Genomic DNA, 57,671 nt, shown 5'->3' on the forward strand with positions numbered 1-57,671 from the left:
GGAAATCGGCAACCGCTGGTATGGCTACCTGTGCCGTTTGCGCGGCGTTGACCCGGTCGCGGCGTACGAACAACTGGTGGTGCAATACAAGGCGTCCGTCAAAGGCCCGTATAACCTGGCCGCCCGGCGCCAGGCCGGTTTCACGGAAGAAGAATTGCGCACCTTTGTCTAGCCTGCGAATCCGGTTATCATCATGTCTTGATAGCAATTTTGCAAGACGGAGGGTGCGATGGGAGATAAAAAGATCACAGACCCGGCTAAAACAGTCGTGAAGCATGTCAGTGGCGCGGTCAATGAAACGGCTGACTTGCTGGGGCAAAGCGGCCCGCTGACGCCGGGCAGCGGCCTGGCCAGCGGTGTGCTGGCGTTTACATTGGGCCTGCTGAGCTTATTGGGCGTGGCGGCGTTCCACTTTCCGCAATACCTGACGACGCCGGAACTGCGGCGTGAATATGATCCGGACGTCATCCGCCACATCATGTTTGCCGCCCTCGTGATCGCCGGTTCCATCAGCCTGCTCAACGTGCTGTTCAAACGGGAACGGGCGCTCAATGCCGTGGCCGGCGTGATGGTGATCGCTGCCGTGGCGGCGGGCGGTTCGCACGTGCCGGTCAACGATTTCCCCGACCATACGCCGTACATCGGGCTGGACTGGTTCATCCTGGACTTGCTGGGTTCCACCGTGATTTTCGCGGCGATTGAAAAAGTCTTCCCGCTGTATAAAGGCCAGTTGCTGTTCCGCCGCGAGTGGCAGACCGACATGGTGCACTTCGCCGTCAACCATTTCATCGTGGGCCTGGCGCTGCTGACGGTCAACTTCGCCATCCACCGCCTGTTTGGCTGGATGGTCAACGATACCGTGCACAGCATGGTGCAGGCAATTCCCTTCGTGCCGCAGCTGTTGCTGTGCATCCTGGTGGCGGACCTGGTGCAGTACTGGACCCACCGCAGCTACCATGAGATTCCCTTCCTGTGGCGCTTCCACGCCGTGCACCATTCCGCGAAAACCATGGACTGGCTGGCCGGGTCGCGCCAGCACATCCTGGAGCTGCTGTGCACCCGCGTCGGCGTGCTGGGCGCGCTGTACGTGCTGGGCTTCGACAAGGAAGTGATGGATGTGTACATTATCGTGGTGGGTTTCCAGGCCGTGTTCAACCACGCGAATGTGCACTTGCCATGGGGCCCGCTGAAGTACGTCATCGTTACGCCGGACTTCCACCACTGGCACCATTCATCGGACGACGTGGCCATTGACCGCAATTACGCGGCCCACTACGCCTTCCTGGACCACTTGTTCGGCACGGCCATCAAGGGCCAGGAGGGTTTCCCGGAGAAGTACGGCGTGCAGGGCGACTATATGCCGGACGGGTTCCTCAACCAGCTGATGTTCCCGTTCCGTAAGCAAAAATAATCAGGCGTCGTCGCGGCCCGGCAGTTTCAGCACGCCGGTGTGGAAGTCGTATTCATAGATTTCGCCATACCGGCCCCATTCAATGGCCACTTCCAGCATGCGCTGCGCGCCATCGGCTTCCGTGCCGTCGGCCAGCAATTCCAGGAATGGCCCTTCCGGCAACGTGCCGCCGGCCTGCTGTTCCAGTTCGCGGCGGATGCGTGCTGCCAGCGGCACGTGCGCCAGCAACTGCTGGCCAAACAATTGCTGGCGTTCCGTGTGGCCGGCCTGTGCATAGCGCCAGCCCAGCGGCGTCAATGCAATGTCGCCTTGTTCGACGGTTGCCAGGCCCAGCATGCCCAGCGCTTCATAGGCCGGGAACAATTCCTCATCCGCCAGTTCCGCTTCTTCCGACAGTTGCGGCAAGTCCGCGCGGCCGCCAAAGGGCGCGTCGGCCAGCAATTCCAGCACGCTTTCAATGCGGTTGACGTCCGTCTCGGGCAAGCGGTAATCGGCCGCCGGCGCAGCGGCAGGCGCGGCGCGGCGCGTCATCAGGCCATACACGTGATCAACCAGCGCCCGCACTTCCGGCGAATCCGCATTGCGCGGGCGCGGCAAGTCGATGCGCACTTCATCGCGGATGCGGCCCGGATCGCTGGACAGGATAATGATGCGGTCCGACATCATGACGGCTTCTTCGATGTTGTGCGATACGATCAAAATGCCGCGCGTGGGGATGCGCTTTTCACCCCACAGTTCCAGGATATCGTCGCGCAGGGTTTCACCCGTCAGCACGTCCAGCGCGGAAAAGGCTTCATCCATCAGCAGCACGTCCGGCTGTGTGGCCAGTGCGCGGGCAATCCCGACGCGCTGGCGCATACCGCCCGACAGTTCGCGCGGCAGCGCACCGCCGAAGCCGGCCAGGCCGATCAGTTCCAGCATGGCTTCGGCCCGTGCACGGCGCTCGGCGGGCGCCATGCCTTGCGCTTCCAGCCCCAGCTCCACGTTTTGCTGCACCGTCAGCCAGGGGAACAGCGCAAACGACTGGAACACCATGGCGATGCCGCGCGCCGGGCCATTGATGGGGCGGCCGTTATAGGCGGCCGTGCCGCTGTCGGCGGCCACCAGCCCGGCAATGATGCGCAGCAGCGTCGATTTGCCGGACCCGGATTTCCCCAGCAGCGCAACGATTTCGCCCTGCGCCAGGACGAAGTTCACACCTTCCAGCACCGTGCGCGGTGCGCCATCGGTTTTGCGGAACGCCTTCGATACATTGTTCAATTCGATCAGCATGCTCATACCCCATCCTTGCTTCATCCATAATTCATCGTCAACGGCTGCGCTCTTCGGCCATCCGGTACAGGTTTTGCCACAGGAAGCGGTTCAGCAGCATGACGAACACGCACATGATCCCGATCCCCAATGCCGTGCGGGGAAAGTCGCCGGCATCCGTCATTTGCTTGATATAGCTGCCCAGGCCATCGGCCACCAGCTGCGTATCGCCCCACGTCACGTATTCCGCCACGATGCTGGCGTTCCACGAACCGCCCGATGCCGTGACTGCGCCCGTGACGAAACTGGGGAACACGGCAGGCAGATAGACCCGCTTCCATTTCAGCCAGCCGGACAAGCCCAGGTTATCGGCAGCCAGGCGCAATTCGCCGGGCAAGGCCGACGCGCCGGCCACCACATTGAACAGGATGTACCACTGCGTTCCGAATACCATCAATGGGCTGAGCCACACGTTCGGGTTCAAATGCAGGTGCACCAGCGCGTACACAACCAGCGGGAACATCAGGTTGACGGGGAAGGCTGCCAGGAATTGCGCGAACGCCTGCACCTGGCGCGACCATGCGGGGCGCAAGCCGATCCACACGGCCACCGGCACCCAGAACAGCGACGCCAGCGCAATCAGCACCATCACGCGTACAAGCGTAATCGCGCCCAGCATGACCACGTGCAGCGCTTCACCCCAGCCCACTTCCGTATGCACGAACAGCACGAAGCGCCATGCGCAGAACAGGCCAACCAGCAGCAACGATGCATCCCACGCGCGCGCTTTCCATGGCGATCCAGGCGGACCTTCCGGCGCATTGGCGACGCCGTCGGCCGGGTGGCTGAACCAGCCCAGCGTGGCGTTCATGGCGGCGCCGATGCGCGCGGCAATGGCGCTGATCCACGCGCTGCGGCGGCCCCAGTCCAGCACCCATGACTGCTGCGCGGGTTCACCCTGGCTGTCGGCGGAATGGAATTTGCCGGCCCACGCCAGCAGGGGACGGAAAAACAGCTGGTCGTATAGCACGATCCCGGCAAACATGGCGCAAATGGCCCACGCAATGGCGCCGCTGTTGCGCTGCTCGATGGCCACGGCGATGTAAGCGCCGATGCCCGGCAGCTTGATATCCTGGCCCGCGACGGAAATCGCTTCGGCCGCAACGAGGAAAAACCAGCCGCCCGACATCGACATCATCATGTTCCACAGCAGCGGCGGCATCGCGTGCGGCAATTCCAGGCGCCAGAAGCGCTGCCATGCAGACAGCCGGAACACCCGCGCCGCCTCAAGCAGTTCCGGCGGGATGGTTTTAATCGACTGGTACAGGCTGAACGCCATATTCCACGCCTGCGACGTAAAAATCGCAAAGACGGCGGCACATTCGACCCCCAGCACATTGCCGGGAAACAGGGCAATGAACGGCGCGATGGCAATTGCCTGGAAACCCAGGATCGGTACCGACTGCAGCACGTCGATCAGCGGCACCAGGACGCGTTCCGCCATGCGCCAGCGCGTGGCAATGGCGGCAAAGGCAAACGTGAACAGCAGCGCACAAGCCAGCGCCATGAACATGCGCAGCGTGGTGCGCAGCAGGTAATACGGCAAATACGCAATGTCCAGTGACACGGGCATGGGCTGGCCCAGCACGAAGGGCCTGCTCATCTGCATGGCGCCATAGGCAGCGGCTGCCAGCAGCGCCAGTACCAATGGCAGCAGCGCCCAGTCCCAGCGGTTCGGTGTCATGGCCGGGCGCGTGGCCAGGCCGGCGGCGGGTTGGCCGCGGTGTGGTGCAGTCAGCAAGGAAGCCTCCGTCAGGATGGTTCGGCTTCCCTTTCATATGCGCTTGTCATGCCATCGATGCGCCGCGCGCAGCTGCGGCATGCCGGCCTGCTGCATAGGCAGGTGCGGTATCACGGCAAGAAGTTGGGATGGGAGCGCCGCCGGCGGATGCCTGGACAGCGTTTGCCATCATCCGCCTGGGGCGCGATGACGGCGAGGAGGGGAATCCTGCTTTATCGGGCCTGGGCGGTACCGGCTACTGGCCGGCTACAACTATCACTCGAACAAGTACCCATGAAGGGGATTCCATAAAATTCAGACAGCGTGGATTGTAGGCGGGCGGGAATATTGGGGTCAAGAAATAGCTTGTAACAGGCGCTTACAATTACCCGATCGCCGCGGCGTTGCGCGGGGACGGCCGCCCTGGGCCGTCCGCAGTACATTTACTGCCTGGCCGCATCGGCATTGGCATCGGCAGCGCTGACGGTCCGCCTGGTTGCCGCTTCAACAGCCTGCGTGGCCTGGGCCGTGACCTGGTTGACGGCTTCGGTGGCGGTACGCGCCATGCCGTCGGCCACAATGGCGGTGGCTTGCTGGTTGGCGCTCCACAGCTGGCCCCACGCCTTTTGCTGCAGCTTGGCGGCGCTTTCAAACAATGCCTGCGACGTGTCGAGCATGGCGCGCACGGCTTGCTGCTGGATGATTTGCGTGGACGTCGTCAGCCATTCCTGCCAGCCATGCTGGAAGACTTCGCCGTACAGGCTGCTGAGTTTGCGCCACATATTGTCCACTTCGCCGGCGCCGGGGTAAGCAGCGGCGGAAGGGGGAGGTTGGACGAAATCGCTCATGGGACGCTCCTTTATAAAATCAAGATGGCAGGAGGCGCCAGTGTATGCAAACCGTGCGAGCCGTGGCGCGCGAATTGTCGCCCGATCATGTCCGCGGGTTGGTTACATGCTTTCATGCCAAACGGGCCAGTGCGCTGGCGTTACGCGGCACTCTTGCAGCAGCGCGGCAAATTCCGGGCTCGACAGCCACGCATATTCGCGCAGGCGGAACGGCTCCAGGCTGTGACTGTGCCGGGGCAGGGCCGGATGGCACATGGCCAGCGCTCCTTGCGGCGGTACGCTGCGCAGCCATTTGCGCCACAGAACCGCCAAATCCGCGCCGCTGGATAAATCGTAGACGCCAAGAAAATCGCGATTGGCGGAATGGCCGGCAATCCGCGCCCGCCGGTGCAAGGCACGCGCGCCGAGCAAGCCGATGATGGCGGCCTTGGCGCCGCGCCAGCGCTGCGGGCGGGTATCGCGTATGTGCACGCCGGCGCCATAGCGGCTTGCGGCCAGCACATCCAGCAGCGCGTCGCGGATCATCGGGAACTGGTGCACGTGTTCGTGGCCGTCCACGAAGACGGGCGGGCGTCCCGTCAACTGGCAAAAGCGGTCCAGCTGGGCCGCTATGATGGTGCGCACGCGTTCCGGCTTCAGTGTGCGCATCCATGCCGCCACCATCACGCCTGGCAAGGTGGCGGCATTGCTATACGCTGCATGGGCCAGCGCGCTGGTGAAATCCAGATGCAGGCCCAGGCCGGCATCGGCGCTGTGCAGCGCTTCGATCGCGGCGCGTGCTGGCCGTCCAAGCGACATCACACTGGCGGACGTGACAATCCCGCGCTGCGCCAGCTCAATGACAGCATCATCGATGGCCGGGTGCATGCCGACGTCGTCGGCATTGATGATCAGGGGGGCGGCGTTGCGCGGCTGGCCTGTCATCGCGCAAATGCCCAGCATTTGCCGGCCATGAACGTCATGGCGGCCACCAGCACGGTGACCAGCGCTTGCAGCGGCAGGTAGTACTGTACGCCCACGTGCGCCAGTGCTGCCACGTACAGCAGCTGGTTCAGCATCAGGCCCGCCAGCGACGTGGCCAGCCAGCGGGGCAGGCTGGCGCGCCAGCGCCGGGTGCTGCCGTAAGTGTAGCGGCAATGGCCCGTAAAACTCGCGGCAAAGGCTGGAAGAAAGGCCAGTGGATTGGCCCAGGCAGGCGGCAGGCCGCATATCGCCACGGCCAGCCACATGGCGCCGAGGTGTACTGCGGCCGCCGTGGCCCCAACGGCGAGGAAAGCCGGCAACGAAGCGCGCACGGCCATGTCAAGGCGCCGCCCGTGGCCGCAGTGGCTGTGGCTGTTCCGTCTGCCCGACGGCGCTGTGGTCAACCCGCCGGTCCAGGATATACAGGGGCCGCTGCTTGGTCTCTTCAAAGATGCGGCCCAGGTATTCGGCAATCACGCCGAGGCAAATCAGCTGGATGCCGGACAGCAGCATCATGCCGGAGGCCAGCGTGGCCCAGCCGGACAAAGCATTGCCAACAATGAGTTTTTCCGCGGCTATATACAAGCCATAGGCGATTGCCAGCAGGGAAATCACGACCCCGGCCAGCGAGACCATGCGCAGCGGCTTCATGGAAAATGACGTCATGCCCAGGGACGCCAGTTCCAGCAATTGCCACCATTTGAATTTACTGTTGCCGGCCGTGCGCGCTTCCGCGTCAAACGGCAAGACGCGGGTTTTAAAGCCCATCCATGCAAACAAGCCTTTCATGTAGCGGGTCCGTTCCGGCAATTGCAGCAACGCTTGCACGACCCGGCGGTCCAGCAGGCGGAAGTCGCCCGCGCCGGACGGGATGCGGAACCGTTCGCCGCCCTGCAGCAAGCGGTAAAACAGCCGCTTGGCGCTGCGCATCACCCAGCTTTCCCGGTCGCGCGAATGTTGCGCGGCGATGGCCATGTCGACGCCGTCGCGCCACGCGGAAATCATTTCCGGCAGCATGCCGGCGGGATGCTGGCCATCGCCATCCATGGTAATGACCGCGTCGCCCCGTGCCGCCGCCAAGCCCGCCGTCAACGCAGCTTCCTTGCCGAAATTGCGTGACAAATGCAGTAATTGCACGTTGGCGCCGTGCCAGCTGGTTTCGAATTGCGCGACGACGTCTTCCAGTCCGTCGTTGCCGCCATCGTTGACAATGACGGCTTCCCAGTCGACCCCGCAGCGCTCCAGCATATGCGCCACGCGGGGCAGCAGGATTGCCAGCGACGGCGCTTCATTGAGTACGGGCAGCACGACGGAAACAGACTGCCGCCCGTGGCGGCGCCGCTCGATGGTATGTAAGGTCATGGTCACTCCCGGATCAGGCTGCGGCGGTTGCCGGTATATACGATGCGTTCCTGTGGAATATTCAGGCGGGTGACATCGCTATTGTCGAGGACGGCATAGCGCTCGCCACGGGGATCGGGCATGGGCTGGAAGGCAATGCGGTCGTGTCCGTAAAACGCCGATGAAAACGCCGGCTTGCAGCGGTAAGGAAGGATCGATCCTTCCGTCGCCACGCGCTGGTAAGCAGTGGCCAGCATGCGGTCGGACTGGGTTTCCACCTTTTGCACGATCCACGGCGTGCCGCCCAGCACGGCCAGCGCACCGAGCATGGCGCCCACGGCGCTGATGCGCTGGCGCGCGGCGTCGGCCTGTTCCAGCCATTGCGCGGCGAGCACGGCAAATGGCGGCACGGCCGTCAGCGCGTAAGTCCAGATAATGTTGCGGCTGAAGGTAAAGAACAGCAGCGGCGTCAGCACTGCGCACCACAGGTAGCGCGTCAGCGCCGCGTTGGCTGTGGGCTGTCTGCTCCACAGGATCGCCAGGCGGTTGAAGAAAACGCCCAGCCACGGCAGGATGGCCCCGGCCCAGAACACCCACTCCGCGCCAATCGGCTGGCGGTGTGCGGTGCCATAGCGGTCACCCGTCCAGCCGGGTTCGAGAAAACGGGCGAAATGTTCGCCGACGATGAAATAGCGGAGGAATCCCGGGTACGCCTGTTCGGCTGCCACGTACCACGGCACGCAAATGGCCAATGCCAGCGCAACACCGCCCAGGTCCCACAATGCACCCAGGAATACACGTACTTGGCGCTGCCATACGGCATAAGCCAGCAATGGCATGCCGATCAGTGCCCACGTTGCCAGGCCCTTGGCCAGCGCACCCAGGCCGACCATGGCCCAGAACGCATAGCGCCAGCGCTGACCCTGCGCGCGGCCACTGTTGAGTGCGCGCCACGCGAAATATTGCGCTGCGAAAATGACCGCCATCTGTACAGCATCCGTCATGACGGTACCTGCCGTCACATAAAACAGTGGCGACGTCACCAGGATCAGCAAGACGGGCAAGCGCCGCGCCTGGCCCAATTGCCGGGTGAACGCGACAGCGATCCATGCAGTCAGGGCGCTCAGCAGCAATGCAGGCAGGCGCGCGGCAAATTCCGACACGCCGAACACGGACATGGAGGCAGCGCTGGTCCACGTCGACAGCGGGGGCTTGGCAAAGAACGGCGTTGCCGCATCCATGTGCGGCATCAGCCAATAGCCGTGCACAGCAGTCTGGCGCGCCAGTTCGCCATAACGGGCTTCCGTCGTATCGGCCAGCGCCGCCGCCCACATCAGCCAAAGCCGTGCGGCCAGCAAGACCAGCACGGCCGCCAGCATCCATGCGGACCAGCGGGAAGAAGACGGCGCAGTGTCATTACGGGCGTGCTGCATGGCAGGAAACACAAGAAAAACAGGAGGCGCCAGCGTAGCAAACCATGTATTAAGAGTGCGTTAACTTACGCTTGATTATAATCAAACAATGAGGAGGAATACCGATGCGCGTGCTGTTGGTGGAAGACGATCCCATGATTGGGGAAAGCATGCAGCTGGGGTTGCGCAGCGAGCATTATGCGGTGGACTGGGTGCGGGACGGCGCCGGTGCGGAAAGTGCGCTGGCCGGGATGAATTACGACGTGGCGCTGCTGGATCTGGGTTTGCCGGGCAAAGGGGGACTGGCGGTGCTGACGGACTTGCGCCAGCGCGGCAATGACGTGCCGGTATTGATCGTCACGGCGCGCGACCAGACGGCAGCCCGTGTGGAAGGGCTCGACGCCGGCGCGGATGATTACCTGGTCAAGCCATTTGACCTCGATGAATTGCTGGCCCGCATCCGCGCCGTCATGCGCCGCCGGGTGTCGCGCAGCCGGTCTGTCGTGCGGCATGGACCGCTGGTGCTGGACCTGGCCACGCATGAAGCGAGATTCGACAACGCGCCGGTGCGCCTGTCGGCCCGCGAATTTGCCGTGCTGCGGGCACTGATGAATGAACCGGGCAGTATCGTCGGCAAGGCCAAGCTGGAAGAACAGTTATATGGCTGGGATGCGGAAATTGAAAGCAATGCGATCGACGTTTATATCCACCATTTGCGCCGCAAGTTCGGCACAAACTTTATTGTGACCGTGCGCGGGGTCGGCTTCAAGCTGGCGCCGCAGCCGCAATGAATACCATCCGCCGCCGTCTGCTGGCGGGCTTGCTGCTGGTGACGCTCGTGTGCGTGGCAAGCGCAGGTACGCTGCTGTACCGGTCGCTGCGCAAGGAAGTCAATGAATTGGCGGACTTGCAATTGCGCCAGCTGGTGACGGCGTTGCCGGACGAATTCACGCCCGGCATGGCGCTGCCCGCGCCGGAGGACCCGGAAGAAGAATTCGTGTTGCAGGCGTGGGACCAGCGTGGGGTATTGCAATTCACGTCGCGCCCCCATCCGGTAATCGGGCGCTACCTGTTGAACGGCTTTGATGTGGTCGAGGTGCAGGGCCAGCGCTGGCGCGTGTATGGCGAAAACCGCCACCATTTTTACATTCAAGTGGCGCAGCAGTTGGCCGTACGCGAAGCAGTGACGGCGGAAATCACGCTGCGCAGCGGCGCGCCGTTGCTGGCGCTGGCCATTGCGCTGGTGCTGTTGCTGCTGTATGTGGTGCGGCGCGCCACCGTGCCGCTGGACCGGCTGGCGCGCGCCGTGGCGGACCGCTCGCCCGCCACGCTGGATCCGCTGAACCCCAACGGCTGGCCGTCCGACCTCAGTCCTGTGGTGCAGGCGCTCAATGGCTTGCTGGCGGCATTTGGCGACACGCTGGCATCGCAGCGCGTATTCATTGCCGACGCGGCCCACGAATTGCGTTCTCCGCTGACCGCCTTGAAATTGCAGGTGCAGCTGGTGCAGCGGGCCACGACGGATGAAGAACGCAGCCATGCACTGGGCTTGCTGCAAGCGCGTCTGGACCGCGCCTCCCATCTGGTGCAGCAATTGCTGAGTCTTGCGCGTTTTGAAGCAGGCCACAGCGCGGCGGAAATGACGCGGCTGGATTTGGCGGAACTGTTGCGCTGCGCAGTGCCGGACCACGCGGCATTGGCGGACAGCCGCAATATTGACCTGGGTGTGGAGGCGCCGCAAGCCGTGTGGGTGGACGGCGACCCGGACAGCCTGCGTGTCTTGCTGAACAATCTTGTTGACAATGCCCTGCGCTATACGCAGCCGGGCGGCACGGTGGATCTGGAAGCGGCCTATGAACACGGCGCTGCCGTGCTGCGGGTACGGGATAACGGCCCCGGTGTGGCGCCGGAAGCCAGTGCGCGCCTGTTCGACCGCTTTTTCCGCGCGGGCAGTGGCGACGATGGCTGCGGGCTGGGGCTGTCCATCGTCAGCAATATCGCCCGCCATCACCAGGCCGGCGTATCGGTCGATCACAACCCGCGTTCGGACGGCACGCGGGGCCTGGTCGTGACTGTCCGGTTCCCCGTGCCGCCGGCTCGGGGAACTCCGTGAAAAAAGTGTTTGACCTTCCCATGATGGGAATGATTAACCTGACTTTGCCGTCAAGTGATGGACGGTTCAACTTCAGGAGATCACCATGCATTTCATTAATCGCTACGCCAAGCAATCGTCTTCTTCCACCTGCACGTGCCGCGTTTGCGCCGGCGCCGGCTGCACGTGCGGATGCACGCCGCAGCCCGCGGCGGCAGCATGCAGCTGCGGCCCACACTGCGGCTGCGGTGCGGATTGCCGCTGCAATGCCGCGCCGGCGGGCAATGCGCCGCGGTGACCGGGCATCGTGTATATGGCGGCGTATGGCTGCCCTATACAGTATGGCGGGCCTGCTGCGGAACAGCGGTCCGCTATAATGCGGCGACGAGGATGCCCGGCCAGCAGGCCCGGCATCCGCAAGCCTGTCCCACCTTCCCCGGAAAACCGCCATGCACCATAGCCAGCCCGAAATTTCCCGCGCCCTGCAAGCCGCCGCCCGCGTGCAGGCCATTGAACCGTTCCGCGTCATGGAAATCATGAAAGCGGCCAGCGACGTGGCGAAATCCGGCATGGACGTGATCAGCATGAGCGTGGGCGAACCGGATTTCACGGCGCCGGAACTCGTGGCGGAAGCTGCCGTGCGCGCCATCCGCGGCGGCGCGACGCAATATACGGATGCACTGGGCTTGCCGGCGCTGCGTGAAGCCATTGCGGCCCACTACCAGAGTGCGTTCGGCCTGGCGATACCGGCGCGCCGCATTATCGTGACGGCCGGCGCATCGGCAGGTTTGCTGCTGGCTTGTGCGGCGCTCGTGTGCGAAGGCGATGAAGTGCTGATGCCGGACCCCAGCTATCCATGCAACCGCCACTTCGTGTCGGCATTTGGCGGCAAGGCCGTGCTGCTGCCATCGGGGCCGGAGCAGCGCTACCAGTTGACGGCGCAGCATGTGGCGCAGCATTGGGGCCAGCGCACGCGGGGTGTCATCGTCGCGTCGCCTTCGAATCCGACCGGCACGTCGCTGACCATCGAACAAATGACGGACTTGCTGGCAGCCGTCAAGGCGCGCCACGGCTTTGCCATTGTCGATGAAATTTACCAGGGATTGTCTTACGGCCAGGCGCCGCACAGTGCGCTGGGCCTGGACGGCGACGTCATCACCGTCAACAGTTTTTCCAAATATTTCAACATGACGGGCTGGCGCCTGGGCTGGCTGGTCGTGCCCGATGCACTGGTGGGTGTCATTGAAAAGCTTGCGCAAAACCTGTTCATCTGCCCATCGACGGTGGCGCAGCATGCGGCGCTGGCGTGCTTCCACCCGGATTCCATCGCCGTGTATGAACAGCGCCGCCTGGAATTCCAGCGCCGCCGCGATTTCTTCGTGCCGGCCTTGCGTGACCTGGGCTTTGGCGTGCCCGTGATGCCGGATGGCGCATTTTATGTGTATGCCGATTGCAGCAACGTACCGCATAAGGCGGCGGGCGACAGTACGCAATTCGTCATGGCGGTGCTGCGCGAAGCGGGCGTGGCGTTTGTGCCAGGAGATGACTTCGGCGTGGCGGCGCCGCAGCGCCACGTGCGTTTTTCGTATGCGACTGCGTATGACCGCATCGAACAAGCCGTGGCGCGCATGGCGAAGCTGTTTGGCCGCTGATCAGGCTACGCTGTTTTCAGCCTGCGTGTGCGGCGCATTGGTTCCGGTGCGCCAAACAGCGCCGCCACCATCGGGTCGCGCCGGATCACGCAAGCCTGTACGCGCCCATAGTATGGCCGGTCATCAGCCAGCCGGTGGATGCGGTGGCCGTCCGTGGTGACGGTGACGCTCATCGAAGGGCCGCGGTACGTGGGAAATATACTCATCATCATTCTCCAAACAAAGTGTCATGCAGAGCGCAGTAGCGGCCGGTACCCCCCCCCGTGCCAGTTGGAAGCGATAAACGGTAGCCCCCGGCTCAAGCGCGCCAGATGCGCAAGCCATAGCTGCCATCGGGCAGCCAGTTGCCATCGCGGCCGTATTTAAATTCCTGCAAGATGCGCGCCAATGGCGGCAAGTCGCTGCTGTCCATGCGCACGTGGATGGCGCCGCCGTCCGGCATCAAATCCAGTGCTTCCAGTATCGACAGCAGCGGCTCCGGCGCGGGCAGTCCGGTGACATCGACATGTGCGGTAGGGGACGAAGGTGCTGCTTGCATGACTGGCTCCAGGTGGTGTTGATCTGAAGTAATTGTCACATTCGCGCAAGTCTTTAGTCATTGACGGAAATCAAAATTGGATGATTTGCCGTTGGGCAGCAATGAGCAAAAAAAAGCCCGCTTCGGGAGCGGGCTGAATCCAATTCTGGGAGAGTTGGAGGAGACAGGTGCAATGATGCTGCATCGCGGGATATTAATCCAATTCTAAATTCGCATACTTGATATTCGGAAACCGCATATCGTTGAAAAGCGCCAACAAAAATATATGTTTCAAGCGTGCTGCGCTGGACCACTTGCAAAACTGGAGTTACTGTAAGTGACGGGGTATCCCTTATTTTTTCCGTCGTGACGGAGGTTGCCATGCGTCATTTGTCCATCAAACAAGCCTTTACCGCAACGTTTCTCCTGGCCCTGGTATTAGCGGGGGCGACCTTATGGGCGCTGCTGCGCGTGTCGGATAAACAGGCTGCCGCCACGGCAGCCAGCCAGGCCCGCTACCAATCCTACCTGCTGGCTGACGAATTGCGGCAAAGCTCGGATGACTTGACGCGGCTGGCCCGTACGTACGTCGTGTCCGGCGATCCGTCGTATGAGCGCCAATACATGGACATCCTCGATATCCGCAATGGCAAGAAGCCCCGTCCAGAACACTATGAGCGGATTTATTGGGACTTTGTGGCCGGCGGGTTGCCCGTGCCGCCTTCCAGCGGCCAGACCGTACCGCTGCAGGAATTGATGAAGCAGGCCGGCTTCACGGAGCAGGAATTCGCCAAGCTCAAACAGGCGCAAGCGAATTCGGACGGCCTGGTGAAAACCGAAGTCATTGCCATGAATGCCGTCAAAGGGCTGTTTGACGATGGCAGCGGCAATTTCACGCGCAAGGGCGAGCCGGACATGGAAATGGCGCGCCGTATCATGCATGACGCGGCGTATCACCAGAACAAGGCCCGCATCATGCAGCCGCTCAATGAATTCCTTGGATTGCTCGATACCCGCACAGCCAATGCCGTGGCGCAGGCGGAGCACGATACCCGCACGGCATTCATCCTGGCGGTGGTATTGCTGGCGCTGTCGGTGGCTGGCACAGTGCTCAGCCTGCAAATGGTGTACCGCTATATCCAGCGCAACCTGGCCAATGCCACGACAGCGGCGGAAAAGATTGCCGAAGGCGATTTAACGGAAGAGATCAAGGTCGACTACCACGATGAAGTAGGGACCCTGATGCAGGCGATTGCCACCATTAATGGCAACCTGGCCGGCATGATCGGCAAGATCCATGAGAGCACGGATGAAATGACGGTGGCGACGGGGGAAATCGCGAAAGGCAACGCGGACCTGTCGGCCCGCACGGAATCGCAGGCCAGCTCGCTGCAGCAGACGGCCAGCTCGATGGAAACCCTGACGCACACGGTGCAGCGCAATGCCACGGATGCCAGCGAAGCGAACCGGCTGGCCGCCAGCGCGTCCACCATTGCCGCGCAAGGCGGCACGGTCGTGTCGCAAGTGATCAGCACGATGGGTTCGATCCGCGAGAGTTCCGCCCGTATTGAAAACATCACCAGCGTCATCGACGGCATTGCGTTCCAGACCAACATCCTTGCGTTGAATGCGGCCGTTGAAGCGGCGCGCGCCGGCGAACAAGGCCGGGGCTTTGCCGTGGTGGCATCCGAAGTGCGGTCGCTGGCGCAGCGCAGCGCCGCCGCGGCGAAGGAAATCAAGGAATTGATCGGCGACTCAACCGGGCGGGTGGAGGCGGGCGCGCGCATGGTCGATGAAGCGGGGAAAACCATGGAGCAGGTGGTACAAGCCGTGCGCCAGCTGGAAGCCATCATGGTCGGCATCACCAGCGCCAGCGCAGAGCAAAGCACGGGCATCCAGGAAGTCAACCGGGCCGTCACGCAAATGGATGCGATTACCCAGCAAAACGCGGCGCTGGTGGAACAGGCGGCGGCCGCGGCGGAAAGCTTGCGCGACCAGGCGGAAGGGCTGGCGCGTGCAGTCAGTTCGTTCCGGCTGCGGGGCAGCCAGGGCGCGAAGCCAGCGGGCCGTGGCGGCGCTCCACGGCTGCATTTGGCGCATACCCATTAACCGTACCAATAAAAAAGCCAGGCCCGCAAGCCTGGCTTTTTTCAACTGAAAACCGTGCGGGTTACTTTTCAGCGAACGCGCGCTCGATGACGAAGTCGCCCGGCGTCGACGTATTGCCTTCATTGAAGCCGCGTGCTTCCAGCATTTCTTTCAAGTCGCGCAGCATGTCGGCGCTGCCGCAAATCATCACGCGGTCTTCGTTCGGGTTCAGTTCCGGCACGCCCAGGTCCGCAAACAGTTTGCCGCTTTCAATCAAGTCCGTGATACGGCCGGTGTTCTTGAATTCTTCACGCGTCACGGTTGGGTAGTAGCGCAGCTTGCTGGTCACCAGTTCGCCCAGGAATTCGTGATTCGGCAAGTGTTCCACCAGCAAGTCGTGGTAAGCCAGTTCGTCGACCTGGCGGGTGCCGTGCACGAGGATCAGCTGGTCGAACTTGTCGTAGATTTCCGGATCGCGCACGATCGACAGGAATGGCGCCAGGCCGGTACCGGTCGACAGCATGTACAGGCGCTTGCCTGGCAGCAGGTAATCAGATACCAGGGTGCCGGTTGGCTTGCGGCCAACAATAACGGAATCGCCCACTTTCAAGTGCTGCAGGCGCGACGTCAGCGGGCCGCCCGGCACTTTGATCGAGAAGAATTCCAGGTGGTCTTCGTAGTTGGCGCTGGCGATCGAGTACGCACGCAGCAGCGGCTTGCCATCGATTTTCAGGCCGATCATCGTGAAGTGGCCGTTCGAGAAGCGCAGGCCAGGATCACGCGTCGTCGTGAAGGAAAACAGGGTATCGGTCCAGTGGTGCACGCTCAAAACGCGCTCTTCATTCATATTGCTCATGTATTCAATCCTGACTCAATGACAAGCACTGTCCATCCCCGAAAATCCGGGCGTGGCAACCTGCTGGGCTGGAACAACAGTGCGGGTTAAAGCTGGGTTAATGCTGGTGTGTACGACAATGACCGATATGTTAAGCCATTTGACGGATTTTTGCCTGGTAAACGGCCGTATGGTTACCATTTAATAGGCATATGCATATATGGGAACCTCATATATAAGCTTCCCAGGCATAAAGCGCGGGTCAATACAGGGCCTGTAGCGTCAGGCTCAGCCGCCGTGGCGCGCCCTGGATAAAGTAATCAAAACCAAATCCGGCCAGGCTGATGGCATAGCTGTCGTAACGGCGGTCCAGCACGTTGGACGCTTGCGCAATCAAGGTATAGCGGCTGCTGCTGTCGGACAGTGCTGCGCGGGCATTGAGCAGGCCATAGCCGGACTGGCCAATGCGCTGGTAGCCGGGGCGGCCATTGTACGCGCTGTACCACTGCCGTCCCTGCGCGCTGCCCGCCAGGCCCAGTTCCAGTGTGCCGCTGTACGCGAGGCGGGTGCGGTAATCCACAGCGGCATTGATGCGCGCCCTGGGGGCGGAAATCAGGGCATTGCCATCGAGCCGGTCGGCGCCCAGCACCAGTTCCGTGTACTTCGTGTGCATCAGGTTGATGCCGGCCGTGGTTTTCCAGGCATCCGTGGGGCGCCATTGCACCTCCGCTTCCATGCCACGGATATGTGCTTCCCCGGCATTGAGCAGCATTGTCGAGGCGCCCACCACATTGATGAATTGCTGGTTGCGGTAGCGGTAGTCATAGCCGGCCACGTTCAGCCGCAGCCGGTTTTGCGGCCACTCTTGCTTGATGCCTGCCTCCAGCGCCGTGATGGTTTCCGGCCGTGTATAGCCTTGCCGGATCACGGTGTCCGGTGAATACACGAGGCCCGGGTTGAAGGCGCCGCTGCGGAAGCCATTTGAAACGCTGGCATACGCCATGGCATGGGGAGCCATGCGGTAATCGGCGCCCAGCTTGCCGGACCAGTTGTGTTCACGCTCCGTGCGCAGCGGGCCGGAGGCAGTCGTATACGGCCCTGTCAAATAGCGTCCGCCCAGCCCTGGCGGCAAGAACGCGGCGTCAATGCCGCTGGTATTGCCCGGGACCCAGCTGCCTGCCGGCACACCCGCCGTATTGCGCTGTGAAATATTGATGTAGTCGAGCCGGCTGCGGTCTGACGTAAAGCGCACGCCTGCATCGAAACCCAGCTGTTCGCTGGCTTGCCAGCGGCCTTGCGCATACGCCGCCGCGCTGCTGGTCTCCGTCGTCATGCTGTGGTCGGCCAGGCCGTAGGCATTGAGCATGGCGGCCAGCGCCGGGTCTTGCAGCTGTACCAGCGGCAGCGGCGTATCGAAGAAGCGGTAAGTGTTGAACATGGCGCGCTGTTCGCGGTTCCAATACACGCCGGCAATGATGCTGAACGGGCTGTTCCAGTTCGATGCAATGCGCACGTCCTGCGACAGCGCGTGGCCGTTAAAGCGCCAGTCCGGCTCAATCAGCGCTTGCGGGCTGCCATCGCCATCCGCCTCCAGCCGGTAGCGCGTGCGGTACCATGACGTGACGGCCGTGACGTTATACAAACCGCCCTGGTGCCGCAGGCGCGCGCTGGCCAGGTCCAGTTCCACCAGCGCACGTCCGGCTTTATTGATGGCGGTTTCCAGGTAATCCATATCGGCGGGGCGCGTATAACCGGCCAGGTTCACCATGCCCAGTCCCGGCACGTTGAATATGCCTTCCATGCGGGGCGGGTTGGTGCGTGGCGAACTGTGGCTGTGCGTGAGCTTGACGAGGACATCAGTGGCTGGCGCCAGCAGGCCATTGATGGTCACCCGCGCCGCATAGCGGTCCGTTTGCGCCATTGCGGGGCCGAGGCGGTTTTTGATGTAGCCATGGTCGTGGTCCGCATCAAAGGCGGCGCGGATTGCCAGGACGCCGGGCGACAGCGCGGTTTCCCCCGCTGCGAACAGGCGCCGCGCGCCATAGTCGCCAATCCCGGCGCGGATTTCGCCGGAGGCCGCGGCATCGAGTGCGGGGCTGCGTGTAATCAGGTTAATGGCGCCGCCAGTGGTGTTTTTGCCATACAGCGTGCCTTGCGGGCCTTTCAAGACTTCGATCCTGTCCAGGTCGAAGAATGCCATGCCGTGCGTGGTGATGGCGCCCAGGTAGGCTTCATCGAGATACACGCCGATCGGGCTGGCTTCAGTGCTGTTGAAGTCGGACATCGATACGCCGCGCAGCGAAAACACCATTTGCACGCCGTTCGACGTGGACGCCTGCAGCCCGGATACTTGCTGGTCCAGTTCATAGCTGCTGAGCACCCCGCTGCGTTCCAGTTCGCGGCCACTCAATGCGGTGATGGACATCGGCACTTGCTGGACGGGTTCGGGACGCCGCTGCGCTGTGACTTCGATGACTTCCACGGTTTGCGCACCGGCCAGCATCGGCAGGGAAGCCAGCATGCCGGCCAGCGTGTGGGGGAGCAGGGAAGCGCGTCGCAGCATGGGACCCTCCTGATACCGGAAACGGTATCACTGTACCAAATTAATTGATTGGCGGGGGAGCGGTGAAATGATCATCATACGGGCACCAATAAGGAGACTTATGCTTTACCGCCTGCACCTTCCACTTCGGCGGATCCGGCTGGTTGCCCTTGCAGCGGCGCTGCTGGCAGCCGGCGCCCTCGGGGGCTGCGTACTGCAACAGGGGCTGCCCCCTGTGGCGCAGGCACAGCCGGCATCCGACGCCATGTTCGCCAATCCGCTGGTGCGCCACCGCGCCGACCCGCATGTGTCGCTGCACAGCGATGGCTATTACTACTATACGGCGACGGTGCCGGAGTATGACCGCATCGAAGTACGGCGCGCACGCACGTTGAATGAACTGGGGGCGGCGAAGGCGCAGGTGGTGTGGCGCAAGCATGGTACCGGTGTCATGGGGGCGCATATCTGGGCGCCGGAAACGCATCATATCGATGGCAAGTGGTATCTGTACTTCACGGCCGGCCGCGCGGAAGCGCCATGGGAAATACGCCTGTATGTGCTGGAAAACAGTGCCGCCAATCCGTTGGCGGGCGTGTGGGCTGAACGGGGCCAGCTGAAAACCGGGTGGGAAAGTTTTGCGCTGGATGCGACGACGTTTGCCGTCAAGGGGCAGCGCTACCTGGCGTGGACACAAGTCGCGCCAGGGGCCACGGTCCACGCCACCAATATTTATCTGGCGAAGATGGATACGCCATGGTCGATCACGGGCCCGGCGGTATTGGTATCGAAGCCGGAGTATGCATGGGAAAAGGTCAAGTTTGACGTCAATGAAGGGCCGTCCGCGCTGGTGCGCCATGGGCGGGTATTCCTCACGTATTCAGCGTCGGCGACGGATGCGAATTACTGCCTGGGCATGTTGACTGCCGATGAAAATGCGGATTTGCTGAATCCCGCATCGTGGCGCAAATCAGCGGAACCCGTGCTGCGCACCAGCGAAGCGGCGGGCCAATATGGGCCGGGCCACAATTCGTTCACGACGACGCCCGATGGCAAGACGGATGTCATTGTCTACCATGCGCGCAATTACCGCGACATAGCGGGCGATCCGCTGAACAATCCAGACCGCCACACGCGGGCGCAGGCCATCCGCTGGCGCGCAGATGGTACGCCGGATTTCGGGCCGCCTGTTGCCGATACCGTCCCCCCGGTGGGGTCAGACGTGCATTGATGCATAAACCACGTGGGGTCAGACGTGCATTCGTGCGTTCACGCCGGCCCTTGCTGTGATTGCCCTCCCGGTGGCCCCCCTGGCTGATTTCAGCCGGCTTGAGGAGGGCACACGCGCGCTGCAGCTACCCGGCAATGTACGTTGACCGCTGTCGGCAGGGGAATTCACCGCATGGTGGCGCCGATGCACGAATGCACGCCTGACCCCACGGTGGCGATGCATCAATGCACGCCTGACCCCAGCAGGCCCCGCATGCGCAGCCATTCTTCGGCGCGCTTTGGCCAGGCGGATGTGGTGCCCAGGCCATCGGCCATGCCGACTCCGTGGCCGCCTTGTTCAAAGATGTGCAGTTCGGCGGGGACTTTGGCGCGGGTCAGGGCCTGGTAAAAGGCGATGCTGTTATCGGGCGGAACGCCGGTGTCGCCCTGCGTATGGATCAACAGCGCAGGCGGCGTAGCGCTGGTGACCCTTGTTTCCAGCGACATGCGCCGCATCAGTTCCGGCGACGGCTTGTCGCCCAGCAGGGCTTTGCGCGAACCCGCGTGCGCCGCCGCGCCTTCCATCGTGATCACCGGATACAGCAAGATCATGAAGTCCGGCCGCGCAGCGACATTGTCGAGCGGCGCTCCGGTGCGCCCTTCAGGATGATCAAACAGCGTCCCCGCACTGGCAGCCAGATGGCCGCCCGCCGAACTGCCGACAACGCCGATGCGGTGCGGATCGACGTTGTACTCGGCGGCCCTGGCGCGCACCATGCGGATGGCGCGCAACACGTCTTGCAGCGGCGCCGGATGGCCGAATTCCGCCATCCGGTATTTCAGTACGAAGCTCGTCACGCCCAGGCCGGCCAGCCACTGCGCATAGCGCATCCCTTCTTTTTCCACAGCCACGCGCGCGTAACCGCCGCCAGGACAGATAATAGCGGCCGTGCCGTTAGCCTTGCCGGCTGCCGGGGCGACCATGGTCAAGGTGGGAATGGAGACGTTGGCAACCAGGCCATCGTTGACGTATTCGGCGCCCAGCTGCGGTTTTGCGTTCGGCACGCCTTCAGGCCACAGCGGTACCGCAGCGCCGGCGGCAGGGTTCAGGGACGTCATCAGCATAGACAGCATCAGCGAAGTTACGTGTTTTTTCATAAGGGTAGACAATGTCAGGTTACAGGAATTCTTGCAAACGGGCCGCCGTCGCGGCCGTGCTGTCCATGTGCGCCGCTGCCGCGCAGGCGGAAGATTTGTTTAACGGCCGCGACTTCCAGGGCTGGGAACTGTTGGCCGGGAAGGACATGCCGCCGGAAGGCGCGTTCACAATCCTGGCAGGCGGCATCATTGCGTCAAGCGGCCAGCCGTCCGGCTTCCTCGCCACTACCGGCAGCTACCGCAACTACCGTCTGCACGTGGAATGGCGCTGGTCCGGCAATCCTGGCAACAGTGGCGTGCTGCTGCACATTTCGCCGGGACCGATGGACCGCATCTGGCCGTTAAGCCTGCAAGTGCAGACCAAACACGGCAACGCGGGCGACTTGCTGCCCATGGCCGGCTATGCGTTTGCGGAGCCGCCGACCAGCGCGCCCGGCGCGCAGCCTATGGTCAAAGCCCATGCCGCGCCAGACAGCGAAGCGCCAGCCGGAGAATGGAACAGCGCCGATATCGTCAGCCGCGACGGGGTGGTGGACGTGTCGATTAACGGCGTGCCGCAAAACCGCGTCACCCATGCGAAACCGGACAATGGCCGTATCGGTTTCCAGCTGGAAGGCGCGCCTTATGAATTGCGCAACGTCCAGCTGGAAAAGTTCGATTAAAGCCGCCATCGGCCGGCAACCGGGCTGGAAGTAAATATTACGGAACAATCACGAAGATGCAATAAGTTTGCTTGCATTATCAGGATTAGTGAGGCATATTTATCGCATGGATACTCACGACCTGCAAATATTACAGCTGATTCAGTCCGATAACCGCCGTTCTGCGGCGGAAATCGGGCAAGAAATCGGCTTATCCGTCTCCGCCGTCAGCGACCGCCTGCGGCGCCTCAACGCATCCGGCGCGATTGCCGCCAACCGCGCCGCCATTGATCCGCGCCGCGTCGGCATGACGGCTTGCGCATTCATCTTTGTCGACCTGGAGCCGCGTGCCGATGAAGCATTGTTTGCCGATGCATTGCGCGGCTACCCGGAAGTGCAGGAAGCGCACCATATTACGGGCCCGCATTCGTGGCTGTTGAAAGTGCGCACCCGCGATACGGCAGCGCTGCAAATTTTCCTGACGCAGCGGCTGAAAACTGTACCCGGCGTGCTGCGTACGGAAACCATCATTGCACTCGATACGGCCAAGGAAACGTCGGAACTGGCGTTCACCGTTCCCGGTGCAACAATAGGAGGGCAGCCATGAGCGACGTCGCCATGACCCTGGTGCGCGGCGCGGCGGTGGGCTTTGCCATTGCCGCGCCGGTCGGGCCGGTCGGGTTGCTGTGCATCCGCCGCACATTTGCCCATGGCCCGTCAACTGGATTGGCGACAGGGCTGGGCGCTGCGGCAGCGGACGCCATGTATGGCTTGATTGCTGCACTGGGCGTGGGCGCCGTGGCGTCGCTGCTGCTGGAGCACGCGTCGCTGCTGCGTATCGTCGGCGGTGCGCTGATGGCGCTGCTGGGCATCGCAGCATTGCGCCGCGCGCGCCAGCCTGCCGGTTCCGCACCCGCTGCCGCCACGGCGCCGACGCCTTCCGGTTTGCTGGGGGCATTCGGCACCACGTTTGCGCTGACGGCATCGAGCCCGATGACGATCCTGTCGTTTGCCGGACTGCTGGCCGCGCTGGCGCCGCCGGACGGCAGCGTGTCCGGCGGCCTGTTGCTGGTGGCCGGCGTGTTCAGCGGTTCGATTGCGTGGTGGATGATGTTAGTGGGCGGCGTATCGGCCAGCCGCAAGGCGATTCCGCCCAACGCGATCCGCTGGATTGAAGGCGTATCCGGCATCGCGCTGCTGGCGTTCGCATGCTGGTCGCTGGCCACAGGCATCGTTGGCGGAGCGGCGGCATGACGGCGCTGCTGGTCCTTGCCAGCGATGACGAACTGGCGGTGCTGGGCCGGCAAGTGCTGGATGGCGTGCTGCCCAAGGCGCAGTGGACGCACCGCGCCCACCTGGCGTTTGCCGCCTGGGTCATTGCCGCGCGCCCGGACACCGTGGCTGCCCGGGATATGCCCGGGATGATCCGTGCGTACAACGAGGCCACTGGCACGGCCAATACGGATACCGGCGGCTACCATGAGACGATCACCCAGGCGTCGCTGCGGGCAATCACTGCTTTCCTGTCCACTCAACCGGATGGCATGCCGCTGCACGCGCGCTGCAATGCACTGTTTGCCTCGCCGTTCGGCGACCAGCATTGGCTGCTGGCCCACTGGTCGCGCGGCGTGCTGTTTTCCGCCGCGGCACGGCGCGGCTGGGTCGAACCAGATGTGAGGCCGCTGCCGTTTTAATGTGGTTGACGATGTGGTTGACGAGGCTTCCAGTATGTTGGATACTTAATCCACCATGACAGAAGAATCCATCCATGACCGTATTGCCCGCCGAGTGCGCGATTTGCGCGCCGCACGGGGAATGTCGCTGGAAGCGTTGGCCACGCAGTGCGGAGTCAGCCGTTCGATGCTGTCGCTGATCGAGCGGGGCGAAAGCAGTCCCACTGCCGTCGTGCTGGAAAAGCTTTCCGGCGGATTGGGGGTGCCGCTGGCTTCCCTGTTTGATTCGCCGGAACCTGCGCCCGGCCCCGTGTCCCGGTTCGCCGACCAGGTATCGTGGCGCGATCCCCATTCCGGCTATGTGCGGCGCAACGTGTCACCCAGCGGCACCAGCCACCCGGCGCACATCGTCGACGTGACGTTCCCGCCCCATGCCAGGGTCACGTATGAATCCGGCCCCCGCCCATCGGTGGTGCACCAGTATGTGTGGATGCTGGAAGGGACCATGGAAGTGACGCACGGCGACGACGTCTACACGTTGCATGCGGGCGATTGTCTGGCCATGGGCCTGGACCGCCCCAACAGTTTCCACAATCCGGCCGATACGCCCGCGCGCTATGCGGTTGTGCTTTCCTCTGATCGCTGAACTTATCTACAGGACTTGCCATGCCAGACCTTATCACTGTACGCCGGCTGTTTTCCATAACGGACGCCGAACTGCAAGGGTTGTCCGCAGTACTTTGCGATTGCGTGGAAGGGGGAGCGTCCGTCAGTTTCATGCACCCGTTTTCAATTGATCAGGCGCGTGCATTCTGGTCCGGCGTGGGGGGATCGGTTGCGCGTGGCGAGCGCGCCTTGCTGGTGGCGGAAGACGCGCACGGCATTGTCGGCACCGTGCAGGTCGTGCTGGCGCAGCCCGATAACCAGCCGCACCGCGGCGATATCTGCAAAATGCTGGTGTCGCGCAGTGCGCGCCGCCGCGGCGTGGGGGCGATGCTGATGGAAGCGGCGGAAGCTGCGGCCCGCGCCTGCGGCAAGACGTTGCTGGTGCTCGATACCGCCAGCGCGGACGCGGAACGGCTGTATGAACGCATGGGCTGGACCCGGCTGGGTGTGATTCCCGGCTATGCGCTACTGCCCGGAGGCGGCTTGTGCGACACCACGTATTACTACCGCATCCTGCCGCCAACCGACGCCGTGCTGGATAACCCCGTATGGCATGCCCTGGTTTCCGCGCACCGCGGCATGGCGCAGGTGAACGGCCTGGCGGCGCGCTACCGTAACAACATTTCGCCGTTGGCCGGCCTGCGCGAACCGACCCGCCAGGCGCTGGACGATTTGCGGGCACTGGCGCAGCCGGGCGAAGAATTGTGGCTGCTGTCGGACAAGCCGCTGGATTTACCGCCGGGCTGGCGCGAAGTGCGGGCGCGGTATATCGACCAGATGATCAGTACCGGCGAGCCGCCGCGTCCTGCCTCCAGTTTCCTGGAATTGGGCGATGCGGACGTGGCGGACATGGCGGCGCTGGTGGAATTGACGAAACCGGGGCCATTCGAACGGCACACGCGCGACATGGGAACCTACCTGGGTGTGCGCGATCCGGACGGCAGGCTGGTGGCGATGTCGGGCCAGCGCATGAACTTGACGCGTTACCGCGAAATCAGCGCCGTGTGCAGCCATCCCGATGCGCGGGGACGGGGATTGACCGCGCCGCTGATGGCGGATTTGATGGCGCGCATTTATCAGGAGGGCAAGACGCCATTCCTGCACGTGAAGACGGAAAATGCGGGCGCCAAGAAAGTGTATGAAAAGCTGGGATTCAAGGTACGGCGGGCGATTTACTTTTCGGTGATCGCCGCCGTATAGAGGCAGGGCGGGTTCTATGGGGGCGCCCCCGTAAAGCCCGCCCTTGGGATCACTTATTCAGCAAACACCTGTGCTGCCGGCGTAATCTTTACCGCTTCCGGCTTGATGTTCAGCTTCATGCTGCCAATCACGGCATCTTCGTCCAGCAAGTCTTTCGGCTTATTGCCGTCATATTTGATCGGCGAAGGTGCATCCGTCACCAGCTTGTCTTTCAGTCCCGCAGCGTCTTTGGCGATCATCACCACCGACAGGTTTTGCGCCGACAAATGCTTGCGCATGGCAGCGTTGACGTCGTCGACCGTCAGTTTGGACAAGGCGTCGCGCATCATGGCGGTGAATTCCGGCGTGCCATACCACTGCGAATCGAGCGCATAACCCAGCTGCTGGTCTTGCGTCGACGTCATGACGAACACGTTCTTCATCAGGTAGCCGCGCGTGGTTTCGAACTGTTCTTTCGTCATGCCGTTGCGGATGGCTTTATCCAGCTCAGAGAGCGCGATGCGCAGCGCGAAGTGGGCGTTTTCCGGCGCCACCGGGCGGATCCAGATTTCAAACAGTTGCGCTTTACGGCCCAGGTTCGGGTTCGGGAAGAACTGGAACATGCCGCGCGGGAAAGCTTCGATGTACGCGTAGTCGCCATAATTCATGCCGCGTACTTCCCGGATCCGCTGGTACAGCAGGGCGCTCGATGCACGGTGTTCGCCCAGCCACGTTTTCACCATCCACAGCTTGGCAAAGTCGGGATGCGAACGGGTCACGTTCAGCGGCAGGCCCAGTGAAATACCCGTGGAGCGGGCATTCTTTTCGATGATTTCCACTTCCAGCCCGTTGGCCTTGTGGCCTTGCGGCACGGCGGTGGCAGGCAAGCCTGCGCCCTGCGGCAGCTTGGCCAGCGCCTGCTTCAGCGTGGCCACCATGTCGTCCGACACGTCGCCGGAAATGCCGACTTTCACGGCGCCCTGCGTATAAGCCTTCGCGTAGAACTGGCGTACGTCATCGAGCGTAATCGATTCCAGGCCGCGCACGGTGCCCAGCGCCGGGTGGCCATAAGGCGTACCTGCATACACATTGGTTTGCAGACGCTCCTTGCCCAGCTCTTCTTCGTTGTTGTCTTTCAAATCCGTTTGCAGGGCGTTGCGCTGCGCGTCTTTCAGGCGGCGGAAATCTTCTTCGCGGAAGCCCGGCGACAGCAGCATCGGCAGCGCGATGTCATTGAACGCTTTCCAGTTGTCCTTGTGCGTCGTGCCGGTAAACGTCGTCATTTCCTTGTCGGTTTGTTCCGTGAACGAACCGGCCATCGGGAACAGCGCCTTGTTGATTTCATCGGTCTTGCGGTCCGCCGACCCTGCCGATGCGACCATCGCGGCTGTCAGCGCCGCCAAGCCTTCCTTGCCAGCCGGGTCATGGGCGGAGCCGGCGGAGAACAGCAGCTTGTAGCGGATTTGCGGCAAGGCCGACTTTTGCACGGTCACGGCGAGGTCCGCGCTGGCAGTTTTGGGTTCCAGGGAAGCCAGCTTCGGCAAGTCAGCGATACCGGCCGGCAGTTCGCCGTTGGACAGCGTGCTGACCACCATGCCGTCATCGGTCAGATACTTGCGGGCGGCGGCCAGCAAATCGGCCGGCGTCAGCGAATCGATGACGCGGTAGTAATGATTGATGGTGCCGTACGAACGGTTGAAGTGCACGAACGACGCCAAGGTGCCGGCAATCTGCTCGGTATTGTCCAGTGAGCGGATCACGCCATACTTCAGCGCGGACTTGGCTTCAGCCAGCGCCTTGTCGCTGACGGCTTCCGTGCGCAGCTTCGCCACGGTTTGCAGGATCTGGTCGCGCACATAGGTGGCGTCTTCGCCTTTCTTGACGCGGGCCGCCACCAGCGCCAGCGTCGGGTCGATGCGGTTGGGCGTGTTGTCGAACAGCTGGTCGACCTTTTGTTCATCCTGCACCAGGCGCTTGTACAGCGGCGACGTGCGGCCGAACGACAGCGACAGCAGCAGCGACAGGGCTGCCTGTTCCTTGTTTTTTTCCGAGAACGCGGGCGCATGGAACGCCACCATTACCATCGGCAGGGTCGGCGTGGCCCACGGGACGTGGCGGTAAATGGCGCCTTTGCCGTCGCGCGCCGGTTCGGCCGGGACGGCGGCTTGATACGTGCCGCGTTGCCACTTGCTCCAGTATTTCTCCACCATGGCAATGGCTTTGGCTGGTTCCACGTCGCCTGCCACGATGATGGTGGTGCGTTCCGGGCGGTACCAGCGGTCAAAGAAGACTTTCGAATAGGCATACTGGTTCGGCATGTCTTCGATGTCTTTCAGGAAGCCCATCGTCGTGTGCTTGTACGTGTGCTGGTCAAACGCGGCTTCGCGTGTGACTTCCAGCAGTTTGGAAACCGGATTGGCGCTGTTCTTGTTGTATTCGCCCAGCACGGCGCGCGACTCGGTCTTGAACACGTCTTCGCTGTACGACAAGTGCTGGAAGCGGTCCGCTTCGACATTCAGCACCGTGTCCAGGTCTTCCTTGGCAAAGGTCGTGTAGTAATTGGTCAAGTCGTCGCTGGTGTAGGCGTTCTGGCGCGCGCCGGCGCGGGTGATGATGTCCTGATATTTTTCCGGCGGATAGTCAGGCGTACCGCGGAACATCATGTGCTCGAAGAAGTGCGCAAAACCGGATTTGCCCGGCTCGATTTCATTGCGCGAACCCGTTTGCACGGGGATTTGCAGCGAGACGATGTTCGGGAAGCCGGTCGGCACCACGATGACTTTCAAGCCGTTGGGCAGGGTTTTTTCCGTGGCCTTGAACGGCAGCAGATCCGCTGCGGGCGCCGCGAAGGCCGCCGGCGCGGCCATGGCCAGCAGCAGGGCGGGTGCGATGGGGGTGAAGGACTTGGTCAGTCTGGACACGTGTGCTCCTGATTGTATTTAGATATGGCCATCCTGTCGGGTAGAAGGACAGCGGCCGCAAGGTTACCATTGTTAGCACTTTGCGCCTATCGTGACGCCGGACGCCCGTGCTACCATGGCGCAGTCCATTCACCATTCGTGTCACTGCAATGAGCTTAGCAACCGGTATCAACGCCATCGATTCCCTTGTGTATAGCAGCTGGACTGGCCAGGCGGGCTTGCCGGTCACATTGAATTACCAGTTCCTGACTGCGCCGCCCAGCGGTGCATCGTCCGAAGACCGCAACGGCTTCAAGCCGATGACGGAAGTCCAGAAGCAGGCGACGCGCGATGCGTTGCAACTGTGGGCCAACGTCGCCAACATCAAATTTGTCGAAGTGTCATCCAGTATCGCTGCTGACATCCGCCTGGGCACCAATTACCAGGGCGATACCAGCAGCGGCTATTCGTATTTGCCGGAGCCGGGCGTCAACCAGGTCGAGCTTTATCTGAACAATGGCGGCACCTACAACACGGATTACACGCCGGGTACGTTCGGTCCGTCCGTATTGCTGCATGAAATCGGCCATACGCTGGGATTGAAACACCCGGGCGATTACAATTCGACAGGCGACGCCATTGATGGCCCGTTCTTGCCGGCATCGACCGACAACCTCGATTACACGCAAATGTCGTACCGCCAGTCGGTGACGAACCGGAACAAGTATCCGGTAACGCCGATGCTGTATGACATCCAGGCTGTCCAGTATTTATATGGCGCCAACCTGTCTTACCACGCGGGCGACGATGTGTATGCGTTCACCAACACGCAGGCTGCCTCGTGCATCTGGGATGCCGGCGGCTACAACACGTTTGATTTTTCCGGCTGCACGGGTTTCACTACCATTGATTTGCATGCGGGCGCGTTCAGCAGTACGCGGCTATCGATCGGCAATGTGTCGATTGCCTATAACGTCACGGTCCAGGGCGTGGTCACAGGGGCGGGCGGCGCCACCGTGCGGTTGAATGATGCGGGGGACACGGTCAGCGGCGGCAGCGGCGCTGACCTGGTGTATGTGGGGGCGGGCGACGACACCATCAACGGCGGCGGCGGCATCGATACCGTTTCATTCAACGGAATCTATGCCAGCTATAAGATCGTCCGTTCCGGCGACACCGTCGTCGTCACGGGCCAGGGCAAGGATACGCTGACTGGCGTGGAAACGCTGCAATTTGCCGACCGTACCGTCAATGTGGCGGACTTGTTGCAGGCTGCCAGCGGCGGCACCAGTGGCAATGACCGGTTCGTGGCGCAGCCGGGCAGTGAAACCTTTGACGGCGGCGTCGGGCTCGATACGGTCGTGTATGGCGGCGCAAAGAGCACGTACACCGTCAACAACGGTACGGCGCTGCAAATTGTCGACAACACCGGTACGGACACGCTGATTTCCATCGAGCGTGTGCAATTTGCTGATGGCGCGCTGGCGTTCGATACATCGGGCACGGCGGGGCAAGCGTACCGCCTGTATCGCGCCGCGTTCAACCGCACGCCGGATGACAAGGGCCTCGGTTACTGGATCTATCAAATCGACAAAGGTCTGGCGTTGCACGACGCCGCTGGCAGCTTTGTCGGCAGCACTGAATTCAAGGAGCGCTATGGCGCCAGTACCACTGATGCGGCATTCGTGGACTTGCTGTACCAAAACGTGCTGCACCGCGCGCCCGACGCGAGTGGCGCTGCATATTGGAACAACGTGCTGCATGGCGGCGAGCCACGTGAAAATGTGTTGATGTATTTCTCGGAAAGTACGGAAAACGTTGCCGGGGCAGCATCGCTGATCGGCAATGGCATCAGCTATACGCCCTGGCTGGGCTAATCCGGTGTCAGGACTGGGCGAGTTTTTTGCCTGCCCAATCCCACGCTTCCGTCAGGCTGATGCGGTTGCGGCCCATGTGCTTGGCGCGGTACAGCGCCGCGTCAGCCGTGGCAATCAACTGGCTGATTTCATTGGCCGGCGCGGGCAGCGCCGTGGCGGCGCCGATGCTGACGGTCACGTGCTTATCCATATTGGGCATCTGCAGCTGTTCGACGCGGCAGCGGATGCGTTCCGCCACGATGGCTGCGCCTTTTAACGCCTGATTGGGCAAAATCACGGCAAATTCTTCTCCGCCATAGCGCGCCACCAGGTCGTTGGCGCGCATTTCACTGGCCACGGCCGATGCAATCCGCTGCAGGCATTCATCGCCGCCGAGGTGGCCGTACGCATCGTTGTATTGCTTGAAATTGTCGACGTCGACCATGAGCAGCGACAACGGCTGCTGCTGGCGCAGCGCCCGCTGCCATTCCGCCTGCAGCGTATGGTCGAAGCTGCGCCGGTTGGCCAGGCCCGTCAAGCCATCCCGTGTTGCCAACTGTTCCAGTGCCAGCTGGGCCTGCTTTTCATCGGTCATGTCGCGCAGCGTTTCGATGACTGCCGTCAGCTTGCCGTCCGGGCCGCGGATCGGGCTGGCGTCGGCCGCGAGGTAGCGCCGCAATCCCAGGCGCGGCATATCGCACCAGTTTTGCGCCGTCAGCCCCGCGCCGTCGGCGCTGCGCCGCACATGCTGGTCATATAACTGGGGCACGTCGAACTGGCGGTCTTGCAGCACCAGGTCCGCCAATGTGGGACGGGGCAGCGAATAAAAGCAGCGCCAGTGCTGGTCGGTCCCTAGCACGCTGGCGGCCGGCACGCCCGTCAGGCGCTCACAGGCGCGGTTCCAGATCAGCACGCGGCCATTGGCATCCAGCACGAACGTGGGGATAGCCAGCAGTTCCATTAATTGCAGCGCCAGTTCAGGGTGGGCGTCCGCCGGTTCGGCCGCGGGCAGGTGCATCACATTGGGTTCCAGTGGCATGGCATTCCTTTTTTGATGGGCGGCAGTAAGCAGCATTTTGCTCTGGTGAATTATTTGCAGACTTGATACTGAGCAATTACAGGTGCGGCATGGGGTGATGGTGCTGCTGGCGCTGCCGGGACATTGGGCACGCCGACCGTCAGCGCCGTCCCATGGCCCGGCGTGCTGGCGAGCGCCAGCCAGCCGCCGGCTTCCGCGACGCGGCGTTCCATGCCCAATAAGCCCAGTCCGCGCCGGACCGGACCGGCGGGCAAGCCGACGCCGTTGTCGTGCACGGTCAGGCTCAGTTCATGTTCATCCCTGGCCAGCGCGATGCGCACTTCCGATGCCTGTGCATGCCGGACAATATTGGATAGTGATTCCTGCAGTACGCGCAGCACGGTGGCTTCGGCGGGGCCGGCGCCATCGCTGTGGTAGCACGCGTCTTCCAGGCTGAAGACGATGGAGTTGGCGCGGGCAAATTCATGGAGCTGGCGCTCGACGGCGCTGCGCAAGCCTTGTTCCAGTGCGACCGGGTGCAAGCCATTGATAATGGCGCGCAGCGAGCGGCTGGTCAGATCAATGTGGGCCGACATGCGTTCCAGGTGGGCCGGCAAATCGGGCCGGACAGGCTGGCCGCACAGTGCGGCGAGGTCCAGCTTCAAGGTCAGCAGGTTTTGCCCCAGGTCGTCGTGGATGTCGGCTGCGATACGCTGCCGTTCCTGGGCCAGCGCGCTGTCGCATTCGGCGCGCAGCGCTTTGACGGCAATGGCTAACACATAACAGCGCCATAACAGCAGGATCGTGGCCAACAGCATTGCAGAGCACCAAAGGGTGGAACCGGACAGTATCTGCACGTGGCTGGCCTGCATGGGCGTCTCCTGGGCGAACTCGACAGATAGGAAGTTATTACCATTGCCATTAGGAAGTTTTGCCAATTATCAATTTAACTATAAGCAATGACGAATACCCAGCAGCAGGCGGGGCCTTTATACAACAGCGGGGATGGGTGTAAAATAGAGGGTTACCTGACGAGTGAGCCACTTGTGACCTACAGCATCAAAGAGATTTTTTATACCTTGCAAGGCGAGGGCGCCCACGCGGGGCGGCCGGCCGTGTTTTGCCGCTTTTCCGGCTGCAACCTGTGGACGGGCCGTGAAATCGACCGTGCCAGCGCCGTGTGCCAGTTTTGCGATACGGATTTTGTCGGCACCGATGGCGAGCGCGGCGGCAAGTTCGCCACGCCCGACGCGCTGGCGGCGGAAATCAACAGCTTGTGGCCCGCATCGTATGCGGCCAGCAAATATGTCGTGTTCACGGGCGGCGAACCGCTGCTGCAGCTCGACGCACCGCTGATTGCCGCCATGCACGCGCAAGGTTTTGAAATCGCCATTGAAACCAATGGTACGCTGCCGGTCCCTTCGGGCGTGGACTGGATTTGCGTGAGCCCGAAAATGGGTTCGCAACTGGTGGTGCATAAGGGTAATGAAATCAAGGTCGTGATCCCGCAAAAAGACCAGGACCTGGCCGCCTACGAAGGGCTGGATTTCGAGAACTTTTTCGTGCAGCCAATGGATGGCCCGCTGGCCGATTTCAACACGAAGCTGGCAATCGAAACGTGCAAGCGCAATCCGAAATGGAAGCTGAGCTTGCAGACTCATAAATTGTTGCAAATACCTTAAAAGAAGAAATCAATGCTGACTATTACGCGCAAGCTGGAATTCGATGCCGGCCACCGTATCCCCGACCACAAGAGCCAGTGCCGCAATTTGCACGGCCACCGCTATACGCTGGAAATCACGCTGGTGGGCAATGTAATCGACGCCGAAGGCAATTCCGACAACGGCATGATCATGGACTTTTCCGACGTAAAAGCGCTGGCGAAAGAACACCTGGTCGACGTGTGGGACCATTCGTTCCTCGTGTACGAGAAAGACACGGCCGTCAAAGAATTCCTGGCTTCGCTGCCGAATCACAAGACCGTCGTCATCGACCGCATCCCGACCGTGGAAAATCTGGCGAAAGTTGCGTTCGACATCTTGAAGGCCGCCTACAAGGACCGCTATGGTACCGGCCTGCACCTGCACAAGCTGGTGCTGCATGAAACCCCGAATTGCTGGGCTGAGATCACCGATGACTGAAGCAGTCTCGCCGGCAGGCGCCGAGCCGTACATGCGCGCCGCGCTGGAGCAGGCGCAACTGGCGTGGAATGCCGGTGAAGTGCCGGTGGGCGCGGTCGTCGTCAAGGATGGCGTCATCATCGGCCGCGGCTACAACCAGCCGATCGGCCGCCACGATCCGACCGCCCATGCGGAAATCGTGGCCATGCGCCAGGCCGCCGAAGCGCTGGGCAATTACCGCCTGCCGGGCTGTGAATTGTATGTGACCCTGGAACCCTGCGTGATGTGCTCGGGCGCCATGATGCATGCGCGCATTTCCCGTATCGTGTACGGCGCGCCGGACCCGAAAACCGGCGCTTGCGGTTCCGTCATCGATGTGTTCCAGGAAGACAAACTGAACCATCACGCCACGACGGAAGGCGGCTTGCTGGCCGACGACTGCGCGGGCATGCTGAAAAGTTTTTTTGCGGCACGCCGTGCGGCGGCGCAGGAAGCGCGCCGCGCAGCACTGGCTGCTGTTGCCATTTCACCGAATTAGAGCGCCCACTCTTCGCACACGCTTGACGAATATCTAACCCCGGGTGTTATGCTGGGGAGAAAGAGTTTTGCAAGTTGCAAGCAGGTAGGAGAGCTGATGCGGTCCAGTAAGAAAAATCACGGCGCGCCCGGTGTGGTGCGCCTTGCTCTCGAATTGCGCGCCCCGTGGGAACTGGGTGCCGCGCTCGTGGCATATCCCTTTGCCCACCTGGCCGCGCCCGGCGACGGCCATCCTGTCATGGTGGTGCCCGGCCTCGCGTCCGGCGACATGACCACCATCGTGATCCGCAAGTTTCTCGCTGAGCGGGGCTTTGATACGTACGCATGGGAACAGGGTTTGAATTTCGGTCCGAACAATGGGTCGCTGGACGCGTGCGTGGCGCGCGTGCGCGACATCCACCAACGTACGGGACGCACGGTCAGCCTCGTGGGCTGGAGCCTGGGCGGCGTGTTTGCGCGGGAAATTGCCAAGCTGCTGCCGGAATGCACGCGCGTCGTGGTATCGCTGGGCACGCCCTTTACCGGCAATCCCAAATCCAACAATGCGTGGCGCCTGTATGAACTGGTGTCGGGCGACAAGGTCGACGACATGGGCTTTGAACGTTTTGCCGTGCGCCCGCCTGTGCCGACCACGTCGATTTTCAGCCGCACCGACGGCGTCGTTGCATGGCAATGCAGCATGGAAGAAGAAACCGCGCAGTCGGAAAACATTGAAGTGCACGCCAGCCACATCGGCATGGGCGCCAATCCATCGGCGCTGTTTGCCATTGCCGACCGCCTGGCCCAGCCGGAAGGCGGCTGGCGCCGGTTCGACCACGATGCCCACACCGGCATCAAGAAGTTACTGTACTGGGATCCCCAGCGCACGCCATTTTTCCAACACATGTTCGGACTCTACTGACGAAGGAGCCACACCATGCCCATCATCACCGCCAACGGCATCAACATCGCGTATGAGACCAGCGGTAATCCGGATGGGCCACCGGTCTTGCTGATCATGGGGCTGGGCATGCAGCTGGTGTCCTGGCCCATGGAATTCGTGCAGGGACTGGAGCAGCAGGGCTGCTTTGTCATCCGTTTCGATAACCGCGACAGCGGCCTGTCGGCCAAGTTCGACGTGGCCGGCGTGCCCAACCTGCCGCTGTCGTATGTGAAAAGCCTGGTGGGCTGGCCGCTGCGGTCGGCGTACCTGTTATCGGACATGGCGGCCGATGCACGCGGCCTGCTCGATGCCCTGGATATCCAGCAGGCGCACCTGATCGGTGCGTCGATGGGCGGCATGATTGCGCAAATTTTTGCCGCCCAATATCCGCAGCGCACGCTGAGCCTGACGTCGATCATGTCCAGCAGCGGCCGGCGCGGCTTGCCGGGGCCGACGCGCGCTGCACGCCGCGCCTTGATGCAGCCGCCGCCGCCCGGCGCGCAGCGCGACCAGCTGATCGACCACATGGCGCAAACTTTCCGCGTGATCGGCAGTCCGGGTTTCCCCATGCCGGAAAAACTGTTGCGCGACCGGATCGCCATGTCGATCGAGCGCAGCCTGTGCCCGGGCGGCGTGGCGCGGCAACTGGTGGCCATTGCCGCCAGCGGCGACCGTTCGCCGCTGCTGCAGCAAATTATCCGGCCATCGCTGATCATCCACGGCGCGCAAGATCCGCTGGTGCCGGTGGCCTGCGGCATCGATACGGCAAAGCGCATCACTGGCGCCGTGCTGCACGTAATTGATGGCATGGGCCACGACTTGCCGCCGCAACTGATCCCGCGCTTTCTTGGCTTGATCAAGCCTTTCCTATTCGATAAGATTGCGCCTCATGCCGTAGCCGGATGACGCACTGTGCGCGCCGCGGCGGCTGATTTTTCAGGAGCGTTGCGGCACGTGAATCCACCGAATCTTTGCATCGCCATTGCCGCGCCAGGCGGCTATGCGCTGGACCGCGCGCAGTTCGAGCGCGGCATTGCCCGCCTGCAGGCACAGGGCATCACCGTTCATAATTACTATGACCCGGACCGCGTGCACCAGCGTTTTGCCGCCACGGATGCGGAGCGGCTGGCCCAATTGAACGCCGCCGCGCAAGACCCCGACGCGCAAGTGGTGGTCATGCTGCGCGGGTCGTATGGCATGACGCGTCTGTTGCCGGACATCGATTTCCGCGCGATGGCGGACAGCGGCAAGCTGTTTGTCGGCTACAGTGATATCACGGCCTTCCATATGGGGCTCTATGCGGCGACGGGCGCCATGAGTTTCGCCGGCCCGATGATACTCGATGATTTCGTGCGCGATGAGCCGGTGCCGTACACATTGGACCAACTGTGGGATTGCCTGCGCGGGCCCGTGCACACGGTACGCGGCGCGGCGCAGGGCAATCCAGCCGTCGATGTGCAGGGCACGCTGTGGGGCGGCAACCTTGCGATGCTGGCCAGCCTCATTGGCACGCCATATTTTGCCCGCATCGATCACGGCATCCTGTTCATCGAAGACATCAGCGAACACCCGTACCGTATTGAGCGCATGCTGCTGCAATTGCAGCAGGCGGGCGTGCTGGAAAAGCAAAAGGCGCTGGTGCTGGGCGATTTTTCCGGTTATCGGCTGGGCCCTTCTGACAATGGCTACGACTTCGATGCGATGGTGGCGTACTTGCGGGGGCGCTTGCCGATTCCTGTGCTGACCGGCCTGCCGTTCGGCCATATCCGTACCCGCTGCACGCTGCCATTCGGCGCGCAGGGCCGGTTGGTGTCGGATGCGGAAGGCTTTACGCTGACGGCTACCGGCTATCCAACGCTGGCGGCGCTGTCGGGGTGCGCGAATCCAGTCTTGCCTGCCCAGGGTGGCGATAATGTCTGACATGGCTGACGGCAGCCGCGCGCTGGCGGAACTCAGCTATTACCGCGCAACGGCCAGCCATGACGGTTTTGCCGCGCTGGCAGGCAGCGTGGATGCCGATATTTGTATTATCGGCGGCGGCTTTGCCGGGCTGGCGACGGCCGCATCGCTGATGGAAAAGGGGCTGCGCAACGTCGTCGTGCTGGAAGCGGAAACGGTGGGCCATGGCGCGTCCGGGCGCAATGGCGGCTTTGTGTTTGGCGGTTATTCGCTGGGCGAGCGCTCGCTGGTGGCGTCGGCCGGCCCGGATGAAGGCCGCAAGCTGTACCGCTTGACGCTGGACGCGGTCGACACCATCCGCCGCCGCATCCGCGATTACCGCATCGATTGCGATGCCGTCGATGGCGGCATTTATTTGGCCAACTGGTTTGATGATGATGCGATTCTCGACCAGCAGCAGCGCTTCATGCGCGATGCGCTGGGTGTCGAATGGCAGCGCGTGTCGAAAGCGGATTTCACGGAAAAGTCCCGCAGCGAACGCTATTTCGGCGCATTGTTTGAAGAAAATGCCTTTCACTTCCATCCGCTGAAATATGCGCAGGGCCTGGCGCGCGCGCTGGCGGTGGGCGGCGTGCGTGTGCATGAGCAAAGCCGGGTGCGTTCCATCGCTAAAACCGGCACGGACGCGACGGGCTGGCGCATTGCAACGGGCTCGGGTGAAGTTCTGGCGCGCCACGTCGTTGTGTGCTGCGGCGGCTATATCGAACGCCTGTATCCAAAGCTGGCGGGCGCGATATTACCGATTGCCACCTACGTGATGGTGACGGAACCGCTGGGCGAGCGCATCGCGCAGGCGGTCAATACCAATGCGGCGATTTACGATACGCGGTTTGCGTTCGACTATTACCGCCCGCTGCCGGACTCGCGGCTGCTGTGGGGCGGTAGGATTTCCATCTTCGACAAGGGCGCGGCCGACGTGGCGCGGCTGTTGTATGGCGACATGCTGAAAGTGTATCCGCAACTGGCGGGCACGAAAGTCGAGTATGCGTGGAGCGGCATGATGAGTTATGGCCGCCACAAGATGCCGCAACTGGGCCGTTTGCCGGAAGGGATCTGGTATGGCATGGGCTTTGGCGGGCATGGGGTGGGGCCGACCACATTGTCCGGCGAAGTGCTGGCTGCCGCGCTGACGGGGCAATCCGTGGATTTGTCGCGCTTTAAGCAGTGGGGTTTGCCCACCACCGGCGGCCCGGCGGGGCTGGTGGCGGCGCAGTTGACATATTGGTATTACGAATTGCGTGACTGGATGCGGCAGTAAGCTGGTTATTGTTTAGATATGGATGGTCAATGGTAGCCCCCTCATGTCAGCTCCGGCGCAGTCTTTACACTTCACGTCGAGGGACACCATCCATTGACCTGTTTTTTATTGATCTGTAAGACGATTTTGCTGCTCACATCCTTTGCCATGGAGGCTACTGCGTCGGCCACTTGAGCAAATTCCTCCGGTGTGCAGAGCCGTTTTCCTGCCTGTTCGCTACGTAAATGGCGTTCGATAATCAGCCCTGTCGCCGTACGCTCATAATGGGCGCGATATTGAAAGTAGTCATTTTCAATCGAAAGATCATCAGGTAAGGCCACCACTTCGATTGAGCCAGGAAGCTTATAGTTGGCGCGTTCAACAATATTGCTTTGCAGGCATCGGAATGGCTGGACGCGTGTCGCGTCGACTGCATAGCCCTGGACCAGAATGCGGATGTCTTCCCAAAGTGCGCTGCTGGCATCGATTGCCGCTTGTCCATCCTTCGGCAGGAAGGGCTTGACCTTCCCGTCCGTGTATCGAAAGTGGAAGTCGCCATTGTACGCCTGCGGGGCATCAAAGTATTCCTGCGCTGAACCTGACCAGCCTCGCTGCTGCAAGATGAATTGCAACCAACTACCGGGCCGGGACTGTGGTGTATCACGGACCACGGCGCGGCGCGATTCACCCCAATAGCCAGAATTATTGACATAATAGTTGAATGTGGCCGAACCATCCGAAAGGATGCGGACGTCAAATTGCTTATTGATCTGACCGTCCTGACGCGCAGGCGTATGGCCGATTTCTCCACTGCGCGTCAGTAAAGTAGGCTTATCCAGTTGGTCGACAGGTAAGTAACCGCCTTCAATATCTTTGCTGGTCGCATCCAGGTATAGATCAAGTGCAGGAATATATGAAATAACGTGGCCAAAATGCATCGAAGCCACATGGGGCAACGTATAAATATCATCACCCCAGTTGATCAATACAGACGTGCTTTCGATCCCGACAGCATCCAGCATTGCCTGCATCAAAATAGCATGGTCTTTGCAGTCTCCGGAGCGGTGGCGCAAAATAGTCCCGGAAGCATAAGAGGGCAACATGCTATTGCTGTCGAAATATATTGCACGATATCGAATATGCTTTCGTATCCACGTATGAATCGCGAGTGCTTTGCTGCGCGGATCATTCAAGCCTGCGACGATGGTGCGAGCCAAATTGGCCACTTGTGCATCGAATTTAATCTGCTTGCTCGCATGTTCTTCATATAAACGAGCGACAGCGGCATAGTTTTCAAATGTGGAAACATGCAAAAGATCGCGATATGCGGTACGGTTAGCAGATCCCATTTCCATATAGCTGTTGACGCCGCCATCGAATTGCCAACTTGAAACGGTTCTGCCTGGTGATGCCGAACGCGGTACTTGGCGAAAGCCGCGTGCCTCACTATATAAAGGCATATCCTGCGGCCGGTCGATGGTGACGGAAAACTCAGCGGGGGCTACTTCAGGTGTGTAAGCCAGCCACGTTCCAAAAAAATTCCCCTCTAATGCTGGTTTTCCTATGGTTGTTGTGCGAACCCGAGAATAAATTCTGTCCCCGACATGAATATTCTTAAATGGAACATGAAAATTCCTTTTGTCACGGAATCGGATAATGTCTTCGGAGTTTGGTAGTTTGGACACCCAAGCTGCAGAAGCAGATATACGGTGGCGCCTCCCATCTGGGCGTTCTATATATGCTTCCAAAACTTCTGCCTTTTCATTCTTGACATCAAAAACTATGGTTTGTTCCCGATTCTTAGATATCGCTGCCGTCGTATTGATCTGCCAAAGCAACTCCCGGACCATATCAAAGCGGCCATCCCTTTGCAAAACATACGTTACATTATCCCGATAGAGGGTTGTCTCTGCTTTCTTATCTTCCGCAAAAACACATGAGAGGGGCATAAACAGTAGAATGCCTAACCAACTCTTTAATTTTAAATCTGTTTTCTTGGCTATTTTTAACATATTTTATTGCATGCGAAGATGTGAGCGTGCGGCCATCAATGGCTCCCTGCTGACACGGTAGCAAGCCCCGTCACTTTCAAAACACGCATACTCTCACTAAAAAATGACGCGACCAATTCCGGCAATTAATAATTAAGCATTATTCTATATTAAAATTATTAAATTGAAAACATTTCTGGTTGAAATTGTCTCAATTAGTTTTCTAAGGGATCTTGAAAACCGGCGTCGTGAACATGAGCGCATGCATAAAGCTGGACGATGTCGCGTTGATGAGCTCTTTGGCTGCCAGGGTGAAGTAAGCGGGATTAAGCATCGGCGATACGTTGAGGCATGTCGACATTGCGGCCATGGCTGCAACGTCGGTAAAGCGGCGCATGGGCCGGGCCGCGAGCGCGGCGGGAGGCCGCCATTTCCCACCGAAGTGACGATGCGGGCTCGGCTGATCCCGCAACTGTTCAAATTTATGCTGCTTGACTGTCATTTCATCGGGTCCGCTCCAAGTCAACAACTAACGGGGGCACCCCCATGGTAGAATGTAAGGTTACTGAATTCACCGCAACTAGGAACCACTTCACGTGTTATCTACCGCAAACATCACGATGCAATTCGGCGCCAAGCCGCTGTTTGAAAATATTTCCGTCAAGTTTGGCGACGGCAACCGTTACGGCTTGATTGGCGCAAACGGCTGCGGCAAGTCGACTTTCATGAAAATCCTGGGCGGCGACCTGGAACCATCGGCCGGCAACGTTTCGCTGGACGTGAACGAGCGCCTCGGCAAGCTGCGCCAGGACCAGTTTGCGTATGAAGACATGCGCGTGCTGGACGTCGTGATGATGGGCCACACGGAAATGTGGGATGCAATGTCCAAGCGCGACGCGATTTACGCGAACCCGGACGCCACCGACGACGATTACATGCACGCGGCCGAGCTGGAAGGCAAAGTCGCTGAATACGACGGCTACACGGCCGAAGCGCGCGCAGGCGAGTTGCTGCTGGGCGTAGGCGTGGCGATCGATTTGCACCAGGGCCCGATGAGCGCTGTGGCGCCAGGCTGGAAACTGCGTGTGCTGCTGGCCCAGGCGCTGTTCTCGGATCCGGACATCCTGCTGCTGGACGAACCGACCAATAACCTGGACATCAACACGATCCGCTGGCTGGAAGATGTGCTGAACGAGCGCAACTCCACCATGATCATCATTTCCCACGACCGTCACTTCCTGAACCAGGTGTGCACGCACGTGGCCGACATGGATTACGGCACGCTGAAGATTTACCCTGGCAACTACGACGACTACATGCTGGCGTCGACGCAGGCGCGCAACCAGCAATTGGCCAACAATGCGAAGGCCAAGGAAAAGGTCGCGGAACTGCAAGACTTCGTGCGCCGCTTCTCGGCGAATAAGTCGAAAGCCCGCCAGGCCACGTCGCGCCTCAAGCAAATCGACAAGATCAAGGTGGACGACATCAAACCATCGTCGCGCGCCTATCCATTCGTGCGCTTCGAAGGCGAAAAGAAATTGCATCGCCTGGCCGTGGAAACGGAAAACCTGTCGAAAAAATACGACCGCCAGCTGTTCAAGAACTTCTCCATCATGGTCGAAGCGGGCGAGCGCATTGCCATCATTGGCGCCAACGGTGCTGGTAAAACCACGTTGCTGCGCTGCATTGGCGGCCAGGACATCACCGGCCTGTCGTCCGACACCGGCATCGTGAAATGGGCGGAAAACGCCAATGTCGGCTACATGCCGCAAGATCCGACCGAGGAATTTGCGGGCGGTGAAAATCTGACCGACTGGATGGGCCAGTGGACCAAGGAAGGCGACGACGACCAGGCCGTGCGTTCCATCCTGGGCCGCCTGCTGTTTGGCGGTGATGAAGTCAAGAAATCCGTGAAAGTGCTGTCCGGTGGTGAAAAGGGCCGCATGATGTACGGCAAGCTGATGCTGGGCCGCCACAACGTGCTGCTGCTCGACGAGCCGACCAACCACATGGACATGGAATCGATTGAATCGCTGAACATCGCGCTGGAAAAATACGCCGGCACCCTGATCTTCGTGTCGCACGACCGTGAATTCGTGTCGTCGCTGGCGAACCGCATCATTGAAATCAAGGAAGACGGCATTGTCGACTTCAGCGGCAACTATGAAGAGTACTTGACCAGCCAGGGCATCGCCTGATTGTCCTGAGCGTAGCGGGGCGCCAACTGCAGGGTTGGCGCCCTTTGTTTTACGGGGTCCGGCAGACATTGGCGCATTGTGCGATAGTGTCGCCATCTCCTTGTTCTTAAAGCCTTAGCATCATGCAACAGAACTTAGCTATCAAGCCTATTGAATACGAACACCCGCAAGAAGGCGGCAGCTGCGTCGCCCGCGCGTGGGCCCGTACGCCAGAGACGCCGTCCGCGGAAGAACGCACGGAACTGATCGCCCGCATCAAGCGCCTGCTGAAAGAGCGCGACGCCGTGCTGGTGGCGCACTACTACGTTGACGCCGACTTGCAAGACCTGGCCGAAGCCACTGGCGGCTGCGTATCGGACTCGCTGGAAATGGCCCGTTTCGGCCGCGACCACCCAGCCAAGACGCTGGTGGTGGCCGGCGTGCGTTTCATGGGTGAAACCGCGAAAATCCTCAGCCCGGAAAAAACCATTTTGATGCCGGACCTGGACGCGACGTGCTCGCTCGACCTGGGTTGCCCGGCCGACGAATTCGCCGCCTTCTGCGACCAGCATCCCGACCGTACCGTCGTGGTGTACGCCAACACCAGCGCCGCCGTCAAAGCGCGCGCCGACTGGATGGTGACGTCGGCCATCGGCCTCGATATCGTCAAGCACCTGCACGAACAGGGCAAGAAAATCCTGTGGGCGCCGGACAAGCACCTGGGTTCCTACATCCAGAAGCAGACCGGCGCCGACATGCTGCTGTGGCAGGGTTCGTGCCTCGTGCACGATGAATTCAAGGGCGTGGAACTGGACTTGCTGAAAGCCGAGTACCCGCACGCGAAAGTGCTGGTGCACCCGGAATCGCCGTCGAACGTGGTGGAGCAGGCCGACGTGGTCGGGTCCACGTCGCAATTGATCAAGGCGGCCGTGGAAATGGACGCCGACACGTTCATCGTCGCCACCGACAACGGCATCCTGCACAAGATGCGCGCCGCAGCACCCGGCAAAACGTTTATCGAAGCGCCAACGGCCGGCAACAGCGCCACGTGCAAGAGCTGCGCGCACTGCCCGTGGATGGCCATGAATGGCTTGAAAAACCTGGCGGATGTGCTTGAAAACAGGGGCAATGAAATCCATGTGGATCCCGCCATAGGCAAAGAGGCCGTCAATTCCATCAACCGCATGCTGGACTTCGCCGCTGCCAAGAAAGCCAAGGTGGCTCCTTCGGCCGACCTGGCCAAGGAAGGTGCGCTGTTCAAGGGGATTGGTCCGGCATGAGTACATTGATTAACCGCTTTGCGCCGTTTGACGATGCGCTGACGCGCGCATTTGAACAAAACTTGCTGGCAGCCCTGCTGGAAGATGTGGGTTCGGGCGACTTGACGGGCGAACTGGTGCCTCCTGATGGCCGTTCAAAGGCGCGCGTCATCGTGCGCGAAGATGCGGTACTGGCTGGCGCCCCGTGGTTTGAGGGCGTCATGAAAGCCGTCGATGCATCGATTGCCATTGAGTGGCATTACGCGGAAGGCGACATGATGAAGGCCGATACGCCCGTATGCACGATCGCCGGGCCATCGCGCGCGCTGCTGACGGCGGAGCGTTCCGCGCTGAACTTCATGCAGCTGCTGTCGGCTGTGGCGACGGCCACGCGCAAATACGTGGACGTGGTGGCTGGCACGAATGCGAAAATCCTCGATACGCGCAAAACGCTGCCGGGCATGCGCCTGGCGCAAAAGTATGCGGTGCGCGTAGGTGGCGGCTGCAACCAGCGGCTGGCGCTGTACGACGGCATCCTGATCAAGGAAAACCATATCGCGGCCGCTGGCGGCATCACTGCTGCCATGGTGGCGGCGCGGCGCGTGGCGGGCGACCGCCCCGAAGTCACGATCCAGGTCGAAGTGGAAAACCTGGAAGAATTGAATGAAGCGCTGGAAGCAGGCGCCACGTCGATCTTGCTGGATAACTTCGACCTGGACATGATGCGCAAGGCCGTGGCCATCAATGCGGGCCGCGCACTGCTGGAAGGTTCGGGCGGCGTCAATATGGATACCGTGCGCGGCATCGCGGAAACCGGCGTGGACCGCATCTCGATCGGCAGCCTGACGAAAGACATCCGCGCGGTGGACTTTTCGCTGCGTGTGATCGGCTAAGCCATCACGCTGCACATCAGGCGGCGCAGGCGCCAGTAACGGGCCTGCGCCGTTTTTACATGCGCGCCGCGGACGGGCTGGCGCCAAACAGTTTGCGGTAATCGCTGGAAAACTGGCTGAAACTGCCAAAGCCCCATGCCGCCGCCACGGCGCCGATGGGTTCACGGCGCGCGGCAGGGTCTTGCAGCTGGCGGCGCACGCCATTTAAACGCACGCGCCGCAAGTACAGAGTGGGGCTCATGCCCAGCACATCTTCAAAACAGTATTGCAAGGTGCGGCGGCTCACATGGGCAATTGCGCACAGGTCCGGTACGGTGAGCGGCTGGTCGCGGTGCGCCATGATGTAGTCGCGTACCCGGGCCACCACGCGTTGGCGGCGCTGGAAACTTTGCGCGGCTTCCGGTTCGATGCCACTGCAATCAAGCGCGCCCAGCAGCGCCGCCATCAAGTGGTGTTCGGTGCCGGCGGGCAGCGTGCCGCCACTGCCTTCATGGCTTCCGCCAAGCGCCAGTGCGGACGCTACGGCTTCCATGCACGCCATGCGCGCCTCCGGATCGACGCGCAATACTTCGGCTTTTTGCATCCGGTCCCAGTCGATAGCGCACGCGCTGCGCAGCGCGGCTTGCGCCAGCATGCCGCGGCACACGACCATGCCATAAATCGCGTGGCTGCTGGGCGTCAGCAATTCAAATTCACTGCCGCCTGGCCGCACCATCACCGCGCCGTCATCGAGCGGACGGCCATTGATGCGGATGCCGTGACCCTGGGCGGGAAAACCAAACCACAGTGCATCGGGCCACACACGGCAAGTTTGCCGTACTGACTGGCTGATTTCCTCGCGGAACACTTGCATGCGCGGCAGGCGCAATTCCGACAAGGCGCCATGGAATGCGCCGGCCGTCATCTGGTCGTAGCACTGTTCCCAGTCCGTCAAATTGCGCGCCAGCTCATCCGCGTCGTGTGTCAGGACGGTGCGGAACACGTGGGCGCTGTGCGAAATCGGAGCATGTCCGGTGTCCATTGTTACATTCTGGTGCATAGCATTTTCCCTTGTTGTTTTGTTTTTACGGCGGGCGCCAAGATTGCCGATTTTCGATAACGGCCGCTGTAACACGGCTCCTATACTCGAATCCAGCAACATTCATACCAGTATCCAACACCGGGAGCATATATGAACGCGAACCAATCCGGCACCGCGCCGGCGCTGCAGCAGACACTGACCACTTTCCAGCTTTGGGGCATTGCCGTCGGGCTGGTGATATCGGGTGAATACTTTGGATGGAGTTATGGCTGGGCCACGGCCGGCACGCTGGGCTTCACCGTCACGGCCATCTTTATCGCGGCCATGTACATGACGTTTATCTTCAGTTTTACGGAACTGACGACATCGATTCCCCACGCGGGCGGCCCGTTCGCGTATGCCAAGCGGGCGTTCGGCCCGGTGGGCGGCTATATCGCGGGCGCGGCCACCCTGGTGGAATTCGTGTTCGCGCCACCTGCTATCGCGCTGGCAATCGGCGCGTATTTGAATGTGCAATTTCCCGCGCTGGATCCCAAGGTGGCGGCCACCGGCGCGTATGTGATCTTCATGGCGCTCAATATCGTTGGCGTACAAATTGCCGCCACCCTGGAATTGCTGCTGGCATTGCTGGCAATCTTTGAATTGCTGGTCTTTATGGGCGTGGTGGCGCCGGGCTTTACGCTGGCGGCTTTTACGAAGGGCGGCTGGTCCGGACAGGACAGCTTCAGCCTGGCGGCCATCCCCGGCATGTTTGCCGCGATTCCATTCGCCATCTGGTTTTTCCTGGCCATTGAAGGCGTCGCCATGGCTGCCGAAGAAGCCAGGGATCCGCGCCGCTCGATTCCGGTGGCGTATGTCACGGGCATCCTGACGCTGGTGGCGCTGGCCATCGGTGTCATGCTGTTTGCAGGCGGCGCGGGCGACTGGACCAAGCTGGCCAACATCAACGATCCGCTGCCGCAAGCCATGAAAATGATCGTGGGCGACAACAGCGGCTGGCTGCACATGCTGGTCTGGCTGGGGCTGTTCGGGCTGGTGGCGTCGTTCCACGGCATTATCCTCGGCTATTCGCGGCAGATTTTTGCACTGGCCCGCGAAGGCTACCTGCCGCACGTTTTCGCAAAAATCCATCCCCGTTTCAATACGCCGCACCTGGCCGTGCTGGCTGGCGGCGTGGTGGGCATTGCCGCCATCTACAGCGATGAGTTGATCAAGATCGGCGGCCAGACGCTGACGGCCAACATCGTCACGATGTCCGTCTTCGGCGCCATTACGATGTACATCATCAGCATGCTGGCCCTGTTCAAGCTGCGCCGTACGGAGCCCCGCATGGCCAGGCCATTCAGTACGCCGCTGTATCCATGGTTCCCGCTGTTTGCACTGGCTGGCGCCGTCGTCTGCATGGCCACCATGGTGTACTACAACTTCCTCGTTGCGCTGATCTTTGCGGGCTTGCTGCTGGCCGGCTACGGCGTATTCCACCTGACCCGCGGCAACCGCGCAAAGCTGGCCGCTGCAGCCTGAAAGGAACTTTTTTATGCAATACGTTTTTGCAATGATGGCCGGTATGGCTTGCGCGTTCGCCGCCCATGCGGAAGAAACTCCGGCGTGGACGGAAACCGGCAACGTGACGTTGCTGTCCGACTATGTATTCCGCGGCGTATCGCAAACACAGGGCAAGCCCACGGCGCAAGCGACGGTGGAATTTGCGCACCGCGGCGGCGCCTATGCGGGCATGTTTGGTTCCGGCGTGTCGCATGCGGCGTATAACAATGGCGATGGCGCGGAAATCGACCTGTATGGCGGCTACCGCCATGTGCTCGATGAGCAAAGCAATATCGATGCGGGGGTGGTGACATACTGGTATCCGGGCGCCCGGTATGTTGCGGGAACGCAGACCATACGCTACCACACGGCCGATGTAAAATTGGGCTGGAACCGTGGCAGTTTCAATGCCTATGGCTGGGTTACTGTCAGCAGCCACTGGTTCGGCTACGCGGTCAATCCGTATTCCGGCAAGGTCGCCGATACCCGCGGCACCACCTATGTGGAAGCCAACTGGAACCCGGAACTGGCGCCGGGGCTGGCGGCCAACCTGCACATCGGGCGGCAGACCGTGCGGCATTTGGGCATGTACAGCTTTACCGATGTGAAGGCAGGCGTGACGCAGACGTGGGGTAACTGGGCTTTGTGCGGCGCGGCCATCTACAACAATGGCAAAGTGCATGACGGCGCCTTGCCGCTGTGGGTGTTCTTCAATGCGGACGGCAGCGGCAAGCGGGTGGTGGGCAAGCGCGTGCAGGTCACCCTGGCGCGCAATTTTTGAACGGGAGGCCGGCAATGCACCAGTTCACGCACAGGGTCGGAAGCCGCAGCTACGGCTTCCGCGACTTGAAAGACTTGATGGCCAAAGCCACGCCGGCCCGTTCCGGCGATTACCTGGCCGGTGTGGCGGCCACCAGCGCGGAAGAGCGGGTGGCGGCGCAAATGACGTTGGCGGCGCTGCCGCTGGGCGCCTTCCTCAACGATGTCCTGGTGCCCTATGAAACCGATGAAGTCACGCGGCTCATCATCGACAGCCACGATGAGCGCGCGTTTGCGCCGCTGCGGCACTTGACGGTGGGCGACTTCCGCAACTGGCTGCTCAGCGATGAAGCGGATGAAGCGGCGCTGGCCTGTGCTGCGCCCGGCATCACGCCGGAAATGGCGGCCGCCGTGTCGAAAATCATGCGCATCCAGGACTTGATCCTGGTGGCGAAGAAGTGCCGCGTGGTGACGGCATTCCGTAATACCATCGGCTTGAAAGACCGCCTGTCCACCCGCTTGCAGCCCAACCATCCGACCGACGACGCTTCCGGCATTGCCGCGAGCGTGCTCGATGGTTTGCTGTATGGCAGCGGCGATGCTGTCATCGGTATCAACCCCGCCACGGATAACGTGCCGCAGGTGGTGCGCATCGTCAGTATGCTGGACGAAGTCATTGCCCGTTATGGCATACCCACGCAATCGTGCGTGCTGACGCACGTGACCAACACCATTGCCGCCATCGACCGCGGTGCGCCGGTGGACCTGGTATTCCAATCAATTGCCGGCACGGAAGCGGCCAATGCGAGTTTTGGCGTCACGCTGTCCCTGCTGGCGGAAGCGCAGCAGGCGGCGCTGTCGCTGGGACGGGGTACTGTCGGCAATAACGTGATGTATTTTGAAACGGGACAGGGCAGTGCCTTGTCCGCCAATGGCCACCATGGCATGGACCAGCAAACGTGCGAAGCGCGCGCTTATGCGGTGGCGCGGCGCTTTTCCCCGCTGCTGGTCAATACGGTCGTGGGGTTTATCGGCCCGGAATACCTATACGACGGCAAGCAAATCATCCGCGCCGGGCTGGAAGACCATTTCTGCGCCAAGCTGCTCGGATTGCCGATGGGCTGCGACGTATGCTATACCAACCACGCGGAAGCGGACCAGAACGACATGGATGTGCTGCTGACGTTGCTGGGGGCGGCTGGCTGCACGTTTGTCATGGGCATACCGGGATCGGACGACATCATGCTTAATTACCAGACCACGTCGTTCCATGATGCGCTGTATGCGCGCCGCGTGCTGGGATTAAAACCGGCGCCGGAATTCGAAGCGTGGCTGAAGGAAATGCAGATTTTCACGGCAGACGATTACATTACGCTGGGGCAGGCCGTGCCCGCGCCATTCCAGGGCGCGCTGCTGCGGTTGGCGTAAAAGGAACTTCATGGAGGCGAATCAGTGAGCAAACCGGTTACGCACAATCCCTGGCAGGCTTTGCGCCAGTTCACCGCGGCGCGCATTGCACTGGGCCGCGCGGGTGTCAGCCAGCCTACGGCGCCGCAGCTGGATTTCCAACTGGCCCACGCGCAGGCGCGCGACGCCGTGCACCTGGCGCTCGATGCAGCGGCACTGGCGCACGCGCTTGCCAAAGAAGGAATGGAAGTGCTTTGCCTGCACAGTGCTGCGCCGGACCGCAGCATTTACCTGCAGCGGCCGGATCTGGGGCGGCGGCTCGATGCCGAATCGCGCCAGATGCTGCAGCAGCGCCCGCATCCTGCAATGCCATATGAAGTGGTATTCGTGGTGGCTGATGGCTTGTCGGCGCTGGCGATTGAACGGCATGCGCTGCCATTTTTACAAGCCATGGTGCAGCGCCTGGCGGCGGAGCCGTGGCGCATCGGGCCCGTGGTGCTGGTCAGCCAGGGCCGGGTGGCTGTCGGAGACGAGGTGGGTGAATTGCTGGCGGCGCGGGCGGTCGTGGTATTGGTTGGTGAACGGCCCGGCTTGAGTTCACCGGACAGCATGGGACTGTATTTGACGTGGCAGCCCAGGGTGGGATTGACGGACGCCGCGCGCAATTGTATTTCCAACGTCCGACCCGAAGGACTGGTGTATGGCGATGCGGCTTACAAGCTGCACTATTTGCTGTCGGAAGCACGGCGGCGCGGCTTGTCCGGCGTGGAATTAAAAGATGAGACGGGGGCGGCGCCGGGTGTCGCGCAACAGGATAGCGTGCGCTTTTTGTTGTAGGCTGGAAACAGGAATCAGCGTAAGATGAGGGGGTATCTGCGGGCGCCACCTATGTGAAGGAGCTGTCCATGGCCACCCTTGCTGACTTCCATGCACGCCTGGCCCGGCTGAGCCTCGCGGCCAGGCTGCGCACTGCCATTGCTGTCGTTGCCGTGCCGATGGGCGCTGCCGCCTTGCTGGCGCTGGCCATGCATTTGGCGGCCGTCTCCATGTGGCAGTCGGCCGCCACGGAAGATGGGCGGGTGGCGGAACTGGTCAATCAAAGTACCACATTGCTGCGGCAAGCCGGCGGAGCGCCGGACGCGCACCGCGCGGCGCTGGCGGCCTTGCGGGCGCACATGCGCGATGTTGCCCTGCTCAGTGACGATGGCGCGGTGCGCGCCGCAGCGCAGGCGGTCAGCCTGGCGACGTATGACCATGAATCCGGTAAGCCCGGCGCGGCGCCGCTGGCGCCATTGCTGGACAAAGTCGCTGTTGCCGCCGCCCGTGCGGCGGCGCGCGCCCGGCACAGTGCGGATACCGCCAGCAATGTGGCGCTGGCCGTGCTGTTGCTGGCGCCTGTCCTGGCCGCGGCTGGCGGGATGGTGCTGGCAAGGGACATTACACGCGGTATCGATGGCACGCTGCGCGAGTGCATTGCGTTTGCCGGCGATATCGCGGCAGGCAATTTCCGCCATGGCGGCGCCCATGCCCGCCCTGGCGCGCGGGCGCGCCATATGCATGCACCGGCGGACAGCGCCAGCGAACTGGACGTGCTGGTGCGGTCAATGAACAGCATTGCTGAAGAAACGCTGGCAGCGGCGGAGCGCGAAGTAGAGCGTATCGCGCGGCTGGAAGGCGTTGAGCGCGCGTGGGCACTGCTTTCCGCATGCAGCCGCTCGCTGGTCAAGGCGCCGGGCGAAGCGGCGTTGACGGATGCGATTTGCCACCATTTGGCGGAGCTTGGCGGCTACCGGATTGCCTGGGTGGGGTATGCGCGCGATGACGAGGGTAACAGCATTGAACCTGTCTCCCATGCCGGGACGGACCGGGCGTATATCGATGCGCTGCAACTGAGCTGGGGCACGGATGTACATAAGCAGGGCGGCTTTGGCACGGCAATCCAGCAGCGCCGCATGCTACTGTGTAAAAACATGCATGGCGACCTGGTGTTCACGTCGTGGAAATCCGTGGCGCCGCCGCATGGTGTTGAAGCGTGTATTGCACTGCCTTTGATGGATAGCCATGGCGCGTTTGGCGTGCTGGGCTTGTATGCGGCGGACGCGAAAGTATTGACTGAAGACGAGATCAAGCTGCTGCAAGACCTGGCCGATGACCTGGCGTTCGGCATTGCCAGCCGGCGCGACCACGCGCTGCGCGAGCAAGTCGAAGATGAATTGGCGCACCATACGAACTATGATGGCTTGACGGGGCTGGCCACGCTGACCATGCTGCGGCGCCACCTGGCGCCACATGCGGCGATGGCCCATGACGCGCACCGCAAAATGGCGGCCATCCACGTCAATATCGACCGCTTCCGTGAAGTCAATGACACGCTGGGCCGCGATGTCGGCGACCAGTTGCTGATGCACGTGGCGCAGCGCCTGCAGCAGGCATGCGGCCACCATGCGCTGCTGGCGCGGGCAGGGGCCGATGAATTCATCGCCGTGCTGCCTGCCATCGCCGGTTCCGGAAATGCTGCGGAAGCGGCGTCGCGCTTCGTGTCGTCGCTGGCGGATGCGTTGCAGGTGGGCGGCAAAGCCTGCGCGCCGCAAGTCTCCGTGGGGATCGCGATCCATCCGGACGATGGCGGCGACCATGACGCCATGCTGCGCCATGCGGGGCTGGCCGTGCAGGAAGCGAAGCGGCAGGGCGGCAATACGTGGCGTTTTTATGCCAAAGAAACCAATACACGGATGGCGGCGCGGCTGGCGATGGAAGCGGAATTGCATGGCGTGCTGGCGCGCGGCGAACTGGAATTGCACTACCAGCCGCAATGCAGCCTGGTGACCGGTTCCGTGACGGGCGTGGAAGCGCTGCTGCGCTGGCGCCATCCGTCGCGCGGCGTGCTGGCGCCATCGGAATTCCTGAAGGTGGCTGAGGAAGTGGGGCTGGCGCCTGCGTTTGGCGCATGGGCCATTGATACGGTTTGCCAGCAGTTGAACGCATGGCGTTCTGCCGGTGTGCACGTGCCGCCGGTCGCATTGAACCTGAGCGCGCGCCAGTTCCACCATGGTGGCCTGGCCGATACCGTGCGGTCCGCATTGCAGCGGCACCACGTGCCGGAAAAAGCGCTGGAACTGGAAATCACGGAAAGCGCGTTGATGCGCGACGTGGAAAATTCGGTGGCGGCACTGCGGTCGCTGCATGAACTGGGGGTGCGGATTGCGCTGGACGATTTCGGCGCCGGCTATTCGTCGTTGAACCAGTTGCGGCGGCTGCCGGTCGATCACGTGAAGATCGATGAAACGTTCGTGCGGGGAATCGTGACGGTGCCGGATGATGCGGCGGCGTGCAACGCTATCATCGCGCTGGCGCACAGCCTGCACTTTGCCGTGATTGCGAAAGGCGTGGAGACGGAAGAGCAAATGAATTACCTGCGCCGCCGCCACTGCGAAGCGATGCAGGGCTTCCTGTATAGCCGTCCCGTGCCGGCCGATGCCTTGGCTGCGCTGCTGCAATCCGGCCGCCGCCTGGCATTGACGGACCATGGCGAACCCCTGCGCACGATTTTATTGCTGGACGACGAACCGCATGTCGTGCGCGCCCTGAACCGCGCGCTGCGCCAGGACGGCTATAAAATCCTGGCCGCCACCAACGCAACGGATGCGCTCAAACTGCTGGCCAACAATCCCGTGCAAGTGATTCTGTCAGACCAGGATATGCCGGATACGACAGGCGTGGATTTTATGGCGCGCGTAAAAGACCTGCACCCCGCCACGGTCCGCATCATCCTGTCCCCCTACACGAACCTGGGCCCCGTCATCGACGCCATCAACCGCGGCGCCATCTACCGCTTCTTCCCGAAACCCTGGAACGACGACGAACTGCGCGCCTGCATCCACGAAGCGTTCCGTGTGGGGTCAGACGTGCATTGATGTATTCCCCCCATGGGGTCAGGCGTGCATTCATGCACTCGTTCTGCGCCGCTTCAAACTCGCCGCGCGGCTGCGGCGTATGGTGGAGCTATCACTTACGTGAGGAGATCCACCATGGCACGCAAACTCCGCATCCACGTTGCTGGCGGGCTGTACCACGTTATCTTGCGAGGCAATAACCGCCAGCCGATTTTTCATGACGATAAGGATCGATACCGGCTGGAGGATTTGATTGAAGAAGGCTCCAGCCGTTTCCACTACCAGCTGCTTGGCTATTGCTGGATGGGGAATCACATCCATGCTGCTGTCCAGGTTGGCAAGGTACCGCTGTCAAGCGCGATACAAAACCTGAGTTTCCGCTACGCCGGCTATTTCAATTGGCGCTACCAGCGCGTGGGCCATCTGTTCCAGGGGCGCTTTAAGGCCATCCTGATCGATTCAGACAGCTATTTGCTGCAACTGGTGCGCTATATCCACATGAATCCCGTGCGCGCGCAGCTGGTGGATACGCCTGACGCGTGGGCCTGGAGCAGCCACCGCGCCTACGTTGGTGAAATCGCCGCGCCGCCATGGCTGGATACGGCGCCTGTGCTTGCGCGCTTCAGCGACCGGCCCCAGCGGGCCCGGAAGGCATACCGCACATTTATGGGCATGCCTGAAAAGATGATGTCACCGCTGGATTTCGAGCGGGGCAATCAAAAGGTGCCAATTCTCGGGGATGAATTATTCGCTCATCGCATGGAACGCAAAGCATTCAGGGACGCGCCGGCTATGGAGCAATTCTCGGCGGAAGAAATCGTGAATGCCGTGTGCCTGGCAGCCGGCATGTCTGGCGAAGGTATTTGCACATCGCGCCGCGCCGATGCACTGCATGCGCGCATGGCGGCAGCGCATCTGGTACTGACGCGCAGCGATAGAAACCTGACAGCCCTGGCACGCATGATGGCGCGCGATCCGTCAACATTGTCACGCGCTGCCATGCGCTATGAAGCCAGCGAAGCAGCGCAGGAGGTGGCGGGAAGGGCGTTGGCGGTCCTGGCCAATGCACGAATGCACGCCTGACCCCACCGTTGAAACGCACGAATGCACGCCTGACCCCACAAAAAAAAGCCGCACGGGGCGGCTTGAAGGTAACGGCGGCGCGAGGAGGGGACCCACGCCGCTCAGGGAACTCAGTCTTCTGCGTAAATGTCGTTGTGGATGGTTTCTTTGACGAACAGGGCGCCGATCACCAAGGTCACCAGTGCGATGACGATTGGATACCACAGGCCGTAGTAAATGTCGCCCTTGAACGCCACCAGCGCGAATGCCGTGGTAGGCAGCAGGCCGCCGAACCAGCCATTGCCCAGGTGGTAAGGCAGCGACATCGACGTGTAGCGGATGCGGGTCGGGAACATTTCCACCAGCATGGCGGCAATCGGGCCGTATACCATCGTCACATACAGCACCAGCACGAACAGCAGCAAGACCATCATTGGCTTGTTGATGGCGTCCGGATCTGCCTTCGACGGGTAGCCTGCGGCCTTGATGGCGCCACCCAGCTCCTTCTTGAAGTCGGCGACTTTTTTCTTGCTGTCCGCGTCAAAGTTCAAGCCATCCGGCGTCATGGTCGCGTTCAGCGACATGACTTCCTTGTCGCCCACCATGATCTTCGCAACGCTGCCGGCCGGCGCATCCTGGCGCGCATAGTTGACAGAGCTTTGCGACAGCGACGACGTGGCGATGTCGCACGACGACGGGAATTTCTTTTCACCGGTCGGGTTGAACTGGAAGTGGCACGATGCCGGATCAGCCAATACCACCACTGGCGAGTTTTTCAGTGCAGCTTCCAGTGCAGGGTTGCCGTAGTGGGTCAAGCCTTTGAATAGCGGGAAGTACGTCAGCGCGGCGATCAGGCAGCCGCCCAGGATGATCCACTTGCGGCCGATGCGGTCCGACAGGCTGCCGAAGAAGATAAAGAACGGCGTGGCCAGCAGCAGCGCCGTGGCGATCAGGATATTTGCGGTTTTCAGTTCGATTTTCAGCGTCTGCAGCATGAAGAACAGCGCATAGAACTGGCCCGTGTACCACACCACCGCCTGGCCCATCGTCAGGCCCAGCAGCGCCAGCACCACGATCTTCATGTTTTTCCACTGGCCGAACGCTTCCGACAGCGGCGCTTTCGACGTTTTGCCTTCTGCTTTCATTTTCGCGAAAGCCGGCGATTCATTCATCGACAGGCGGATCCAGACGGAGATACCCAGCAACAGAACGGAGACGAGGAAGGGAATGCGCCAGCCCCATTCATTGAAGGCTTCTTCTTCCACCAGCAGGCGGGTACCCAGGATCACCATCAGCGACAGGAAGAACCCCAGGGTTGCCGTGGTTTGAATCCAGGCCGTGAACATGCCGCGCTTGCCGTGCGGCGCATGTTCGGCCACGTAGGTCGCCGCGCCGCCATATTCGCCGCCCAGCGCCAGGCCCTGCACGATACGCAGCAGCACGAGGATGATCGGCGCGGAAATGCCAATGGCCGCATAGCCCGGCAACAGGCCGACGATGAACGTTGACAAACCCATCAGCAAGATGGTGACGAGGAACGTGTATTTACGGCCGATCATGTCGCCCAGGCGGCCAAACACCAGTGCACCGAACGGACGGACAATAAAGCCCGCCGCAAACGCCAGCAGGGCAAAGATGAAGCCGGAGGTCGGGTCGGTGCCGGCAAAGAATTGTTTGGCGATAATCGACGCCAGCGAGCCATACAGGTAAAAGTCGTACCACTCAAAGACCGTGCCCAGCGACGAGGCAAAAATGACTTTCTTTTCTTCGCGCGTCATCGGAGAAGCTTTGCCGCCCCCTACGCTGCGCATATCGGCGGTGCCGGATGCAGTTGCCATGATTTATCTCCAATATAGTTATCAAAGTCGCTAATTGTTAAATCAGCAGCTTGCCCCCAGTGTGTGCGCCGAACCTTACGCGATTCTTGCTTCAAACTTACACGAAGCTTACAAAATATCTAATTTGTGGTTGCCCGGCCTCAAGGCCCTGCACTCCAGCTGTAAGGTCGGCGCCCCCTCAAAAGATGTTAGAAAAAATTTTGCGAACGCTCGTGCTTATTTGTGCTATTCTGAATACATCGCAACCAGCAACATCCCTAATACTGGAGACAGCAATGACTGATGCCGTGATCGTTTCGACCGCCCGTACTGGCCTGGCCAAATCCTGGAAAGGCGCTTTTAATATGACCCATGGCGCCACCATGGGCGGCCACGCGCTGCAGGCAGCGATTAGCCGCGCCAATATCGAAGCAGGCGAGGTGGAAGATGTGCTGATTGGCTGCGCCAATCCGGAAGGGGCAACCGGTGGCAACATTGCGCGCCAGATTGCACTGCGCGCCGGCTGCCCGGTCACCACGGGCGGCATGACGATCAACCGCTTTTGCTCGTCCGGCCTGCAAACTATCGCCACGGCGGCGCAGCGCATCATTGCCGGCGAAGGCGATATCTATGCGGCAGGCGGCGTGGAATCGATTTCGTGCGTGCAGCAGGAAATGAACCTGCACATGTTCAAGGAAGTGTGGCTGGACCAAAACAAGCCGGAAATTTACTGGACGATGCTGCAAACGGCGGAAAACGTTGCCAAGCGCTATAACATCAGCAAGGAACGCCAGGATGAATATGGCGTGCAAAGCCAGCTGCGCGCAGCGGCGGCCCAGGCAGCCGGTTTGTTCAATGCGGAAATCGTGCCGATGACCACCGTGATGGGCGTGGCCGATAAAGCGTCGGGCCAGTTGGTGTCGCGTGAAGTGACGATTTCCGCCGACGAGGGCATCCGCGCCGACACCACGTTGGAAGGCGTATCGAAAATCCGCACGGCCGTGCCGGGCGGCGTGATCTCGGCAGGCAACGCCAGCCAGTTTTCCGATGGCGCATCGCTGGCCATCGTCATGAATGCCAAGGTCGCTGAACAAAAAGGCTTGCAGCCATTGGGCATTTTCCGCGGCTTCGCTGTGGCAGGCTGCGAACCGGATGAAATGGGGATCGGTCCCGTGTTCGCGATTCCGAAGTTGCTGAAAAAAGCCGGCCTGAAAGTCGAAGACATCGGCCTGTGGGAATTGAATGAAGCATTTGCCGTGCAAGTGCTGTATTGCGCCGACAAGCTGGGCATCCCGATGGACCGCCTGAACGTCAACGGCGGCGCGATTGCCGTCGGCCACCCCTATGGCGTGTCGGGCGCCCGCCTGACGGGCCACGCGCTGATCGAAGGCAAACGCCGCGGCGTGAAGTATGTCGTGGTCACCATGTGCATCGGCGGCGGCCAGGGCGCTGCCGGCCTGTTCGAAGTCGTCTAAGCTGTCCCTTCCCCCGCAGGGCGCCCGCAGAAGGCGCCCGCTCACCACCTTCCGGAGACCTACGATGCAATCGAAGCTGCTGTCGCGCCGCGACGCCGATTTCCTGTTGTATGAATGGCTGGACTTGGAAGCGCTGACGCAGCGCCCCCGCTTTGCGGACCACAGCCGGGAAACCTTCACTGCCGCGCTGGATACGGCGGAAAAAATCGCCACCGACTTGTTTGCGCCGCATAACCGCCTGTCGGATGCGGACGAGCCGCATGCCATTCCAGGTGCGAAATGCCTGGAAGTGCAAATGATCCCTGAAGTGAAAACCGCGCTGGACGCCTACATCGGCGCCGGCCTGATGGCGGCTGGACAGGATTATGAATTGGGCGGCATGCAATTGCCCGTCACCGTGGAAAAGCTGGCAGCTGCGTACTTCACTGCAGCGAATGTCTCGACCACGTCGTACGCGTTCCTCACGATCGGCAATGCGAATACCTTGCTGAAGACGGGCACGCCGGACCAGATCCGCCGCTTCGTGCAGCCTATGCTGGAAGGCCGTTATTTCGGCACCATGTGCCTG

General features: G+C 61.5%; 52 protein-coding genes (2 of these 52 cut by a window edge). 32 read left to right on the forward strand and 20 right to left on the reverse strand.

Going from position 1 to position 57,671, the window contains the following annotated elements; all coding sequences use genetic code 11:
- Both GM668_RS22375 and GM668_RS22380 read left to right on the forward strand, forming a co-directional pair.
- A protein-coding gene (locus tag GM668_RS22375) for a ferritin-like domain-containing protein (protein ID WP_155441181.1) crosses the window boundary here: on the forward strand, positions 1-172 show its final stretch. It extends 626 nt beyond the left edge of the window; only the last 172 of its 798 coding nucleotides appear in the window; the start codon falls outside the window, past its left edge; its stop codon occupies positions 170-172.
- 57 nt (positions 173-229) lie between these two features.
- Positions 230-1,411 carry a sterol desaturase family protein gene (locus GM668_RS22380; RefSeq protein ID WP_155441182.1) on the forward strand — a complete coding sequence of 394 codons (1,182 nt, stop codon included), beginning with the start codon at positions 230-232 and terminating at the stop codon, positions 1,409-1,411.
- Here the strand turns inward: GM668_RS22380 and GM668_RS22385 are convergent, their stop codons facing one another.
- From GM668_RS22385 to GM668_RS22415, 7 genes are all read right to left on the reverse strand, one after another.
- A complete protein-coding gene (locus tag GM668_RS22385) occupies positions 1,412-2,689 on the reverse strand; it encodes an ABC transporter ATP-binding protein (protein ID WP_155441183.1) in 1,278 nt (425 codons plus the stop codon).
- A gap of 31 nt (positions 2,690-2,720) precedes the next feature.
- Positions 2,721-4,406, reverse strand: coding sequence for an ABC transporter permease (locus tag GM668_RS22390; protein WP_155441260.1), 1,686 nt, complete (start codon positions 4,404-4,406; stop codon positions 2,721-2,723).
- A gap of 479 nt (positions 4,407-4,885) precedes the next feature.
- Positions 4,886-5,290 carry a hypothetical protein gene (locus GM668_RS22395; protein ID WP_155441184.1) on the reverse strand — a complete coding sequence of 135 codons (405 nt, stop codon included), beginning with the start codon at positions 5,288-5,290 and terminating at the stop codon, positions 4,886-4,888.
- A 102-nt stretch (positions 5,291-5,392) separates the two neighbouring features.
- A complete protein-coding gene (locus tag GM668_RS22400; protein WP_155441185.1) occupies positions 5,393-6,232 on the reverse strand; it encodes a ChbG/HpnK family deacetylase in 840 nt (279 codons plus the stop codon).
- Entirely contained in the window at positions 6,211-6,591 is a 381-nt protein-coding gene (locus GM668_RS22405) for a GtrA family protein (RefSeq protein WP_155441186.1), read from the reverse strand. Before GM668_RS22405 ends, GM668_RS22400 begins: the two co-directional genes overlap by 22 nt.
- 1 nt (position 6,592) lies before the next feature.
- A complete protein-coding gene (locus tag GM668_RS22410; RefSeq protein WP_155441187.1) occupies positions 6,593-7,615 on the reverse strand; it encodes a glycosyltransferase family 2 protein in 1,023 nt (340 codons plus the stop codon).
- A gap of 2 nt (positions 7,616-7,617) precedes the next feature.
- Positions 7,618-9,027 (reverse strand): ArnT family glycosyltransferase, encoded by a 1,410-nt coding sequence (locus GM668_RS22415; RefSeq protein WP_155441188.1) that lies wholly within the window; start codon positions 9,025-9,027, stop codon positions 7,618-7,620.
- A gap of 104 nt (positions 9,028-9,131) precedes the next feature.
- On the opposite strand from GM668_RS22415, the gene GM668_RS22420 reads away from it, so the two are divergent.
- The 3 genes from GM668_RS22420 (at position 9,132) to GM668_RS22430 (ending at position 12,750) form a co-directional block, all read left to right on the forward strand.
- Positions 9,132-9,797 (forward strand): response regulator, encoded by a 666-nt coding sequence (locus GM668_RS22420; RefSeq protein WP_155441189.1) that lies wholly within the window; start codon positions 9,132-9,134, stop codon positions 9,795-9,797.
- A complete protein-coding gene (locus tag GM668_RS22425; protein WP_155441190.1) occupies positions 9,794-11,119 on the forward strand; it encodes an ATP-binding protein in 1,326 nt (441 codons plus the stop codon). Before GM668_RS22420 ends, GM668_RS22425 begins: the two co-directional genes overlap by 4 nt.
- A 428-nt stretch (positions 11,120-11,547) precedes the next feature.
- Positions 11,548-12,750, forward strand: a complete 1,203-nt coding sequence (locus GM668_RS22430; RefSeq protein WP_155441191.1) for a pyridoxal phosphate-dependent aminotransferase — start codon at positions 11,548-11,550, stop codon at positions 12,748-12,750.
- 5 nt (positions 12,751-12,755) lie between these two features.
- Here GM668_RS22430 and GM668_RS22435 read toward each other — a convergent pair whose 3' ends face one another.
- From GM668_RS22435 to GM668_RS22445, 3 genes are all read right to left on the reverse strand, one after another.
- Positions 12,756-12,956, reverse strand: coding sequence for a hypothetical protein (locus GM668_RS22435; RefSeq protein ID WP_229499736.1), 201 nt, complete (start codon positions 12,954-12,956; stop codon positions 12,756-12,758).
- Between the two features lie 92 nt (positions 12,957-13,048).
- Complete coding sequence (locus GM668_RS22440) at positions 13,049-13,288, reverse strand: sulfurtransferase TusA family protein (protein WP_155441193.1); 240 nt, start codon at positions 13,286-13,288, stop codon at positions 13,049-13,051.
- 53 nt (positions 13,289-13,341) lie between these two features.
- Entirely contained in the window at positions 13,342-13,650 is a 309-nt protein-coding gene (locus tag GM668_RS22445) for a hypothetical protein (protein WP_155441194.1), read from the reverse strand.
- On the opposite strand from GM668_RS22445, the gene GM668_RS22450 reads away from it, so the two are divergent.
- Positions 13,649-15,376, forward strand: a complete 1,728-nt coding sequence (locus GM668_RS22450; protein ID WP_155441195.1) for a methyl-accepting chemotaxis protein — start codon at positions 13,649-13,651, stop codon at positions 15,374-15,376. The genes GM668_RS22445 and GM668_RS22450 overlap by 2 nt on opposite strands.
- 61 nt (positions 15,377-15,437) lie before the next feature.
- On the opposite strand, the gene GM668_RS22455 is transcribed toward GM668_RS22450, so the two are convergent.
- On the reverse strand, positions 15,438-16,211 hold the full coding sequence (locus tag GM668_RS22455) for a ferredoxin--NADP reductase (RefSeq protein ID WP_155441196.1): 774 nt from the start codon (positions 16,209-16,211) through the stop codon (positions 15,438-15,440).
- Between the two features lie 241 nt (positions 16,212-16,452).
- Positions 16,453-18,753 (reverse strand): TonB-dependent receptor, encoded by a 2,301-nt coding sequence (locus GM668_RS22460; RefSeq protein ID WP_155441197.1) that lies wholly within the window; start codon positions 18,751-18,753, stop codon positions 16,453-16,455.
- A gap of 100 nt (positions 18,754-18,853) precedes the next feature.
- On the opposite strand from GM668_RS22460, the gene GM668_RS22465 reads away from it, so the two are divergent.
- Positions 18,854-19,960, forward strand: a complete 1,107-nt coding sequence (locus GM668_RS22465) for a glycoside hydrolase family 43 protein (protein WP_155441198.1) — start codon at positions 18,854-18,856, stop codon at positions 19,958-19,960.
- Between the two features lie 221 nt (positions 19,961-20,181).
- Here the strand turns inward: GM668_RS22465 and GM668_RS22470 are convergent, their stop codons facing one another.
- Positions 20,182-21,096 carry an alpha/beta hydrolase gene (locus GM668_RS22470; RefSeq protein ID WP_155441199.1) on the reverse strand — a complete coding sequence of 305 codons (915 nt, stop codon included), beginning with the start codon at positions 21,094-21,096 and terminating at the stop codon, positions 20,182-20,184.
- Between the two features lie 11 nt (positions 21,097-21,107).
- Here GM668_RS22470 and GM668_RS22475 point away from each other — a divergent pair, with 11 nt between their 5' ends.
- From GM668_RS22475 to GM668_RS31625, 6 genes are all read left to right on the forward strand, one after another.
- Positions 21,108-21,758, forward strand: coding sequence for a 3-keto-disaccharide hydrolase (locus GM668_RS22475; RefSeq protein WP_155441200.1), 651 nt, complete (start codon positions 21,108-21,110; stop codon positions 21,756-21,758).
- Between the two features lie 106 nt (positions 21,759-21,864).
- The gene (locus tag GM668_RS22480) at positions 21,865-22,344 is read left to right on the forward strand and encodes an Lrp/AsnC family transcriptional regulator (RefSeq protein ID WP_155441201.1); all 480 of its coding nucleotides are present in this window, start codon (positions 21,865-21,867) and stop codon (positions 22,342-22,344) included.
- Complete coding sequence (locus GM668_RS22485) at positions 22,341-22,991, forward strand: LysE family translocator (RefSeq protein WP_155441202.1); 651 nt, start codon at positions 22,341-22,343, stop codon at positions 22,989-22,991. Before GM668_RS22480 ends, GM668_RS22485 begins: the two co-directional genes overlap by 4 nt.
- Positions 22,988-23,431: a hypothetical protein gene (locus GM668_RS22490; RefSeq protein WP_211923436.1), complete on the forward strand. Its 444-nt coding sequence runs from the start codon at positions 22,988-22,990 to the stop codon at positions 23,429-23,431. Before GM668_RS22485 ends, GM668_RS22490 begins: the two co-directional genes overlap by 4 nt.
- Positions 23,432-23,486: 55 nt before the next feature.
- The gene (locus tag GM668_RS22495; RefSeq protein WP_155441203.1) at positions 23,487-24,056 is read left to right on the forward strand and encodes a helix-turn-helix domain-containing protein; all 570 of its coding nucleotides are present in this window, start codon (positions 23,487-23,489) and stop codon (positions 24,054-24,056) included.
- Positions 24,057-24,076: 20 nt separating this feature from the next.
- A complete protein-coding gene (locus GM668_RS31625; RefSeq protein WP_155441204.1) occupies positions 24,077-25,276 on the forward strand; it encodes a GNAT family N-acetyltransferase in 1,200 nt (399 codons plus the stop codon).
- Between the two features lie 53 nt (positions 25,277-25,329).
- Here the strand turns inward: GM668_RS31625 and GM668_RS22505 are convergent, their stop codons facing one another.
- On the reverse strand, positions 25,330-28,176 hold the full coding sequence (locus tag GM668_RS22505) for a M16 family metallopeptidase (RefSeq protein WP_371868761.1): 2,847 nt from the start codon (positions 28,174-28,176) through the stop codon (positions 25,330-25,332).
- 149 nt (positions 28,177-28,325) lie between these two features.
- On the opposite strand from GM668_RS22505, the gene GM668_RS22510 reads away from it, so the two are divergent.
- Entirely contained in the window at positions 28,326-30,032 is a 1,707-nt protein-coding gene (locus GM668_RS22510) for a DUF4214 domain-containing protein (protein ID WP_155441205.1), read from the forward strand.
- A 7-nt stretch (positions 30,033-30,039) separates the two neighbouring features.
- Here the strand turns inward: GM668_RS22510 and GM668_RS22515 are convergent, their stop codons facing one another.
- Positions 30,040-31,050 carry a sensor domain-containing diguanylate cyclase gene (locus GM668_RS22515; RefSeq protein ID WP_371868762.1) on the reverse strand — a complete coding sequence of 337 codons (1,011 nt, stop codon included), beginning with the start codon at positions 31,048-31,050 and terminating at the stop codon, positions 30,040-30,042.
- A 50-nt stretch (positions 31,051-31,100) separates the two neighbouring features.
- Positions 31,101-31,901 (reverse strand): sensor histidine kinase, encoded by an 801-nt coding sequence (locus GM668_RS22520; protein WP_155441206.1) that lies wholly within the window; start codon positions 31,899-31,901, stop codon positions 31,101-31,103.
- 174 nt (positions 31,902-32,075) lie between these two features.
- Here GM668_RS22520 and queE point away from each other — a divergent pair, with 174 nt between their 5' ends.
- The 7 genes from queE to GM668_RS22555 all read left to right on the forward strand — a co-directional run bounded on the left by queE (position 32,076) and on the right by GM668_RS22555 (position 37,825).
- Positions 32,076-32,711 (forward strand): 7-carboxy-7-deazaguanine synthase, encoded by a 636-nt coding sequence (gene queE / locus GM668_RS22525; RefSeq protein WP_170305769.1) that lies wholly within the window; start codon positions 32,076-32,078, stop codon positions 32,709-32,711.
- Between the two features lie 12 nt (positions 32,712-32,723).
- Positions 32,724-33,170, forward strand: a complete 447-nt coding sequence (gene queD / locus GM668_RS22530; protein ID WP_155441208.1) for a 6-carboxytetrahydropterin synthase QueD — start codon at positions 32,724-32,726, stop codon at positions 33,168-33,170.
- A complete protein-coding gene (gene tadA / locus GM668_RS22535; RefSeq protein ID WP_155441209.1) occupies positions 33,163-33,687 on the forward strand; it encodes a tRNA adenosine(34) deaminase TadA in 525 nt (174 codons plus the stop codon). Before queD ends, tadA begins: the two co-directional genes overlap by 8 nt.
- Before the next feature lie 96 nt (positions 33,688-33,783).
- Entirely contained in the window at positions 33,784-34,587 is an 804-nt protein-coding gene (locus GM668_RS22540; RefSeq protein WP_155441210.1) for an esterase/lipase family protein, read from the forward strand.
- A gap of 15 nt (positions 34,588-34,602) precedes the next feature.
- The gene (locus GM668_RS22545; protein WP_155441211.1) at positions 34,603-35,514 is read left to right on the forward strand and encodes an alpha/beta fold hydrolase; all 912 of its coding nucleotides are present in this window, start codon (positions 34,603-34,605) and stop codon (positions 35,512-35,514) included.
- Positions 35,515-35,562: 48 nt separating this feature from the next.
- A complete protein-coding gene (ldcA, locus tag GM668_RS22550) occupies positions 35,563-36,528 on the forward strand; it encodes a muramoyltetrapeptide carboxypeptidase (RefSeq protein WP_170305770.1) in 966 nt (321 codons plus the stop codon).
- A gap of 1 nt (position 36,529) precedes the next feature.
- Positions 36,530-37,825 carry an NAD(P)/FAD-dependent oxidoreductase gene (locus GM668_RS22555; RefSeq protein ID WP_155441264.1) on the forward strand — a complete coding sequence of 432 codons (1,296 nt, stop codon included), beginning with the start codon at positions 36,530-36,532 and terminating at the stop codon, positions 37,823-37,825.
- Between the two features lie 71 nt (positions 37,826-37,896).
- On the opposite strand, the gene GM668_RS22560 is transcribed toward GM668_RS22555, so the two are convergent.
- Both GM668_RS22560 and GM668_RS22565 read right to left on the reverse strand, forming a co-directional pair.
- Positions 37,897-39,816 carry a DUF3857 domain-containing transglutaminase family protein gene (locus GM668_RS22560; protein ID WP_155441213.1) on the reverse strand — a complete coding sequence of 640 codons (1,920 nt, stop codon included), beginning with the start codon at positions 39,814-39,816 and terminating at the stop codon, positions 37,897-37,899.
- Positions 39,817-40,018: 202 nt separating this feature from the next.
- Positions 40,019-40,297, reverse strand: a complete 279-nt coding sequence (locus GM668_RS22565) for a hypothetical protein (RefSeq protein ID WP_155441214.1) — start codon at positions 40,295-40,297, stop codon at positions 40,019-40,021.
- 94 nt (positions 40,298-40,391) lie between these two features.
- Here GM668_RS22565 and GM668_RS22570 point away from each other — a divergent pair, with 94 nt between their 5' ends.
- From GM668_RS22570 to nadC, 3 genes are all read left to right on the forward strand, one after another.
- Positions 40,392-41,993, forward strand: a complete 1,602-nt coding sequence (locus GM668_RS22570; protein WP_170305771.1) for an ABC-F family ATPase — start codon at positions 40,392-40,394, stop codon at positions 41,991-41,993.
- A gap of 122 nt (positions 41,994-42,115) precedes the next feature.
- Entirely contained in the window at positions 42,116-43,252 is a 1,137-nt protein-coding gene (gene nadA, locus GM668_RS22575; RefSeq protein ID WP_155441215.1) for a quinolinate synthase NadA, read from the forward strand.
- Positions 43,249-44,124 carry a carboxylating nicotinate-nucleotide diphosphorylase gene (nadC, locus tag GM668_RS22580; RefSeq protein WP_155441216.1) on the forward strand — a complete coding sequence of 292 codons (876 nt, stop codon included), beginning with the start codon at positions 43,249-43,251 and terminating at the stop codon, positions 44,122-44,124. Before nadA ends, nadC begins: the two co-directional genes overlap by 4 nt.
- A gap of 55 nt (positions 44,125-44,179) precedes the next feature.
- Here nadC and GM668_RS22585 read toward each other — a convergent pair whose 3' ends face one another.
- Complete coding sequence (locus tag GM668_RS22585) at positions 44,180-45,145, reverse strand: helix-turn-helix domain-containing protein (protein ID WP_155441217.1); 966 nt, start codon at positions 45,143-45,145, stop codon at positions 44,180-44,182.
- Positions 45,146-45,295: 150 nt separating this feature from the next.
- Here GM668_RS22585 and eat point away from each other — a divergent pair, with 150 nt between their 5' ends.
- The 6 genes from eat to GM668_RS22615 all read left to right on the forward strand — a co-directional run bounded on the left by eat (position 45,296) and on the right by GM668_RS22615 (position 53,832).
- On the forward strand, positions 45,296-46,669 hold the full coding sequence (gene eat / locus GM668_RS22590) for an ethanolamine permease (RefSeq protein ID WP_155441218.1): 1,374 nt from the start codon (positions 45,296-45,298) through the stop codon (positions 46,667-46,669).
- Between the two features lie 13 nt (positions 46,670-46,682).
- Positions 46,683-47,471 carry a TorF family putative porin gene (locus GM668_RS22595; RefSeq protein ID WP_155441219.1) on the forward strand — a complete coding sequence of 263 codons (789 nt, stop codon included), beginning with the start codon at positions 46,683-46,685 and terminating at the stop codon, positions 47,469-47,471.
- Positions 47,472-47,485: 14 nt separating this feature from the next.
- The gene (locus GM668_RS22600; protein WP_155441220.1) at positions 47,486-48,877 is read left to right on the forward strand and encodes an ethanolamine ammonia-lyase subunit EutB; all 1,392 of its coding nucleotides are present in this window, start codon (positions 47,486-47,488) and stop codon (positions 48,875-48,877) included.
- 24 nt (positions 48,878-48,901) lie between these two features.
- On the forward strand, positions 48,902-49,693 hold the full coding sequence (gene eutC, locus GM668_RS22605) for an ethanolamine ammonia-lyase subunit EutC (protein ID WP_170305772.1): 792 nt from the start codon (positions 48,902-48,904) through the stop codon (positions 49,691-49,693).
- A gap of 68 nt (positions 49,694-49,761) precedes the next feature.
- Positions 49,762-52,770, forward strand: coding sequence for an EAL domain-containing protein (locus GM668_RS22610; RefSeq protein ID WP_155441221.1), 3,009 nt, complete (start codon positions 49,762-49,764; stop codon positions 52,768-52,770).
- Between the two features lie 114 nt (positions 52,771-52,884).
- Complete coding sequence (locus tag GM668_RS22615) at positions 52,885-53,832, forward strand: transposase (RefSeq protein ID WP_170305773.1); 948 nt, start codon at positions 52,885-52,887, stop codon at positions 53,830-53,832.
- 110 nt (positions 53,833-53,942) lie between these two features.
- Here GM668_RS22615 and GM668_RS22620 read toward each other — a convergent pair whose 3' ends face one another.
- Positions 53,943-55,649: an MFS transporter gene (locus GM668_RS22620; RefSeq protein ID WP_155441223.1), complete on the reverse strand. Its 1,707-nt coding sequence runs from the start codon at positions 55,647-55,649 to the stop codon at positions 53,943-53,945.
- 275 nt (positions 55,650-55,924) lie between these two features.
- Between GM668_RS22620 and GM668_RS22625 the strand changes: the two genes are divergently transcribed.
- Together GM668_RS22625 and GM668_RS22630 are read left to right on the forward strand one after the other, a co-directional pair.
- Positions 55,925-57,103: an acetyl-CoA C-acyltransferase gene (locus GM668_RS22625; RefSeq protein WP_155441224.1), complete on the forward strand. Its 1,179-nt coding sequence runs from the start codon at positions 55,925-55,927 to the stop codon at positions 57,101-57,103.
- A 64-nt stretch (positions 57,104-57,167) separates the two neighbouring features.
- Positions 57,168-57,671, forward strand: partial view of an acyl-CoA dehydrogenase gene (locus tag GM668_RS22630; RefSeq protein ID WP_155441225.1) — the 5' end (the start) only. Its footprint extends 1,362 nt past the window's final position; 504 of the gene's 1,866 nt are visible here — the first part of the coding sequence; its start codon is at positions 57,168-57,170; its stop codon lies beyond the right edge, outside the window.

The sequence above is a fragment of the Pseudoduganella ginsengisoli genome (assembly GCF_009720865.1).
In the GTDB taxonomy this organism is placed as follows: domain Bacteria; phylum Pseudomonadota; class Gammaproteobacteria; order Burkholderiales; family Burkholderiaceae_D; genus Rugamonas; species Rugamonas ginsengisoli.

Coding starts and splice junctions, on each gene's coding strand:
- GM668_RS22425 (WP_155441190.1), top strand. CDS start 9,794: ATGAATACCATCCGCCGCCGTCTGCTGGCGGGCTTGCTGCTGGTGACG.
- GM668_RS22445 (WP_155441194.1), bottom strand. CDS start 13,650: ATGGCAACCTCCGTCACGACGGAAAAAATAAGGGATACCCCGTCACTT.
- GM668_RS22545 (WP_155441211.1), top strand. CDS start 34,603: ATGCCCATCATCACCGCCAACGGCATCAACATCGCGTATGAGACCAGC.
- GM668_RS22485 (WP_155441202.1), top strand. CDS start 22,341: ATGAGCGACGTCGCCATGACCCTGGTGCGCGGCGCGGCGGTGGGCTTT.
- GM668_RS22400 (WP_155441185.1), bottom strand. CDS start 6,232: ATGCTGGGCATTTGCGCGATGACAGGCCAGCCGCGCAACGCCGCCCCC.
- GM668_RS22460 (WP_155441197.1), bottom strand. CDS start 18,753: ATGCTGCGACGCGCTTCCCTGCTCCCCCACACGCTGGCCGGCATGCTG.
- GM668_RS22465 (WP_155441198.1), top strand. CDS start 18,854: ATGCTTTACCGCCTGCACCTTCCACTTCGGCGGATCCGGCTGGTTGCC.
- GM668_RS22515 (WP_371868762.1), bottom strand. CDS start 31,050: ATGCCACTGGAACCCAATGTGATGCACCTGCCCGCGGCCGAACCGGCG.
- GM668_RS22595 (WP_155441219.1), top strand. CDS start 46,683: ATGCAATACGTTTTTGCAATGATGGCCGGTATGGCTTGCGCGTTCGCC.
- nadA (WP_155441215.1), top strand. CDS start 42,116: ATGCAACAGAACTTAGCTATCAAGCCTATTGAATACGAACACCCGCAA.
- GM668_RS22495 (WP_155441203.1), top strand. CDS start 23,487: ATGACAGAAGAATCCATCCATGACCGTATTGCCCGCCGAGTGCGCGAT.
- tadA (WP_155441209.1), top strand. CDS start 33,163: ATGACTGAAGCAGTCTCGCCGGCAGGCGCCGAGCCGTACATGCGCGCC.
- GM668_RS22455 (WP_155441196.1), bottom strand. CDS start 16,211: ATGAGCAATATGAATGAAGAGCGCGTTTTGAGCGTGCACCACTGGACC.
- GM668_RS22475 (WP_155441200.1), top strand. CDS start 21,108: ATGTCAGGTTACAGGAATTCTTGCAAACGGGCCGCCGTCGCGGCCGTG.
- GM668_RS22555 (WP_155441264.1), top strand. CDS start 36,530: ATGGCTGACGGCAGCCGCGCGCTGGCGGAACTCAGCTATTACCGCGCA.
- GM668_RS22480 (WP_155441201.1), top strand. CDS start 21,865: ATGGATACTCACGACCTGCAAATATTACAGCTGATTCAGTCCGATAAC.
- GM668_RS22540 (WP_155441210.1), top strand. CDS start 33,784: ATGCGGTCCAGTAAGAAAAATCACGGCGCGCCCGGTGTGGTGCGCCTT.
- queD (WP_155441208.1), top strand. CDS start 32,724: ATGCTGACTATTACGCGCAAGCTGGAATTCGATGCCGGCCACCGTATC.
- GM668_RS22625 (WP_155441224.1), top strand. CDS start 55,925: ATGACTGATGCCGTGATCGTTTCGACCGCCCGTACTGGCCTGGCCAAA.
- GM668_RS22430 (WP_155441191.1), top strand. CDS start 11,548: ATGCACCATAGCCAGCCCGAAATTTCCCGCGCCCTGCAAGCCGCCGCC.
- GM668_RS22510 (WP_155441205.1), top strand. CDS start 28,326: ATGAGCTTAGCAACCGGTATCAACGCCATCGATTCCCTTGTGTATAGC.
- GM668_RS22380 (WP_155441182.1), top strand. CDS start 230: ATGGGAGATAAAAAGATCACAGACCCGGCTAAAACAGTCGTGAAGCAT.
- GM668_RS22435 (WP_229499736.1), bottom strand. CDS start 12,956: ATGAGTATATTTCCCACGTACCGCGGCCCTTCGATGAGCGTCACCGTC.
- GM668_RS22620 (WP_155441223.1), bottom strand. CDS start 55,649: ATGGCAACTGCATCCGGCACCGCCGATATGCGCAGCGTAGGGGGCGGC.
- GM668_RS22415 (WP_155441188.1), bottom strand. CDS start 9,027: ATGCAGCACGCCCGTAATGACACTGCGCCGTCTTCTTCCCGCTGGTCC.
- GM668_RS22410 (WP_155441187.1), bottom strand. CDS start 7,615: ATGACCTTACATACCATCGAGCGGCGCCGCCACGGGCGGCAGTCTGTT.
- GM668_RS22585 (WP_155441217.1), bottom strand. CDS start 45,145: ATGGACACCGGACATGCTCCGATTTCGCACAGCGCCCACGTGTTCCGC.
- GM668_RS22600 (WP_155441220.1), top strand. CDS start 47,486: ATGCACCAGTTCACGCACAGGGTCGGAAGCCGCAGCTACGGCTTCCGC.
- GM668_RS22450 (WP_155441195.1), top strand. CDS start 13,649: ATGCGTCATTTGTCCATCAAACAAGCCTTTACCGCAACGTTTCTCCTG.
- GM668_RS22615 (WP_170305773.1), top strand. CDS start 52,885: ATGGCACGCAAACTCCGCATCCACGTTGCTGGCGGGCTGTACCACGTT.
- GM668_RS22490 (WP_211923436.1), top strand. CDS start 22,988: ATGACGGCGCTGCTGGTCCTTGCCAGCGATGACGAACTGGCGGTGCTG.
- nadC (WP_155441216.1), top strand. CDS start 43,249: ATGAGTACATTGATTAACCGCTTTGCGCCGTTTGACGATGCGCTGACG.
- GM668_RS22565 (WP_155441214.1), bottom strand. CDS start 40,297: ATGACAGTCAAGCAGCATAAATTTGAACAGTTGCGGGATCAGCCGAGC.
- GM668_RS22395 (WP_155441184.1), bottom strand. CDS start 5,290: ATGAGCGATTTCGTCCAACCTCCCCCTTCCGCCGCTGCTTACCCCGGC.
- eat (WP_155441218.1), top strand. CDS start 45,296: ATGAACGCGAACCAATCCGGCACCGCGCCGGCGCTGCAGCAGACACTG.
- GM668_RS22560 (WP_155441213.1), bottom strand. CDS start 39,816: ATGTTAAAAATAGCCAAGAAAACAGATTTAAAATTAAAGAGTTGGTTA.
- GM668_RS22420 (WP_155441189.1), top strand. CDS start 9,132: ATGCGCGTGCTGTTGGTGGAAGACGATCCCATGATTGGGGAAAGCATG.
- GM668_RS22440 (WP_155441193.1), bottom strand. CDS start 13,288: ATGCAAGCAGCACCTTCGTCCCCTACCGCACATGTCGATGTCACCGGA.
- GM668_RS22385 (WP_155441183.1), bottom strand. CDS start 2,689: ATGAGCATGCTGATCGAATTGAACAATGTATCGAAGGCGTTCCGCAAA.
- GM668_RS22470 (WP_155441199.1), bottom strand. CDS start 21,096: ATGAAAAAACACGTAACTTCGCTGATGCTGTCTATGCTGATGACGTCC.
- GM668_RS22390 (WP_155441260.1), bottom strand. CDS start 4,406: ATGACACCGAACCGCTGGGACTGGGCGCTGCTGCCATTGGTACTGGCG.
- GM668_RS22405 (WP_155441186.1), bottom strand. CDS start 6,591: ATGGCCGTGCGCGCTTCGTTGCCGGCTTTCCTCGCCGTTGGGGCCACG.
- GM668_RS22610 (WP_155441221.1), top strand. CDS start 49,762: ATGGCCACCCTTGCTGACTTCCATGCACGCCTGGCCCGGCTGAGCCTC.
- GM668_RS31625 (WP_155441204.1), top strand. CDS start 24,077: ATGCCAGACCTTATCACTGTACGCCGGCTGTTTTCCATAACGGACGCC.
- GM668_RS22520 (WP_155441206.1), bottom strand. CDS start 31,901: ATGCAGGCCAGCCACGTGCAGATACTGTCCGGTTCCACCCTTTGGTGC.